At 67.6% G+C, this 55,237-nt stretch carries 50 protein-coding genes (1 of these 50 cut by a window edge); 22 read left to right on the top strand and 28 right to left on the bottom strand.

Annotated elements, in window-relative coordinates; translation table 11 throughout:
* The first annotated feature begins 140 nt into the window (after window positions 1-140).
* Window positions 141-1,430 (top strand): MFS transporter, encoded by a 1,290-nt coding sequence (locus ACFWIX_RS13315; protein ID WP_377216603.1) that lies wholly within the window; start codon window positions 141-143, stop codon window positions 1,428-1,430.
* A 12-nt stretch (window positions 1,431-1,442) separates the two neighbouring features.
* Here the strand turns inward: ACFWIX_RS13315 and ACFWIX_RS13310 are convergent, their stop codons facing one another.
* From ACFWIX_RS13310 to ACFWIX_RS13300, 3 genes are all read right to left on the bottom strand, one after another.
* On the bottom strand, window positions 1,443-3,785 hold the full coding sequence (locus ACFWIX_RS13310) for a glycoside hydrolase family 65 protein (protein WP_377216602.1): 2,343 nt from the start codon (window positions 3,783-3,785) through the stop codon (window positions 1,443-1,445).
* Between the two features lie 120 nt (window positions 3,786-3,905).
* Complete coding sequence (locus ACFWIX_RS13305) at window positions 3,906-4,643, bottom strand: HAD family hydrolase (protein WP_377216601.1); 738 nt, start codon at window positions 4,641-4,643, stop codon at window positions 3,906-3,908.
* 105 nt (window positions 4,644-4,748) lie between these two features.
* Window positions 4,749-5,366 carry an alpha/beta hydrolase gene (locus tag ACFWIX_RS13300; RefSeq protein ID WP_377216600.1) on the bottom strand — a complete coding sequence of 206 codons (618 nt, stop codon included), beginning with the start codon at window positions 5,364-5,366 and terminating at the stop codon, window positions 4,749-4,751.
* Between the two features lie 163 nt (window positions 5,367-5,529).
* Between ACFWIX_RS13300 and ACFWIX_RS13295 the strand changes: the two genes are divergently transcribed.
* From ACFWIX_RS13295 to ACFWIX_RS13275, 5 genes are all read left to right on the top strand, one after another.
* Window positions 5,530-5,787 carry a DUF6458 family protein gene (locus tag ACFWIX_RS13295; protein WP_377216599.1) on the top strand — a complete coding sequence of 86 codons (258 nt, stop codon included), beginning with the start codon at window positions 5,530-5,532 and terminating at the stop codon, window positions 5,785-5,787.
* A 328-nt stretch (window positions 5,788-6,115) separates the two neighbouring features.
* On the top strand, window positions 6,116-6,940 hold the full coding sequence (locus ACFWIX_RS13290) for a DeoR/GlpR family DNA-binding transcription regulator (protein ID WP_377216598.1): 825 nt from the start codon (window positions 6,116-6,118) through the stop codon (window positions 6,938-6,940).
* On the top strand, window positions 6,937-7,917 hold the full coding sequence (locus ACFWIX_RS13285; RefSeq protein ID WP_377216597.1) for a 1-phosphofructokinase family hexose kinase: 981 nt from the start codon (window positions 6,937-6,939) through the stop codon (window positions 7,915-7,917). The genes ACFWIX_RS13290 and ACFWIX_RS13285 overlap by 4 nt, the downstream gene beginning before the upstream one ends.
* 2 nt (window positions 7,918-7,919) lie before the next feature.
* A complete protein-coding gene (locus ACFWIX_RS13280) occupies window positions 7,920-9,947 on the top strand; it encodes a fructose-specific PTS transporter subunit EIIC (protein ID WP_377216596.1) in 2,028 nt (675 codons plus the stop codon).
* A 64-nt stretch (window positions 9,948-10,011) separates the two neighbouring features.
* Complete coding sequence (locus ACFWIX_RS13275; protein WP_377216595.1) at window positions 10,012-10,290, top strand: HPr family phosphocarrier protein; 279 nt, start codon at window positions 10,012-10,014, stop codon at window positions 10,288-10,290.
* Between the two features lie 127 nt (window positions 10,291-10,417).
* Here ACFWIX_RS13275 and ACFWIX_RS13270 read toward each other — a convergent pair whose 3' ends face one another.
* Entirely contained in the window at window positions 10,418-11,272 is an 855-nt protein-coding gene (locus ACFWIX_RS13270) for a class I SAM-dependent methyltransferase (RefSeq protein ID WP_377216594.1), read from the bottom strand.
* A gap of 175 nt (window positions 11,273-11,447) precedes the next feature.
* On the opposite strand from ACFWIX_RS13270, the gene ACFWIX_RS13265 reads away from it, so the two are divergent.
* Window positions 11,448-11,714 carry a Rho termination factor N-terminal domain-containing protein gene (locus tag ACFWIX_RS13265; protein WP_377216593.1) on the top strand — a complete coding sequence of 89 codons (267 nt, stop codon included), beginning with the start codon at window positions 11,448-11,450 and terminating at the stop codon, window positions 11,712-11,714.
* Window positions 11,715-11,736: 22 nt separating this feature from the next.
* On the opposite strand, the gene ACFWIX_RS13260 is transcribed toward ACFWIX_RS13265, so the two are convergent.
* Window positions 11,737-12,834, bottom strand: coding sequence for a Ku protein (locus ACFWIX_RS13260; protein ID WP_377216592.1), 1,098 nt, complete (start codon window positions 12,832-12,834; stop codon window positions 11,737-11,739).
* A 40-nt stretch (window positions 12,835-12,874) separates the two neighbouring features.
* Here ACFWIX_RS13260 and ACFWIX_RS13255 point away from each other — a divergent pair, with 40 nt between their 5' ends.
* Window positions 12,875-15,379: an ATP-dependent DNA ligase gene (locus ACFWIX_RS13255; protein ID WP_377216591.1), complete on the top strand. Its 2,505-nt coding sequence runs from the start codon at window positions 12,875-12,877 to the stop codon at window positions 15,377-15,379.
* A gap of 115 nt (window positions 15,380-15,494) precedes the next feature.
* On the opposite strand, the gene ACFWIX_RS13250 is transcribed toward ACFWIX_RS13255, so the two are convergent.
* From ACFWIX_RS13250 to ACFWIX_RS13240, 3 genes are all read right to left on the bottom strand, one after another.
* Complete coding sequence (locus ACFWIX_RS13250; RefSeq protein WP_377216590.1) at window positions 15,495-15,746, bottom strand: hypothetical protein; 252 nt, start codon at window positions 15,744-15,746, stop codon at window positions 15,495-15,497.
* 172 nt (window positions 15,747-15,918) lie between these two features.
* The gene (locus tag ACFWIX_RS13245) at window positions 15,919-17,127 is read right to left on the bottom strand and encodes an MFS transporter (protein ID WP_377216589.1); all 1,209 of its coding nucleotides are present in this window, start codon (window positions 17,125-17,127) and stop codon (window positions 15,919-15,921) included.
* Window positions 17,128-17,135: 8 nt separating this feature from the next.
* Window positions 17,136-18,050, bottom strand: a complete 915-nt coding sequence (locus tag ACFWIX_RS13240) for a LysR substrate-binding domain-containing protein (protein ID WP_377216588.1) — start codon at window positions 18,048-18,050, stop codon at window positions 17,136-17,138.
* A gap of 279 nt (window positions 18,051-18,329) precedes the next feature.
* Between ACFWIX_RS13240 and ACFWIX_RS13235 the strand changes: the two genes are divergently transcribed.
* The 6 genes from ACFWIX_RS13235 (at window position 18,330) to ACFWIX_RS13210 (ending at window position 26,342) form a co-directional block, all read left to right on the top strand.
* Entirely contained in the window at window positions 18,330-19,409 is a 1,080-nt protein-coding gene (locus ACFWIX_RS13235; protein ID WP_377216587.1) for a PrpF domain-containing protein, read from the top strand.
* A gap of 73 nt (window positions 19,410-19,482) precedes the next feature.
* Window positions 19,483-20,676, top strand: coding sequence for a Bug family tripartite tricarboxylate transporter substrate binding protein (locus ACFWIX_RS13230; RefSeq protein WP_377216586.1), 1,194 nt, complete (start codon window positions 19,483-19,485; stop codon window positions 20,674-20,676).
* Window positions 20,677-20,684: 8 nt separating this feature from the next.
* A complete protein-coding gene (locus ACFWIX_RS13225; RefSeq protein WP_377216585.1) occupies window positions 20,685-22,655 on the top strand; it encodes a tripartite tricarboxylate transporter permease in 1,971 nt (656 codons plus the stop codon).
* Between the two features lie 39 nt (window positions 22,656-22,694).
* A complete protein-coding gene (locus tag ACFWIX_RS13220; RefSeq protein WP_377216584.1) occupies window positions 22,695-23,075 on the top strand; it encodes a universal stress protein in 381 nt (126 codons plus the stop codon).
* A gap of 347 nt (window positions 23,076-23,422) precedes the next feature.
* A complete protein-coding gene (locus ACFWIX_RS13215) occupies window positions 23,423-25,054 on the top strand; it encodes an MFS transporter (protein WP_377216583.1) in 1,632 nt (543 codons plus the stop codon).
* Between the two features lie 169 nt (window positions 25,055-25,223).
* Window positions 25,224-26,342: an FUSC family protein gene (locus ACFWIX_RS13210; protein ID WP_377216582.1), complete on the top strand. Its 1,119-nt coding sequence runs from the start codon at window positions 25,224-25,226 to the stop codon at window positions 26,340-26,342.
* Here ACFWIX_RS13210 and ACFWIX_RS13205 read toward each other — a convergent pair.
* The 12 genes from ACFWIX_RS13205 to ACFWIX_RS13150 all read right to left on the bottom strand — a co-directional run bounded on the left by ACFWIX_RS13205 (window position 26,310) and on the right by ACFWIX_RS13150 (window position 39,134).
* Window positions 26,310-27,080, bottom strand: coding sequence for an SDR family NAD(P)-dependent oxidoreductase (locus tag ACFWIX_RS13205; RefSeq protein WP_377216581.1), 771 nt, complete (start codon window positions 27,078-27,080; stop codon window positions 26,310-26,312). The two genes, ACFWIX_RS13210 and ACFWIX_RS13205, sit on opposite strands and share 33 nt — an antisense overlap.
* A gap of 49 nt (window positions 27,081-27,129) precedes the next feature.
* On the bottom strand, window positions 27,130-28,956 hold the full coding sequence (locus ACFWIX_RS13200; protein ID WP_377216580.1) for an IucA/IucC family protein: 1,827 nt from the start codon (window positions 28,954-28,956) through the stop codon (window positions 27,130-27,132).
* Entirely contained in the window at window positions 28,953-29,525 is a 573-nt protein-coding gene (locus ACFWIX_RS13195; RefSeq protein WP_377216579.1) for a GNAT family N-acetyltransferase, read from the bottom strand. Before ACFWIX_RS13195 ends, ACFWIX_RS13200 begins: the two co-directional genes overlap by 4 nt.
* The gene (locus ACFWIX_RS13190) at window positions 29,522-30,886 is read right to left on the bottom strand and encodes a lysine N(6)-hydroxylase/L-ornithine N(5)-oxygenase family protein (RefSeq protein ID WP_377216578.1); all 1,365 of its coding nucleotides are present in this window, start codon (window positions 30,884-30,886) and stop codon (window positions 29,522-29,524) included. Before ACFWIX_RS13190 ends, ACFWIX_RS13195 begins: the two co-directional genes overlap by 4 nt.
* Window positions 30,883-32,508, bottom strand: coding sequence for a pyridoxal phosphate-dependent decarboxylase family protein (locus ACFWIX_RS13185; RefSeq protein ID WP_377216611.1), 1,626 nt, complete (start codon window positions 32,506-32,508; stop codon window positions 30,883-30,885). Before ACFWIX_RS13185 ends, ACFWIX_RS13190 begins: the two co-directional genes overlap by 4 nt.
* 258 nt (window positions 32,509-32,766) lie before the next feature.
* Entirely contained in the window at window positions 32,767-33,174 is a 408-nt protein-coding gene (locus ACFWIX_RS13180; protein WP_377216577.1) for a hypothetical protein, read from the bottom strand.
* Between the two features lie 215 nt (window positions 33,175-33,389).
* On the bottom strand, window positions 33,390-34,058 hold the full coding sequence (locus ACFWIX_RS13175; RefSeq protein ID WP_377216576.1) for a haloacid dehalogenase type II: 669 nt from the start codon (window positions 34,056-34,058) through the stop codon (window positions 33,390-33,392).
* On the bottom strand, window positions 34,055-34,384 hold the full coding sequence (locus tag ACFWIX_RS13170) for a GNAT family N-acetyltransferase (protein ID WP_377216575.1): 330 nt from the start codon (window positions 34,382-34,384) through the stop codon (window positions 34,055-34,057). Before ACFWIX_RS13170 ends, ACFWIX_RS13175 begins: the two co-directional genes overlap by 4 nt.
* A gap of 15 nt (window positions 34,385-34,399) precedes the next feature.
* Window positions 34,400-35,740, bottom strand: a complete 1,341-nt coding sequence (locus ACFWIX_RS13165; RefSeq protein WP_377216610.1) for an acyltransferase — start codon at window positions 35,738-35,740, stop codon at window positions 34,400-34,402.
* 68 nt (window positions 35,741-35,808) lie between these two features.
* Window positions 35,809-36,660, bottom strand: a complete 852-nt coding sequence (locus ACFWIX_RS13160) for a class II fructose-bisphosphate aldolase (RefSeq protein ID WP_377216574.1) — start codon at window positions 36,658-36,660, stop codon at window positions 35,809-35,811.
* Window positions 36,661-36,686: 26 nt separating this feature from the next.
* On the bottom strand, window positions 36,687-37,586 hold the full coding sequence (locus ACFWIX_RS13155) for an NAD(P)-dependent oxidoreductase (RefSeq protein ID WP_377216573.1): 900 nt from the start codon (window positions 37,584-37,586) through the stop codon (window positions 36,687-36,689).
* An 18-nt stretch (window positions 37,587-37,604) separates the two neighbouring features.
* A complete protein-coding gene (locus ACFWIX_RS13150; RefSeq protein WP_377216572.1) occupies window positions 37,605-39,134 on the bottom strand; it encodes a four-carbon acid sugar kinase family protein in 1,530 nt (509 codons plus the stop codon).
* A 146-nt stretch (window positions 39,135-39,280) separates the two neighbouring features.
* Between ACFWIX_RS13150 and ACFWIX_RS13145 the strand changes: the two genes are divergently transcribed.
* From ACFWIX_RS13145 to ACFWIX_RS13130, 4 genes are all read left to right on the top strand, one after another.
* The gene (locus tag ACFWIX_RS13145) at window positions 39,281-39,985 is read left to right on the top strand and encodes a FadR/GntR family transcriptional regulator (RefSeq protein ID WP_377216571.1); all 705 of its coding nucleotides are present in this window, start codon (window positions 39,281-39,283) and stop codon (window positions 39,983-39,985) included.
* Between the two features lie 88 nt (window positions 39,986-40,073).
* Complete coding sequence (locus tag ACFWIX_RS13140; RefSeq protein ID WP_377216570.1) at window positions 40,074-40,286, top strand: dodecin; 213 nt, start codon at window positions 40,074-40,076, stop codon at window positions 40,284-40,286.
* Window positions 40,287-40,454: 168 nt separating this feature from the next.
* Window positions 40,455-40,721 (top strand): GlsB/YeaQ/YmgE family stress response membrane protein, encoded by a 267-nt coding sequence (locus tag ACFWIX_RS13135; RefSeq protein WP_377216569.1) that lies wholly within the window; start codon window positions 40,455-40,457, stop codon window positions 40,719-40,721.
* Between the two features lie 123 nt (window positions 40,722-40,844).
* Window positions 40,845-41,246: a YtxH domain-containing protein gene (locus tag ACFWIX_RS13130; RefSeq protein WP_377216568.1), complete on the top strand. Its 402-nt coding sequence runs from the start codon at window positions 40,845-40,847 to the stop codon at window positions 41,244-41,246.
* Between the two features lie 142 nt (window positions 41,247-41,388).
* Here the strand turns inward: ACFWIX_RS13130 and ACFWIX_RS13125 are convergent, their stop codons facing one another.
* Window positions 41,389-42,081, bottom strand: a complete 693-nt coding sequence (locus tag ACFWIX_RS13125) for a class F sortase (protein ID WP_377216567.1) — start codon at window positions 42,079-42,081, stop codon at window positions 41,389-41,391.
* Between the two features lie 9 nt (window positions 42,082-42,090).
* On the bottom strand, window positions 42,091-42,906 hold the full coding sequence (locus ACFWIX_RS13120) for a hypothetical protein (RefSeq protein ID WP_377216566.1): 816 nt from the start codon (window positions 42,904-42,906) through the stop codon (window positions 42,091-42,093).
* 339 nt (window positions 42,907-43,245) lie between these two features.
* Between ACFWIX_RS13120 and ACFWIX_RS13115 the strand changes: the two genes are divergently transcribed.
* Window positions 43,246-46,014 (top strand): alpha-amylase family glycosyl hydrolase, encoded by a 2,769-nt coding sequence (locus ACFWIX_RS13115; RefSeq protein WP_377216565.1) that lies wholly within the window; start codon window positions 43,246-43,248, stop codon window positions 46,012-46,014.
* Window positions 46,015-46,026: 12 nt separating this feature from the next.
* Here ACFWIX_RS13115 and malQ read toward each other — a convergent pair whose 3' ends face one another.
* From malQ to ACFWIX_RS13095, 4 genes are all read right to left on the bottom strand, one after another.
* Window positions 46,027-48,180 (bottom strand): 4-alpha-glucanotransferase, encoded by a 2,154-nt coding sequence (malQ, locus tag ACFWIX_RS13110; RefSeq protein WP_377216564.1) that lies wholly within the window; start codon window positions 48,178-48,180, stop codon window positions 46,027-46,029.
* 146 nt (window positions 48,181-48,326) lie between these two features.
* On the bottom strand, window positions 48,327-49,061 hold the full coding sequence (locus ACFWIX_RS13105; RefSeq protein ID WP_377216563.1) for a GAF and ANTAR domain-containing protein: 735 nt from the start codon (window positions 49,059-49,061) through the stop codon (window positions 48,327-48,329).
* 135 nt (window positions 49,062-49,196) lie between these two features.
* On the bottom strand, window positions 49,197-50,225 hold the full coding sequence (locus ACFWIX_RS13100) for a DMT family transporter (RefSeq protein WP_377216562.1): 1,029 nt from the start codon (window positions 50,223-50,225) through the stop codon (window positions 49,197-49,199).
* Window positions 50,222-50,818, bottom strand: coding sequence for a TetR/AcrR family transcriptional regulator (locus ACFWIX_RS13095; protein ID WP_377216561.1), 597 nt, complete (start codon window positions 50,816-50,818; stop codon window positions 50,222-50,224). The genes ACFWIX_RS13100 and ACFWIX_RS13095 overlap by 4 nt, the downstream gene beginning before the upstream one ends.
* A 142-nt stretch (window positions 50,819-50,960) precedes the next feature.
* Here ACFWIX_RS13095 and ACFWIX_RS13090 point away from each other — a divergent pair, with 142 nt between their 5' ends.
* Window positions 50,961-51,260 carry a DUF4193 domain-containing protein gene (locus ACFWIX_RS13090; protein WP_377216560.1) on the top strand — a complete coding sequence of 100 codons (300 nt, stop codon included), beginning with the start codon at window positions 50,961-50,963 and terminating at the stop codon, window positions 51,258-51,260.
* Window positions 51,261-51,300: 40 nt separating this feature from the next.
* Here the strand turns inward: ACFWIX_RS13090 and ACFWIX_RS13085 are convergent, their stop codons facing one another.
* Both ACFWIX_RS13085 and ACFWIX_RS13080 read right to left on the bottom strand, forming a co-directional pair.
* Complete coding sequence (locus ACFWIX_RS13085) at window positions 51,301-53,592, bottom strand: S8 family serine peptidase (protein ID WP_377216559.1); 2,292 nt, start codon at window positions 53,590-53,592, stop codon at window positions 51,301-51,303.
* A 180-nt stretch (window positions 53,593-53,772) separates the two neighbouring features.
* Window positions 53,773-54,339: an OsmC family protein gene (locus ACFWIX_RS13080; protein WP_377216558.1), complete on the bottom strand. Its 567-nt coding sequence runs from the start codon at window positions 54,337-54,339 to the stop codon at window positions 53,773-53,775.
* Between the two features lie 134 nt (window positions 54,340-54,473).
* On the opposite strand from ACFWIX_RS13080, the gene ACFWIX_RS13075 reads away from it, so the two are divergent.
* Window positions 54,474-55,157 (top strand): ArsR/SmtB family transcription factor, encoded by a 684-nt coding sequence (locus tag ACFWIX_RS13075; RefSeq protein ID WP_377216557.1) that lies wholly within the window; start codon window positions 54,474-54,476, stop codon window positions 55,155-55,157.
* A protein-coding gene (locus ACFWIX_RS13070; protein ID WP_377216556.1) for an MFS transporter crosses the window boundary here: on the top strand, window positions 55,144-55,237 show its 5' end (the start). Its footprint extends 1,208 nt past the window's final position; 94 of the gene's 1,302 nt are visible here — the first part of the coding sequence; the start codon lies at window positions 55,144-55,146; its stop codon lies off the right edge, out of view. Before ACFWIX_RS13075 ends, ACFWIX_RS13070 begins: the two co-directional genes overlap by 14 nt.

The raw sequence follows: 55,237 nt of genomic DNA, 5'->3' as shown, positions 1-55,237 counted from the left end.
GACGCGAAATCCCCGAACACCTCGCCCACATCGCCGAAGGCATCCAGGACTCCGGCACCACCCGCCAGGAAGCCGCCAGCCTCCTCGCCCGCTAACCCGACCCCGTGCTGCTTTAAGAGGTGCGGAACTAGGATTGGGGGATGCCCACCCCCAAGGCTCTGCGTCCGTTTGCCCACCGTGAATATCGGGTCCTGACCTCCGCTTTGGCCATTTCGATCTTCGGCTCGGGCATGTGGGCGGTGGCCATGGTCTACCAGGTCATCCACTTGGGCGGGGGCCCGCTGGAGTTGTCCATGGTGGCCGCTGCCGGCAGCGTGGGCCTCGTGGCGTTCGTTCTGGCCGGCGGCATCGCTGCGGACCGGATTCCACAGCGCCGTCTGATCATCGCCGTGGAGGGTGCCAACCTCGCCGTCATCGCCGCCGTGAGTGGACTGGCAATGACCGGGCTGCTGCAGATCTGGCACCTGGCGGCAGGAGCGTTCGTGCTGGGCGTGGGCGCAGCCTTCTTCTTCCCGGCCTACTCCGCCATCCTGCCGCGCATCCTTCCCCCGGGCGACCTCCTGGCCGCCAACGGGATGGAAGGGACCATGCGCCCGGTGCTGCAGCAGGCCGCCGGTCCCGCGGTGGCGGGCGTCGTGGTGGCGGCCCTGTCGCCATCGCACGCGGTGACCGCCGTGGCAGTGTGCCACCTGCTCGCGTTCGTCGTGCTGAATTTCCTGGGCCGGCCAGCACCAGGGACGGAGGCAGGCACCGAGCCGGCCAGGAAGTCCACCTTCGTCCAGGACCTCCGGGAAGGCGTCGCGTACACAGTCCGCACGCCCTGGCTCCTCTGGACGCTGCTTTGGGCGTGCATCTCCGTGCTGTTCCTCATCGGCCCCATCGAGGTGCTGGTCCCCTTTGTGGTGCGCGACCAGCTGGGCGGCGACTCCCGCATGTTCGGCTTCCTGCTGGCAATCCTTGGTGCGGGCTCGGCGCTGGGTTCGCTGCTGACCGCATCGCTGCCGCTCCCCCGCCGCTACCTCACGGTGATGATGGCGGCGTGGGGCACGGGCACCCTGCCGCTGGCCGCCGTCGGAATCATGGACAGCTTCTGGGCCGTTGCCGCGGCGCTGTTCGTCTTCGGCGCCACCGGCAGCATCGGTATGGTCATCTGGGGCACACTGCTGCAGCGGCGCGTGCCTGCGCACCTGCTGGGCCGGGTGTCCAGCCTGGACTTTTTCGTGTCGCTCGCGCTGATGCCGGTGTCCATGGCGTTGGCTGGCCCGGCCGCCGAGGTGCTGCCCATCTGGCTGATCTTCCTGGTGGCCGGGGCCGTCTGCCCGGTTATGGCGGTGGTCGCGCTGGCCGCCGCCCGGATGCCGGACGACGAACTGGCCCACCCCCTGGACCACTCACCGGGGCTGGAACGCACGACGGCGGCCGGAGACTGACGCACGAGGCGCTTAGCTGCGGCCGCGCACCACGGGAATGCTCGACGTCGGGAGCTGGCTCGGGAAGACCGTCGCCTCGGGTGCGTCGACCGGCTCCAGCGCCACCTTTACCGGCGCGGCACCCACGGTGAGAAGCTGCCCCCGCACGTCAACCTCGAGCGGTTCGCCGTCCTGCACCACCAGGGTGAGGGAACCGGCGTCGAGCGTTACCTGCAGGAGCCGTCCGCGGATCATCAGGTGGAACGACAGCCCGTCCCAGGAGGCCGGCAGGCGCGGGTCAAAGAACGGCACGGGGCCCTGGTCGCGCAGGCCAGCGAAGCCGCACACCAGCGAGCTCCACACGCCGCCGGTGGACGCGATGTGCACACCGTCGATCGTGTTGCCGTGGGTGTCGTCGAGGTCGATGAACGCCGCGTTCGTGAAGTGTGCCAGCGCCTCGCGGGAGTAGCCCACCTCGGCGGCCATGATGCCCTGGACGCAGGCAGACAGCGTGGAGTCGCCGGTGGTGATGGGGTCGTAAAAGTCGAACGCGCGCTGCTTCTCTTCCGCGGTGAAGTCCTGCCACTGCAGGAACATGGCCAACACCGTGTCCGCCTGCTTCAGCACCTGGTGGCGGTAGATGACCAGCGGGTGGAAGTGCAGGAGCAGCGGGTACTTGGAGCGCGGGGTGTCCCAGTCCCAGGCTTCAAGCGTCATGAAGTCGTTGTCCTGCGAGTAGACCTGCATGCGCTCGTCGTAGGGCAGGTGCATGCGGTCCGCGGCGGCATCCCACAGCTGCCGCTCCTCATGGGTGACGCCTGCGTGCTCCAGTGCAGCGGCGGCACGGAGGTTAAAGCGGGCCATGACGTTCGTGTAGAGGTTGTCGTTGACCACGGCCGTGTACTCATCCGGGCCGGTGACGCCGTGGATGTGGAAGAGCCCGTCCTTGCCGAAGAAGCCGAGCGAGATCCACATGCGCGCGGTTTCGATCAGGAGTTCGGCGCCCATCCCGTCCCGGAACGCTGTGTCTTCGGTGGCCCACAGGTAGCGGTTGGTGGCGAAGGCGATGGCCGCGGCGATGTGGAACTGGGCGGTGCCGGCGGCGTAATAGGCGCTGGCCTCCAGCCCGTTGATGGTGCGCCACGGGAACAGTGCACCGTCCACGCTCAATTCCTTGGCGCGGTACCGGGCCTCGGGAAGCATGGCGTGACGGAACTCGAGGACCTGGCGTGCGCCGTCGGGATTCGTGTACGTCAGGTAGGGCAGGAGATAGACCTCCTGGTCCCAAAAGTAGTGGCCCTCGTAGCCTGACCCGGTGACGCCCTTGGCGGGGATGCCGGCCACGTCCGCGCGGGCGGTGGCCTGCGCCAGCTGGAACAGGTTCCAGCGGATGGCCTGCTGCAGCCCCGGCTGGCCGTCCACCACAATGTCCGAGGTGGCCCAGTAGGCGCCGTAGTGCGCCGCGCTCTCGGCAAAGACGTCCTGCACGGACAGCAGGCCGGCTTCAGCAGCTTCGGCTGCATCCGCGGCGTCATCGTGGGCGTCGAAGACGGCTGCGTAGCTGACACTCTTCTCCAGCCGGAAGGGCTCCTCCGCCGTGACGGCCAGGACGTAGCGGACGTTGCTGTCGTCCTGGTCCACCTTCGTCTCAAACGGCTGGTGGCCCGGTGAAGTCCAGTGGTCTACGGCCACGCCGACGCGCTGCCGGGACGCTGCGGTCTGCCAGGCGAGCCGGAGGGAGCCGTCGCCGCCGTCGAGCCGCAGCGGCTGGAGGACCCGGCCTGCGTGCCGGCCGGAACGCCGCGGATCATGCTCCGAGTGGTCCTCCACAGGCTGATCCTGACGGTTGATGACCGAGGATGTGACGTCCAGCGAGACCAGCCGGTCCGTCTCCACGTCGAGGGAAAGACCCAGGCTGCCGCGTGAAACGTAGCCAACAGCGCGGCGTTCCGTGGTGGTCACGGCGGCGCCGGAGCGGCACAGCCAGGTGGTGCGGCACTCGTAGACACCTGTGGAGAAGTCCACCGAACGGCGGTAATCCAGCACCTCGGACTCGGCGAGGCTGAGCACTTCGCCATCCACCACGATGGTGAAGTTGTTGGCGTCCGGCACGTAGATGATGCGCTGGCCGGTCCGGGCGAAACCAAACGCGTTCTCCGCGTGCTTGATGTCCCAGGTCTCGTGCAGCCCGTTGATGAACGTGCCGGGCAGCTCGGCGTCCGACGTGGCCGAGTGGGCACCGCGGATGCCCAGGTGGCCGTTGCCCAGGGCAAAGATGGTTTCCAAGGTGCCGGCATTGCCCGGTTCGTGCCGTGTTTCAACGAGCTGCCAGGGGGTGTCGGGGAACCTTTCGCGGTCCGCTGTTATGAGAGCCATGGTGTTGGGGTCCTTTTGGCGGTTGGCTGCACTGCCGGCTCGTGGCCGGGCCAGATCTTCGGCGGTGGTGCGGCGTTTCGGGTCTCGCAGGGCTTTCTTGGGGGGAGGAGCCGCCGCGGTTTAGGGAACGAGTTCCTGCAGGTCGTTGACCACCAGGGTGGCACCGGCGTCGAGCAGGACCTGCCGGCCGGCGCCGCGGTCCACGCCGATGACGGAGTGGAACTGCCCTGCCCGGCCGGCCTGGACGCCGGATACGGCGTCTTCCACCACGACGCATTCCTTGCTGGGCAGTCCCAGGAGCCGGGCGGCGTACTCGTAGGTGGCGGGGCTCGGCTTGCCTGGCAGGCCTTCGCGGGCTGCGACCACACCATCCACCACCACGGGGAAATGGTGGCTGAGGCCGGCGGCGTCTAGGACCGCCGGGGCATTCCGTGAAGAAGATACGACGGCGACCTTCAGTCCGCGGGCCAGCGCAGCTTCCAGGAAACGCACCGACCCTTCGAACGGCTCGACACCGGCGCTGACGATCTCGTTGAAGACCGCGTTCTTCCGGTTGCCCAGGCCCTGCACCGTGTCGTTGGCCGGATTGTCATCCAACGGACCTTCCGGGAGGGTGATTCCGCGCGATGCAAGGAAGTCCCGTACGCCGTCGAACCGCGGCTTACCGTCGATGTGGTCGAAGTAGTCGCTTTCGCTGTAGGCCCGGGCCTCCGGATGTGCGGCAAGGTAGCCCTCGAAGAGTTCCTGCCAGGCCTTTTCGTGCACAGTGGCGGTGGGGGTGAGCACGCCATCGAGGTCGAAAAGGATGCCGGACGCGCCGGTCCAGGCGGGGGCGTCGGTTGCAGTGTGTTCAGTCATCAGCAGTGCAGTGTCCTTAGTCCCCCAGTCTAGTGGCCGCGGTCGCGGCCGAAGTAGAGTGTAAGCGCTTACAAATTTGGCTGGCAACTGTTTTTTCCCGCACCCCTAGCCAGATACGTAGTGACGCAGGAATGCGGACACGTCTGCCATCTCCCGCTTGGACATCGCATGGCCCATGCCGGGGTAGGTCCGGGCGGTCAGCATGGTGTGTTTTTCCAGCCACTCGGCGGTGTAGCTGATGGCGTCCGGGTTGATCACCAGGTCTGCTTTGTCCCGGCCCCAGAAAAACGGCGGCTTAGCCTCGAACGAGTCCGTCAGGGCAAGGAGCTCGTTGTTCAGCACGAAGCCGGACAGCCCCACCACAGCCCGGTAGTCCGCTGGATGCAGGCGAAGAAGCGTGCTTGCCATCGCCATGCCCTGCGAATATCCCAGCAAGCTGACGCTGGTGTGCCGGCCCCGGACGGAATCCACCCAGGCGTGCACCTGGTTGCTGACGCGGACCACGTCCGCGAAGTCATTGGCCAGGAAATAGTCCAACAGGAACCAGCCATAGTGGTCGCCCACCGGCATTGGCGCACGGAGTGCCGCACAGGTGAACTCCGGAGGAAGGTAGTCGAAGAGCCGGACCATGCGCGATTCATCCGTGCCATAGCCGTGCATCATGACCAGCAGCGGAGTTCCCGGCCGCTGGTCCCCGTGGCGCGACCACACGACAGTGTCCATGGGCCCCATGCTAGCGAGAGCGAACCTTGCGGTCCTCCCGCTGCGGGCGCGGCTCGTTGAATCAGCCGGGGGCGCGGGGTACGGTGACGCTTACAGGCAGGACTCGACACACCGGCAGTAGCACCTACTGGATCCGCAACCCGCGGACACGAAGGAGTACGTCATGAGAATCGGTTCTTCAATTTTCCTCATCGCCCTGGGCGCCATTCTCGCCTGGGCAGTAGCCCCGGGCCTGATCCCCTTTGTTGACCAAGTCCTCATCGGCTACATCCTGATGGTTGTGGGCGTGATCGGGCTGATCGTCTCGCTGGTCCTGGCCTCCCCCGGACGCAGGCGGCGGGTCAGCGAATCCCGGTCCGTGGTGGACCCAAACACCGGTGAGCGCATCACCCGCAACGAAAGCCGCGACGGCGAACTTTAGACTCCCGGCGAACTCCAGACTCCCAATACAACCCGGAAAGCCGGGCCGGACCAGCAGTGGTCCGGCCCGGCTTTCCGCTTTAAGCCACCACCCCCGCCCGGATTTCCCCGTCGGACGGACTTTTCCCCCGGTGCATTACCGGGGGAAAAGTCCGTCCCGCGGGGAACAAGCAGCCGGCGCGCAGGATCGGGCTGGGGCCGACCCGAGGGTGGCCAGGATTTGGTTTCGTGTTGGTTTCCATTGACAAACCCACAGAATCAAAGATAAAGTCAAGTAACTCAACATCATGTGATGCGAGTCACTACCAGAAATACGCAACGGAGGGTATGTGTTTGCCGAGGAGCGCCAGCAGAAGATTGCCGACCTTGTGGCCGGCAATGGCAGGGTGAGCGTCACCCTGCTGGCCGAGCGCTTCAACATCACCACCGAAACCGTCCGCCGGGACCTCGCCGCGCTGGAGAACGCCGGCACCATCCGCCGCGTCCATGGCGGCGCCGTGGCCCCGGACCGCTTCAGCACCACCGAGGAAAGCGTCACCGCCCGCGCTATCCAGCGCCCCGACCAGAAGGTCCGGATCGCCGAGGCCGCACTGGCCCTGATCCCCCGCAATTCCCACGCCAGCATCCTGATCGACGGCGGAACCACCACGGAAGTGCTCGCCGGCCTGCTGGCCCGTCGCGCCGCCGTCGTACCTTCCGACGCGCACCTCCCCGAAGGCCGGGATACCGACGGCGCCGAACTGGTGGCCATCACCCACGCCGTCCCCATCGCCGCCAAGCTCTCCGCCGTCCCCGGGATCGCGCTGCAGATCCTGGGCGGACGGGTCCGCGGCCTGACGCAGGTTGCGGTAGGACACGGAACGGTGGAAGCCGCGGCCCGTATCCGCCCGGACATCGCGTTCGTGGGCACCAACGGCGTGCACGCCACCTTCGGGCTGAGCACCCCGGACGCCGAAGAGGCTGCCGTCAAGGCCGCTTTCGTCCACTCCGCCCGCCGCATCGTGGTGCTGGCCGATTCCTCCAAGCTGGACACGGAAACCCTGGTCCAGTTCGCCTCCCTGAAAGACCTGGACACCTTGATTACAGACAGCGAACCCGGCCCCGAACTCGCGGCCGCCCTGGACGAGGCCGGCGTAGACGTGGTGGTCGCATGATCGTCACCTTTACGGCCAACCCCAGCCTGGACCGCACGGTGGCCCTCCCCGGACCCCTGGAACGCGGCGAAGTGCAGCGGGCCGTCTCCGTCAGCCAGGAATCCGGCGGTAAGGGCGTCAACGTCTCACGCGCGCTGGTGGCATCCGGCCTGGATTCCGTGGCCGTCCTCCCCGGCGGTGACGGCGACCCGGTCCTGGCCGGCCTGCGCGACCACGCGGTCCCCTTCGTCTCACTGCCCATCGCCGAGCCACTGCGGACCAACGTGGCGCTCACCGAGCCGGGCGGCGTGACCACCAAGATCAACGAACCCGGGCCCACGCTGGATGAAGGCCAGCAGGAAGCCCTCATCACACTGCTGCTGGAACGCTCCCGCGGCGCCCGCTGGGTGGTCCTGGCAGGCTCGTTGCCGCCCGGCTTCCCCGCGGATTTCTATTCCACCGTGACGCAGCGCCTGCGTTCCACGGACGACGGCGCCGCCCCCCTGGTCGCCGTCGACTCGTCCGGGCAGCCACTCGCCGCAGCCGTTTCCAGCGGCGCGGCAGGCATGCCGGACCTCCTGAAGCCCAATGCCGAAGAACTGGCGGAACTGGCTGCTGCAGCAGGCTTCGCCCCGGCCACCGCTGAACAGCTCGAAGCGGATCCGGAGGCAGCCGCCCGGGCCGCCGCCGCCGTCGTGCGTTCCGGTGTGGGTGCTGTGCTGGCAACTCTCGGATCCAAGGGAGCTGTCCTTGTAACGGCCGACGGCGCGTGGCTGGCCACGCATCCGCCGGTCGCCGCGGTGAGCACGGTAGGTGCGGGCGATTCCGCTCTGGCCGGCTACCTGCTCGCCCACGGCCGGGGCGCCGCCCCGGCCGATTGCCTACGACAGGCAGTGGCCCACGGTGCCGCCGCCGCTTCCCTGCCCGGATCCACTGTTCCGGCAGTCAACCAAACCACCCCGGATGCCGTAACCATCACGGCCCTTCGAAAGGATTGACAGTGACCCAGCTCATCACCACGGAACTGGTCGAGCTCGACCAGAACCTGGGCAACTCACCCGAAGCGGTGATCCGGCACCTGGCAAGCAAGGTTGCTGCCGCCGGACGCGCGTCCGAGGTTGAAGGCCTCTTCACCGACGCATACGCCCGCGAACAGAAGACCGCCACCGGTATCCCCGGTGGCATCGCGATCCCGCACTGCCGCTCAGCCGCCGTCACCGAGCCTGCCCTGGCCATGGCCCGGCTTAACCCGAAGGTGGATTTCGGCGCCAAGGACGGCCCCGCTGACCTGGTGTTCTTCATCGCCGCCCCGGACGGCGCAGACCAGGAGCATCTGAAGCTGCTCTCCAAGCTGGCCCGCTCGCTCATCAAGAAGGACTTTACGGCCGCCCTGCGCGCCGCTTCTTCCGGGGAAGAGATCGTGGCGCTGGTGGAGGGCGCCCTGGCAGACAAGCCGGCCGCACACGCAGCCGCTGCGCCGGTTGACGCTGCGCCTGCTGCCCCTGTTGCCGAGCCCGCCCCCACCGCCGCGGCACCCAAGCGACTCGTAGCCGTCACCGCCTGCCCCACCGGCATCGCGCACACTTACATGGCCGCCGACTCACTCGTAGCTGCAGCCCAGGAAGCCGGCGTGGACCTGCAGGTGGAGACGCAGGGTTCCTCAGGCGCCAAGCCGCTGGACCCGGCCGTCATCGCCGCCGCGGACGCCGTGATCTTCGCAGTAGACGTGGACGTGCGCGGCAAGGAGCGCTTCGCCGGCAAGCCCGTCATCAACGCACCCGTGAAGCGCGGCATCGACGAACCCGCCAAGATGGTCCAGGAAGCCCTCGCGGCCGCCACGGACCCCAATGCCCGCCGCGTCCCGCACTTCGGTGCGGAGGAACAGGCCGAGCAGGCGGCAGCCGAAAAGGGCGAGCACATCGGCCAGAAGCTGAAGCGCGCCCTGCTGACCGGCGTCAGCTACATGATCCCGTTCGTGGCCGGTGGCGGCCTGCTCATCGCCCTGGGCTTCCTGCTGGGCGGCTACGACATCACCGATGTCGCGGACAAGGTGGTCCTGGAGAACAGCTTCGGCAACCTTCCCGAGGGCGGCCTCGCCGCTTACCTGGGTGCCGTGTTCTTCAAGATCGGCGCCCTGTCCATGGGCTTCCTGGTCCCGGCACTGGCAGGTTACATCGCCTACGCCATCGCCGACCGTCCCGGCATCGCACCGGGCTTCGTTGCCGGCGCAGTTGCCGGGTTCATGGGTGCCGGATTCCTGGGCGGCATCGTGGGCGGCCTTCTGGCCGGCTACATCGCCCATGTGATCGGCAGCTGGTCGGTTCCGCGCTGGCTGCGCGGCCTGATGCCCGTAGTGATCATCCCGCTGCTCGCTTCCATCGTGGCGTCCGGCCTGATGTTCCTGGTGCTCGGCGGACCCATCGCCGGCATCACCGCCGGACTGAACTCCTGGCTGTCGGGCATGACCGGCGCATCCGCCGTCGTGCTGGGAATCATCCTGGGCCTCATGATGTGCTTCGACCTGGGCGGACCCGTGAACAAGGTGGCCTACGCCTTCGCCGTCGCCGGCCTGAGCGCGGGCAGTGCAGACAACCAGGCGCCATGGCAGATAATGGCCACCGTCATGGCCGCGGGCATGGTTCCGCCGCTTGCCATGGCCCTGGCCACCGTCCTGGACAGGAAGCTCTTTAGCCTGGCCGAGCGCGAAAACGGCAAGGCCGCCTGGCTGTTGGGCGCGTCCTTCATCTCCGAAGGCGCCATCCCGTTCGCTGCTGCCGACCCGCTGCGCGTCCTTCCGGCCAGCATGCTGGGCGGCGCCCTCACCGGTGCGCTGACCATGGCGTTCGGCGTTACCTCGCAGGCACCTCACGGTGGTATTTTCGTATTCTTCGCCATCGGCAACCTGCTGATGTTCGTGGTTTCGATCATCGCCGGTGCCGTGGTCAGCGCACTGACCGTGATCGCGCTCAAGCGCTGGGCCGCTCCGAAGAGCACTGCTACGGTGGAGACCGTTCCCGCGACGGTCTGACCCCGCAGCACCCCCGATTCCAACGGTCCCACGCAACACGGGGCCGCAAGCCAAAGGAGCAACAATGCCAGAACGCACCGCAACAGTCGCCAGCCGGGTTGGCCTGCACGCCCGCCCCGCCGCGATTTTCGCAGAGGCAGCCGGAGAGTTCGACCTCGACATCACCATCGCCCGCGAAGGCGAGCCCGCTGACGAGGCCATGGACGCGGCCAGCATCCTGTCCCTCATGAGCCTGGGTGCCGCCCACGGCGACGTGGTGGTCCTCCGTGCCGAAGGCGACGGCGCTGACAGCGCCCTGGACCGCCTGGTCCAGATCCTGGAAACGGATCACGACGCCGAGTAGCAGCACCGGTGCCCTGCGCACCTGACCCGACGGCCGCCGTCGGACGTCTTTTCCCCGGAACCTTTCCCCGAAGTTGCCCGGAAGAAGCGCCCGACGGCGGCTGCCGCGGTTTAAGCGCGGGGTTGGGTTAGCGGGGCTTCCTGGCCGTTAAGAGCAGGTACTCCCATTCCATCTGGAAAGGGGCGTCGCCGTGCGAGTCACCGAAGGCCTCAGCCAGCTCCAGGAGGGCCTGGTCCAATGCCTTGACCTTGTCCATGTCGCCGGCCAGGTACTTGTAGACGGCGATGGTGGGTCCGTAATGCGATTTGAAGTAGCGGACGAAGTCCTCCGGGCCGGGGAAGCTCCGGACGGCGAGCTGCCGGCGCCGGCCCTGCACGTCTGTGACCCGGTCCCCCAGCAGCGCACGGACATGTTCCTCGTCCCCCCATAGCGGCGGGGGTTGGGCACCCGGCGGCGGCGGCGGGGCGAAGGGCTGCATGGCCGTAAACATCTGCCCCACGAAGCTTTCCGGCGTCCAGCTCAGCAGGCCGATGGTGCCCCCCGGCGCGCAGACGCGGACCAGTTCATCCGCCGCGGCCTGGTGGTGCGGGGCGAACATGACGCCCACGCAGGAGATCACGGCGTCGAACGCACCGTCATCGAACGGCAGGGCCTCGGCGTCCGCTTCCACCCACTCGACGCCGACTCCCCGTTCGGCGGCCTGGCGGCGGCCGGCCTCGAAGAGTTCGGGGGTGAGGTCCGACGCCACCACCCGCGCGCCCATCAACGCTGCCGGAATGGCGGCGTTTCCCGCTCCGGCAGCGACGTCCAGGACTCGCTGGCGGGCCCTGATGCCGCAGGCTTCCACCAGGACGGCACCGAGTTCGGGAATCAGCTCTCCGGCGAGCGCCGGGTAGTCCCCCGAGGCCCACATTGCCCGGTGCTTCTGTTTGAGCACACGGTCTGCTTCCGCCGCCCGCTCCGTGTCCTTCGTGTGGCTCATCCCGGGTCCTCTCCCGCGAAGGTATCCCCGCGGACTCGATGCGACTCATTGTGGACGCACGCGCACCGGCTGTAAAGGTTCGGTGCCGCAGGTGCCGTGCCGGAAAGGTCCTTGAACCACGCGAGGGGCGCGCCTAGCGTGGAACCATCAGCAGCCGCGAACCGAGGAGGGCGCCATGCCGGCCAAGAAGAACCCCAGCCTGAAGGACCCAGAGCTCTACGAGGAACTGCGCGAGGACGGCGCGTCCAAGCAGAAAGCCGCCAGGATCTCCAACGCGGCGGCGAAGAAGGGCCGCTCCGCCGTTGGGCACAAGGGCGGAAAGTCGGGAAGCTACGAGGACTGGACCGTCCCCGAGCTGAAGGCAAAGGCCAAGGACATCGGCCTCACGGGCTACTCGAAAAAGAAGAAGAGCGAGCTCATTTCCGCACTGCGCAACTCCTGAGTCTCGCCTGCTCCTGATCGGGTCAGGCTCCTTTCCGGGCCCGCGCGGCGCTGGACTTGGTCCCGGTGGATTTGGCCGCCGTCGACTTCGCTCCCGTGGACTTGGCCGTGGTGGACTTGGCCGGGGCTTTCGCGGTCCCGCTCTTTGCCGCCGTGCTCTTCGCAGCGGCGGTCTTCGCCGTGCTCTTGGCTGCGGGCTTCCTGGCCGCGGTGGTTTCCTTGCCCTCCGAAGCCTTGGCCCGGGAGGTGCCCCGGGCGGGAGCCTTGCCGTCCCCGCCCTCGTGCGCGCCGTCGTCGTCCGCGTCCGCTTCCTTGGTATCTGCCCCGGACTCCGCGCCGCGCTTCCGGTCGAGGCTCCGCTTGAGGGCCTCCATCAGGTCGATGACCTCGCCCTTGCCGCCCTCGCCTGCCTCAGCGCCGAAGGTCTCCTCAGTGTCCAGCGACTCACCCTGCTCAAGCTTTGCCTCAATGAGCTGGCGCAGCTGCACCTGGTACTCGTCCGTGAAGGACGCGGGCTCGAAGTCGGCCGCCATGGACTCCACCAGCGCCGCGGACATCTCCCGTTCCTGGGCGGAGATCCGTATGGACGTGTCCAGCGCGGGGAAGTTGACCTCGCGCACCTCGTCCGGCCAGAGGAGCGACTGCAGGACCAGGACGTCGTCCTTGATGCGCAGCGCGCCCAGCCGGGTCTTCTCCCGCAGCGCGAACTGCACGATGGCCACCCGGTCCGTGTCCTCCAGCGCCTTGCGCAGCAGCACGTAGGCCTTGGGCGACTTGGAATCGGGCTCCAGGTAGTAGCTCTTCTCGAACATCATCGGCTCGAGCTGCTCCGACGGGACGAACTGGACCACTTCAATTTCGTGGCTGTTCTCCGCCGGGATGGACTTGAGCTCGTCCTTGGAGAGGACCACCGTCCGGCCGTCTTCCTCGTACGCCTTCTCGATGTCCGAGTAGTCGATGACCTGGCTGCACACCTCGCAACGCCGCTGGTAACGGATGCGTCCGCCGTCAGCGTTGTGGACCTGGTGCAGACTGATGTCATGATCCTCAGTGGCGCTGTAGACCTTGACGGGCACGTTGACCAGCCCAAACGCGATGGCACCTTTCCAGATGGCTCTCATCCCTCAAGTGAACATCACACCGGGCCGGAGGTGAAGCCCCGTGGCCGGCAGTAAGGAACGCGTCCGGGTCGCGGGACGGGAACTGACGCTCACCAACCTGGACAAAATCATCTATCCGGACACCGGAACCACCAAGGCGGACGTCCTGGCCTACTACGCCGCCGTGGCCCACGTCCTGGTCCCCGCAGCCGCCAACCGGCCGGCCACCCGGAAGCGCTGGGTCAACGGCGTGGGCACGGCGGACAAGCCCGGCGAGGTGTTCTTCCAGAAGAACCTGGACGACTCCGCCCCGGGCTGGGTGCCCCGCGCCGAAATCACGCACAAGGAGCGGACCATCACCTACCCGCTGGTCAACGATCCGGCCACCCTGGCCTGGTTCGGGCAGATCAATTCCCTGGAAATCCATGTCCCGCAGTGGCAGGTGGATTCGCACGGCAACGCACTGAATCCGGACCGGCTGGTGTTGGACCTGGACCCAGGCGACGGGGCAGGCCTGGCCGAGTGCCGCGAGGTGGCTCTGCTGGCACGGGCCATCCTGCAGGACGTGGGCCTGGACCCGGTTCCCGTGACCAGCGGCAGCAAGGGCATCCACCTGTACGCGGCGCTGGATGGCACCCAGAGTTCGGAGCAGGTTTCCGCGTTCGCCAAGGAGCTGGCCCGCGCCCTTGAGGCGGACCACCCGGACCTGGCCGTCAGCGACATGAAGAAGACGCTGCGCACCGGCAAGGTCCTGGTGGACTGGAGCCAGAACAGCGCCGCCAAAACCACCGTGGTCCCCTACTCGCTGCGCGGCCGTCCCACTCCCTTGGTCGCAGCACCACGGACCTGGCGGGAGATCAGTTCAACCAGCCTGAAGCACCTCGACTACCGCGAGGTGATGCGGCGGGTGCGGGACGGGAAGGACCCGTTCGCCGCCGTCGTCAAGGCTGCCGGAGGTGCTGCCGAGGGGGCGGCGCAGGACGCCAACCCCCGTCTGGCCAAGTACCGCAGGATGCGGGACCCCGCGGCGACGCCCGAACCGTTCACCGGCGAGGGCGGAAGCGGCAATTCCTTCGTGATCCAGGAGCACCACGCCAGCCGCCTGCACTACGACTTCCGGCTGGAGCACGACGGCGTGCTGGTCTCCTGGGCGCTTCCCAAGGGCGTCCCCGAAACCGGCGGCAAGAACCACCTGGCGGTGCAGACCGAGGACCACCCGCTCGACTACGCCACCTTCGAAGGGACCATCCCCAAAGGCGAGTACGGTGCCGGCGAGGTAACCATCTGGGACCACGGCACCTACGAGCTGCACAAGTGGATCAACGGGAAGGAAGTCATTGCCACTCTCACCGGGTCCGAGGGCGGCGGCCTGGGCGGGACGCGCAAGTTCGCGCTGATCAACACGGGGCGCGGCAAGGGACCGGACGCCGAGGGGCAGTGGCTCATCCACCTGATGGAGCAGGAGCAGAAGGGCGGACGACGGCGGCCCGCGGCTCCCGCGGCGGCGTCACCGCAGGAGGCGGCGGCTAAGTCCGAAGCATCTAAAGAGGGAGCGCCCAAGGCGACGGCCTCCGCGGGTGGGGAACCCGCCGTCGACCCCCTCGAGTTCCGGCCGATGATGGCGACGTCCGGCGGAACCGCGGATCTGCAGGGCAGCGACTGGCAGTTCGAGCTGAAATGGGACGGCGTGCGGGCCGTCCTGGTGGCGGACCGGGAACGGATCCGGATCTTCAGCCGCAACGGCAATGATGTCACGCGCACCTATCCGGAATTCGCGGACCGCGGGAGCTGGCCGGAAGAGCCGTTCGTGGCGGACGGCGAAATCATCGCGCCGGGCCCCGGAGGCCGGCCCGACTTCGGCCTGCTGCAGGGGCGGATGAAGCTGACCCGGCCCGCCGACGTCGCGAAGGCCCAGGCGGCCATCCCGGTGCGGCTCCTGCTTTTCGACCTGCTGTACGACGGCGGAACGGACCTTCGCAGGCTCGGCTTCACCCAACGCAGGGCCCGGCTGGAGGAATTCTTCGGCTCGGCTGCTGTCGGGCAGGACATGGCGGTGGAACTTTCCCCGGTGCTGCCGGACAAGGTGGAGCACATCCTGGAAAGCGCACGGGAACTGGGACTCGAGGGTGTGATGGCCAAGCGGACGGACAGCCGCTACGTCAGCGGGCAACGGACGCGCACCTGGATCAAGCTCAAGGTGGAGCAGACGCAGGAAGTGGTGGTGGGCGGCTGGCGGCCCGGGAAGGGCGGCCGTCAGGACACCGTGGGGTCACTGCTGGTGGGGATACCGGACGGTGACAAGCTGCAGTACGTGGGGCGGGTGGGCAGCGGATTCAGCGGCCGCGAACTGGCTGAACTGCGGCAGACCGTGGACCCGCTGGCCCGGAAAACGTCGCCCTTCCACGACGTCCCCCGGCCGGATTCCGCGGACGCGCACTGGATCACCCCGCAGCTGGTGGGCGAAGTCTCCTACAGCGAATGGACCGGACCCGGCCGGCTGCGGCACCCCGTGTGGCGGGGCTGGCGGCTGGACAAGGACCCGGACGAGGTGGTCCGGGAGGGCTGAGCCGCGGTGTTCGACCCCCATATTCCCTGGCGACGCGCAGATTCCCTGGCGCACCGGATATTCGGTGGGCGCCAGGGAATCTGCGCGTCGATTTCAAATTTGGGTGTCGGCAGTCCTACGAGGAGTGCGGCATCTGCGGCCGGCTGGTGCGGTGGACAGCGGTGACCGCGGCCTCGTGGCCCATGCGGCCGTGCCCCGCGCCACGGTCCTTGGGGTGGCGGCGCTTGCCGTTGCCATCGGGCCAGGAGTTCTGCTGCGGAGCACCGCCAAACCGGACCGGCGCCGGTCCGGCCGTGTCCGGGGCGTTCATTGAAGCTGCCAGGTGGTCAGCCACCTCGGGTGCAAGTGCAGGTTTTTGGTGAGCCATTGTTCTTCCTTTCCGCCGTTGTGAATGGAGTTCTTCCCCTGGGGACGGGGCAGGCTTGGAGGAACATCCGATGGCAGGCGTGCGCCTAGCCGAAGGGGTGAGTTTCCATGGATCAACGATAGGCACGCCGGGCGCGTCTGGGAACCCCGCGGAGGCTTCCAACACCGGAGTTTTATCCCTTTTTTCCGGGCCAGCGAAGGCAGGCTGCACCGAGGACCACGCACGACATCCAGAGTGCCCCGCTGGGACCCACCGGAGCGGCCAGCAGACCGGCTGCGGCCGGCAAGGTGACCTGCCCTATCCGGTTGCCCAGCAGGCGAAGGGCGAGCGCCGCGCCGCGCGAGGCCGCTGGAACCGCCTGCGTGACAAGGGTCATCGTGATGGGCTGGCCCAGGCCAAGGAAGAACCCGCCGAGCGCCAGCAGGATCCCTGCCGCCAAGGGACGTTCAAAAAGCCACGGCACAAGGGCCAGGGCAGTCCCCGCTCCGGCAAGACTTGCCAGCACAAGCCGCGGACGGCTCCAACGGGCCACGAGCAGCGGCAGCAGCAGTCTCGATGCGATCGAGGCGGCGGCCCTCGCGGCGAGGAGGACGCCGACCACTGCCGGCGGGACGCCCTTGGCTTCGCCCAGGAGCGGGAGGAAGGCGACCAGGATGTCCGTGGTGGCAAGAAGCGCCAGGCTCGCCACCATGTTGGTCTTCACGCCTGGATAGCGCAGCAGCGCGGCAATGGAGACCGGCCGGGCATCCGGCACCGGCTGCCCGGCCTTTGGCCCGCCGGGGGCACCCCGGGCTGCGGTCCCGAAGGCGAGCGGAACAGCGAAGAACGCAATGGCACCGGCCATGACCAGGCCGGCGTTGGAGTCCGCCAGACGAACGCCGGCCGGCGCTCCTCCCGTGTCGCCCATGGCGAGGCCGGCAAGGAGCGGGCCGATCATTTGACCCACGGCAAAGGATGCCGTGAACCAGCCAAAGGCAGCATCCATGCGGTCCAGGGGAACGAAACGGGCGATCGCCGACTGGCCGGCGATCGTGAAGAAAAGATGCCCGAGGCCGAGCACGGCGCTGGCCGCCGCAACGAGGAGAAGCGACGAGGACGCGAAGAGCACGAACGGGCCGGCGGCCAGCAGCAGGGTGCCGGCAGCCACCATCCCGCGCAGCGAACTGCGCCGGTCGGACACCCTGCCGAGCCACAGAGCCGCCGCAACGGGAACCAGCGCGTACGACGCCGACGTGAGGCCCACGGTGAGCGAGTCACCCCCGAGGGCCAGGACCTTGTAGGAGATCAGCGGGCGGGCAAGGTTCAGGGCAACCTGGCAGAGGACGGCGGACGCTATCAGCATCCACAGCCATCGCGTCGACCGCGATCGGTTCTTACTCAAGGGGCCCCCTATTTGAAGTCGGCGCTGCTTTCTTTCGCAACTTCCAGCAGCGTCGCCTGGAACGCGATTTCGGCCGCGGCCCTGACCCGGTCGTGCCGGTGGGCCAGAAGCACCCGCCGGGACGGGGCACTGCTGCCCAGCGACACAATGCTGACGCCCGGGTGCTTATTCACAACTGCCGTCCGCGGGGCCAGCGCTATGCCCAGGCCCACGCTGACCATGGCCTGGGCCTCCTGGTAGTCGTTGGCGTGGAACGAAATCTTCGGCTCGAACCCGGCAGCCTGGGCGCTTCTGTGCAGCACTTCGACAACCGGGTGGTCCTGCTCGCGGACGATCCACTCTTCGTGCGCCAGGTCGGCCATGTCCACCTGCTTGCGGCGCGCGAGCCGGTGTTCCTTGCCGACGATAAGCGCAGTGGAATCTTCGAACACCGTGGTCAGCGCAAAGTTCTCCGGGCTGAGCCGGTTCCACTCGTAATCCCACAGCAGCGACATGCCCACCTGGCCGTTTTCAAGCATCTCGATCAGGTCATCGAACCGGCTGCTCCGGACGTGCAGTTCGATAGCCGGGTACTGGGCTTTGAACCTGCTGATGACCAGGGGCAGGAACGAACCGCCGAGGGTGGGGAAGGTCCCCAGGGTAAGGCTGCCGCGGTTGAGGCCCGCGATTTCGGCCAGGTCCGCCTCGGCGGCTGCCATCTGGCGCAGGATCCTGCGGGCATGGGCCGTCAGGACGTGTCCGGCGTCCGTTGGCACCATCCCCCGGGCCTGGCGTTGCAGGAGTGGCTGGCCAACCTCCGCTTCCAGGCGGCGCAACTGCTGGGATACGCCGGACGGTGAATAGACATGTTTTTCCGCTGCGGCAGTGATCGAGCCGAGCTCGACGACGTCGAGCAGGAGCTCGAGCCTCCTGATGTTCAGCATTCGCAGAACCGCCTTTGAAGTGTTGATTAACCCCGTCCGACAATTCTATACATATCCTTCATCTTCAGCGGAAAATCATGGTTAACCACCCAGCTCTTGCGGCTCCGGCGACCACTAAGGGTCACCTCTGCGCTCCGAGTCGCCGCAGTGAATGAAGTAAAACTGCAAGTATATGCATTTTTTCGTGATTGTAATTCATCCATGACGAGCCCCACACTGGGTTAGGCCATGAGGCCGCCGGCCCGGTAAGCGGGCCAGAGAAAGGTGTTGAAAGCAATCATGTTCAAGATTCCGGCCACGTGGATGCGCGGAGGAACCAGCAAGTGCTGGGTGTTCGAATGGGACCACCTCCAGGTTCCCGGGAAGACCGTGGACGAAGTACTCCTCCGGCTTTTCGGCAGCCCTGACCACCGTCAGATCGACGGCGTCGGCGGAGGCACGTCCACCACCAGCAAGGCCGTCATCCTGTCCCGGTCCGTCAGCGCCGAGGCAGACGTGGACTACACGTTCGCGCAGGTGGGTGTGGAAGAGCAGAAGGTGGACTGGGCCAGCAACTGCGGCAACTGTTCCGCAGTGGTGGCGCCTTACGCGATTGAGCGGGGGTGGGTCGCCGCCGGTGCGGACAGCACGTCGGTCCGGACGCTGAACACCAACACCAACCAGCTCATCCTGCAAAAGGTGGACACCCCCCAGGGGGAACTGCTGTACCCGGGAAACCAGCTGATCCCCGGAGTCCCCTTCCCCGGCATGGCGGTGGGAATGGGGTTCTTCGATCCTGCAGGAAGGACCACCGGCAAGCTCTTTCCCACCGGGGACCCGGTGGACAAACTGGACTTCGACGGCAGGCAGGTGGCGGTCACGCTCATCGATGCAGGAGCCCCGCTGGTCATCGTGGAAGCCGAGTCGGTAGGCCTGACCGGCCACGAGACCGCCGCAGACATCGATACCCGGGCAGACCTGCTGGCGCACCTCGACAACCTCCGCCGGGATGCCGCAGTCCGGATGGGCCTCGCATCCACCCGCGCCGCGGCAGAACGCGCCATCCCCAAGCTGGCGCTTGCGGCCAGGGCCGGGGAAGCGGACGAGGCCGACGTCGTGGTCCGGATGCTTTCCATGGGCCGCCTGCACCCCGCCCTCGCAATCACCGGCAGCGTGGCACTGACCATGGCGGCGCAGCACGCCGGAACGGTGATGACCAGTCTGGTTTCCACCGACGTCTCAGCCGGAGTCACCATGCGGACCCCCGCCGGCCTGGTGCAGACCTGGTCGGAAACCATCGACGGCGCCACGGTGGTGGGCGCACTGCGAAGCGCCCGCAGGATCGCGGACGCCGAGCTCCTCCTCCCGGACACCTGGTAGCCCCACTAAACAGGCCACCCCAAATCCGCCGCGGCTCCCCGCGCAGGCGGCTTACAATCAAAGGACATCCTCAATGACGAGTCAGAAAACATACGTGGAACCCCCCGGTCCGTCATATGACACCCCCACCGCCGAGCAACCGGAACCTCCGAAGCACTCCCGGCGAACCATACTGGCCGTAGTTGCCTCCTTCGCCGCGCTCGGCGTCGCTACCACAGTGGTGGGCGGCGGCCTGCTGAACCCGCCCTCCAGCACCGAAGACGGCAACTTCAGCGGCGAGACCCTGGAATTCCTCATCCCCCTCGCTTCCGGCGGCGGAACAGACACCTGGGCGCGGTTCATCGGCACCGAACTGACCCACTACATCCCCGGCAGCCCGGGATTTGCCCCCGTCAACGAGCCGGGTGGCGAAGGTATCTCAGGCACCAACAAGTTTGCCCGCTCGGCAAAAGCCGACGGCACGGAAATCCTCGTCGGGACCGCCTCCACAGTAGTGCCCTGGGTCCTGGGGCGCTCGGCCGTCCGGTACTCCTTCGAGGACCTCAAGCCGGTGGTGGTCAACGGCACCGGCGGCGTTATCTACGCCCGGACCGAGGCCGGCGTGAACGGGGTCGAGGACCTGGTGAACAGGGACAAGCCCCTGGAGTTCGGTGGCATCAGCGCCACCGGGCTGGACATCACCACCCTGGTCGCTTTCGACCTGCTCGAGGCGGAGGTCACCTCCACCTTTGGCTTTGAAGGCCGGGGGCCGGTGAACCTGGCGCTGCAGCGCGGCGAAATCGACCTGGACTACCAGACCACGTCCGCCTACGGTTCGGCCGTCAAGGGCATCGTCGAAGAAGGCAAGGCGACGGTGCTGATGTCCTTCGGCCAGCTGGACGGGTCCGGCGAAGTGGTCCGCGACCCCAATTTCCCTGACGTCCCCACCGTCCCCGAGGCCTACGAACGCCTCCACGGCAAGAAGCCCTCGGGCGAGAAGTTCGAGGCCTACAAGACCCTGTTGGGCCTCACCTACACCTACCAGAAGGGCCTGTGGGTCCCGCAGGAGACGCCGGAAAAGGCTGTCACGCTCCTGCGGGAGTCCAGCGAAAAGCTGGGCGCCGACAAAGAATTCCAAGACAAGGCCGCCAAGGTCCTCGGCGGCTACCCGCTCGTGGCCGACGCCGGCATGGCCGACCGCGTCCGGGACGCCTACACCGTCAGCAGCTCTGTCAGGTCCTATGTCCAGGAACTGCTCGAGAGCAACTACGACATCCACGTTGAATAAGGACAATCATGCTTGATTCCGCTATGGCAGCGCTGGCGTCACTCGCTGACCCTTCCCTGCTCCTCATGCTCCTGATCGGCGTTGTGGCCGGTCTGGTCATGGGCCTCATTCCCGGCCTGGGCGGCACCGGTGCGGTCGCCATCCTCCTCCCCATCACCTTCGGCATGGAACCGCCCCAGGCTCTGGCGCTCCTGATCGGCGCGCTGGCAGTGGTCCATACCTCGGACACCGTCTCGGCTGTCCTGCTGGGCGCCCCCGGCTCGGCGTCGGCCAGTGTCACCATGCTGGACGGATATTCGATGGCGAAAAAGGGTGAGGCTGCGCGTGCCCTCACGCTGGCCTTCCTGTCGTCCATGGCCGGCGGCATCATCGGTGCCATCGGCCTGACCCTCGCCATTCCCCTCGCCCGGCCGCTCGTGCTCTCCTTCGCCAGCCCCGAATTGTTCATGCTGACGGTCCTGGGCGTCGCACTCGCCGCGGTCCTCTCCCGCGGCAACATCATCAAGGGCGTTTCGGCCGGCCTCCTCGGCCTTATCCTCGGCATGGTGGGCACCTCGCCCACCACCGCGGAGGAGCGCTTCACCTTCGGCAGCCTCTTCCTCGGTGACGGACTCTCCCTCGTGGCTGTTGCCCTGGGCATCTTCGGCCTGGCTGAAATCGCGTCGCGGGCCAGCCAGCGGCGGGGCCAGAAGCAGGACATCAGCCTCGGCGGCGGTTGGGGCAAGGGCATCGTTGAGTGGCTGTCCCACTGGACCCAGGTGATCCGTGGGGCACTGATCGGAATTTGGGCAGGCGTGCTGCCCGGCGTCGGCGCCACCGCCGGAACGTGGCTTGCGTACGGCCAGGCCGTGGCAACAGCGAAGGACAAGCGCAAGTTTGGCAAGGGAGACCCACGCGGCATCGTGGGCCCGGAAAGCGCCAACAACTCCGTTGAAGCCGGGGACCTCATTCCCACGCTGCTCTTCGGCATCCCGGGCGGCGTTCCCTCGGCCATGCTCCTGGGCATGCTCCTGACCTACGGCATCCAGCCGGGGCCGTCCATCATCACGGAGCACCTGGACCTGATGTACCTCATCGTGTGGTCCTTCGCCATTGCGTCCGTCCTCGGCGCCCTGTTCTGCTTCCTCAGCGTCAAGCAGCTGGCCAGGCTCACCAAGGTTCCCTTCGCCGTCCTGGCAGCCGGGCTGGTTGCGGTCATGCTGCTCGGATCCTTCCAGGAGGGCGGCCAGCTTGGCGACCTCTGGATCATGATCATCCTCGGTGTCTTCGGCTGGCTGCTGAAGTCCACCGGCTTCCCCCGCGCCCCGTTCCTGATCGGTTTCGTCCTGGCCATTCCGCTGGAGCGCTACTACTTCCTCACGGACAGCCTCTACAACGGCCTGGACTGGATGGCCCGCCCGGGCGTGCTGGTTTTCCTGGGGATCCTGGTCCTGCCCATGATGTGGGCGTTCATCAAGTTCATCCGCGCCCGCCGCAGCACCAACCTGGACGACGGCCACCGCGACGAACGTCCCGAAGACGACGAGAGCCCGCTGAAGAACTCCACCTGGTCGCTCGCTGCGGCAGGCATCTTCGCCACGGCATTCGCCGCAGCCCTCATCGCCTCGGCATCCTTCTCGCCGGAAGCGCGGCTGGTGCCCCAACTGGTCAGCATCGGCGGCCTGGCATTCTCGGGAATCCTGCTCGCCACGGAAATCAGGTCCCGGCTCCGCGCGCGGACCGCGGGCGCGGGATGGACGCTGGATGCCGGCTTCGCCCTGAAGACGTTCCTGTGGATGACCGGATTCCTGGCCCTCACCGCAGCCTTCGGCTACCTCGTAGCGGTGACCATTTTCATCCCCGCGTTCCTGCTGGTCGTCGCCAGAGCAAGGCTCAAGGTGGCCATCATCTACACCCTGGCCCTGTACGCCGTGCTGCTGGTGTTGCCCTCCCTGCTGCCGATCGACCTGCCGCAGGGCTGGCTCAATACCCTCGTCTAGCCCAGCCCATCCACACCACCTACCGGAGAGAAGCCCAACATGACGGTTCTCGTTGCTTACATACCCTCCCTCGAAGGCCGGGAGGCCCTGACCACGGGCATAGCGGAAGCCCTGCTCAGGAAAACGGACCTGCTCATCGTCAACGTGGGCCGCGGCCACCACGACCTGGAACCAGCGGAAGTGCAGCAGCTGGAATCACAGCTGATGGCGGCCGGGTTGACCCTGACGCTTGAGTCCTCGGTCCTGTCGGATCCCGGCGATGCGGTGATCCAGATCGCGCAGGACCGGAATGTGGACATGATCGTGGTGGGGCTCAGGCACCGTTCGATGGTGGGGAAACTCATCCTCGGCAGCACCGTCCAGCGGATCCTGCTGGACGCCACCTGCCCTGTACTCGCGGTACGCCCGGACAGGCTCTAGGAACTCCACAAGGTGGGCGTACGACGGCGGCAACAGCCGCCGTCGTACGCGTCTGAAAGTGGTGTTCCCCGTCACATTTTCCGCGGGTTTCCGCGGTGAAAGGCCCCAAAAAGGGTCGACAAAAGAAAAATTTAGGTAACGATCCGCTGTGACCGGCCGCTTCCCAGTAATAGCGCGGGGAAAGCGCCGGAAACACGCGCCGCCCATCGGCCGGAAAACAGCCCAAAAACACCCGATCCTACGGCACTCAAGCCGAAAAAGTCTGGGAATCCCCGTAAAATTGAAGGCCTGCCCGGAGCGGGGCAGCTACAAGTCGCAAGCAAATGACCTCCACAGGAGTTGCACAAATGCCCATAGACCGAAGCAATACCGACTCTTCCGCAGGCATCACCACCGCCTCCGGAACCAACCCAGTTACGCCGCCTGGAACCCAGGCGAACGGTACGCAAGTCAACGCGGGCCCGACCGGCCCACGCAAACCCAAGATCCTCGGCCGGCGGCGGCTCAAGGAGTCCGACGTCAACGTCGTGGACCAGCCCATGCTGAAGAAAGCCCTGGGCGGAACCATCGTGGGCAACACGATGGAATGGTACGACGTAGGTGTTTTCGGCTACCTGATCACCACCATGGGCCCGGTCTTCCTCCCGGAATCTGACCCCACCACCCAAACCCTGTTCCTTTTGGGAACGTTCGCCGCCACCTTCATTGCCCGCCCGCTCGGCGGCGTGGTGTTCGGCTGGATGGGCGACAAGATGGGCCGGCAGAAGATCCTTGCGGCCACGTTGATGCTGATGGCCGCGAGCACGTTCGCCATCGGCCTGCTGCCCGGCTACGCACAGATCGGCCTCTGGGCCGCAGCACTGCTGGTGCTGTTGAAGATCGTCCAGGGCTTCTCCACCGGCGGCGAGTACGCCGGCGCCACCACGTTCGTGAGCGAGTACGCCCCGGACAAGCGCCGCGGCTTCTTCGCCAGCTTCCTCGACCTTGGAAGTTACCTGGGCTTTGCCATCGGCGCCGCACTGGTGTCCGCGCTGCAGCTGACCCTGGGCCAGGACGTCATGGAGGACTGGGGCTGGCGGATTCCGTTCCTGATTGCCGGCCCGCTGGGCATCATCGCCATCTACTTCCGCATGCGCATCGAGGAGTCCCCGCAGTTCCAGGCAACCCTGGACGCGCAGGAGGACCTGGCCAAGAACGCCGCGGCCTCCGAGGACGTCACGGCCAAGGGCCCGGTGGGAATCGTCAAGGCCTACTGGCGCTCCATCATCGTGGCCATGATCCTGGTGGCCGCCGCGAACACCGCCGGCTACGCCCTCACCTCGTACATGCCCACGTACCTCACCGAGTCCAAGGGCTATGACCCCGTACACGGCACACTGCTGACGATCCCCGTGCTGGTAGTCATGAGCCTGTGCATCCCGCTGACCGGCAAACTGTCCGACCGGATCGGCCGACGGCCCGTTCTCTGGATCGGCGCCGTGAGCACCGTCCTGCTGGCCATCCCGGCGTTCCTGCTCATCGGCATCGGTGAGATCTGGTCCACGCTGACGGGCCTCGGCCTGATCGCCTTCCCGGTGACCTTCTACGTGGCGAACCTGGCTTCGGCACTGCCGGCCCAGTTCCCCACCTCCAGCCGGTACGGCGCCATGGGCATCGCGTACAACTTCTCCGTGGCCATTTTCGGCGGTACTACTCCGTTTATTGTGGCAGCCCTGATCAGCGCCACCGGCAACGACATGATGCCCGCGTACTACCTGATGGCCACCTCGGCCATCGGTGCCGTGGCCATCTACTTCCTGAAGGAATCGGCCCGGCGCCCGCTGCCGGGCTCCATGCCCAGCGTGGACAGCCAGGCCGAGGCCCGCGAACTGGTTGCCACCCAGGATGAGAACCCGCTGATCGACCTGGACGAACTGCCGTTCGAGACCCAGGACATCACGGACGCCTCCGGATCCGGAAAGGTCCCTGCCGGGGTGTAGCCCCCGCCTCCCGGCCAGGGCACTTCTTGTAGCCCGCGCTCACGAGGCCCGTCCCGCACTTCCCGCCAAGGGAGCGTGCGGGGCGGGCCTTAGCCGTTCCCTGGCGGAGGGCCGTCTTCCGGCGACACAGAATGCATCAGCGAGGCGTTCCCGGAATAATTCGAAGCATATGAAGCGCGTCATGGAACAGGTCCGGGCGCTCCACCGACTGGAACCGGCCAGCAACGACCATCTTGCCGCCCTCCGGGTCGCTGTGAGCGTGGCGGTTCCATCCTTGCTTCTCATGGCGGCCGGGCGGGCCGAGCTGATCATCTACGCCGTGTTCGGCGCCCTGACCGGCATGTATGGCCGGAACGAGCCGCACCAGCTGCGCCTCCGCCACCAGGCCCGGGCTGCCGTGGTGCTGCTGGGCGGCGTCGCCGTAGGCGTCTTTCTTTCCGTCAACCACCTCCACTCCTGGTGGCTTGTGGGCGTTGAAGCCGTCCTGGCCGGGGCGGCCTCGGTGTTCGCGGACCGCGTCCGGCTCCGCCCCAACGGTCCGTTTTTCGGCATCCTCGCGCTGGGCGCCTGCGCCTCCGTCCCGGCGTCCATCCCCTGGTACGCGGCGTTGCTGATCGCGGCGGCGTCGGCCGGCTTCTCGCTTGCCGTGGGCTTCTCCGGCTGGTTCCGCCACAGGGCCTGGCAACGGAGCGCGGCCCGGTCCAGGCAACCGGCGGAACCAGGCGCAGTGCTCATCCACGCCGTCCGTTACGTGCTGGCCGTCGGCGCGGCCGGTGCCGCCGGGGTGCTCGGCGGCAGCGGCCACCCACACTGGGCGATGGCCGCCGCCGCGGTTCCGCTGGCCGGCGCGGACCTCCCCAGCAGCGTCCGCCGCGGCGTCCACCGCATCGTGGGGACGTTCGTCGGGCTGGTGGTGACCGCCGTCGTTATTTGGCCGGAACCCTGGTCCCTGGCAGCGTTGTGGACGCGCTGGCCAGTGCAGTTGCCGGACCACCCGGCCGTGCTGCTGGCGCTTCTGGTGGTCCTCTTTCAGTTCACCACCGAACTGTTCATGACCCGCCACTACGGCTTGGCGATGGTTTCCTTCACCCCGGTAATGCTGCTCATCTCACAGCTGTCCGCGCCGATCGATCCGGGCGTGCTGATCCTGGAACGCGGCGTGGAGACCCTCGTAGGCGCGCTGATGGGCATCACAGTGGTGGTGGCGGTCCGCCGCAGCGGGTCGCGCACCCGCACCGGGCTGCTGGGAAGCACTCTATTTCGGCCGGCGCGGCGGGCCGGCCATTAGCCGGGCCGGGGCCACGCGGGCCAGGGCGGCCACCACCTTGTAGCGCCGGGTCGGGATGGACACGGCTTTGCCGCGCGCGTTGTCCGCCAAGCCTTCCCGAACCACGCGTTCGGCCTGCAGCCAGGCCCACGACGGCGCCACCGACTTGTCCATCCCCATCCGGTCGTGGAACTCGGTGTGCGTGAAGCCCGGGCACACCGCCGTCACACGCACTCCACGGGAACGGTATTCCAGGTTGGCCCACCGGCTGAAGCTCACCAGCCACGCCTTCGCCGCCGAGTACGTGCCGCGCGGCAGGAACGCGGCGATGCTCGCCACGTTGACGATCCGTCCCGCGCCCCGTCCCAGCATGCCGGGCAACGCGGCGTGCGTCAGCACGAGGGCCGCCTCGGTGTGCAGGCGCAGGTGCTGCACCTCTTCCTCTGCCGAATTGTCCTCGAACCGGTGCAGCAGGCCGGTCCCCGCGTTGTTGACCAGGATCCCCACCGGCCGCAGCGGATCGGTGAGGCGGCCGACGACGGCGGCCAGGCCGCCGTCGTCCGTCAGGTCCGCGGGAAGCACCTCAGCCGTGGTTCCGTACCGCAGCTCCAGCTCCGCCGCCACCTCTTCAAGGCGCGCGCGGTTCCGCGCGACGAGGACCAGGGGGTGGCCCTGGGCGGCGAGCTGGCGGGCGAACTCGGTGCCCAACCCGGCGCTGGCTCCGGTGATGAGGGCGGTGTCGGGTGCGGTGGCAGTCATGCTGCCAGCCTAACCAGCTGACTGAGTTTGCCCAGGCACGTTAGGCGCCTCAGGCGCCTGGGCGGAACCGGGCCAGCGGGTTGGCCAGCCGGCCGGCCTTCTGCAGGCCGCCGGAGGGGTCCGCCAGGTCCAGCATGTTCTGGTTGTTGCGGAGCTGGAGCCGGTTGAGGCAGGAGAGCTCGAAGTCAGCGGCGAACAGGTCGTGCCGCGCGAACTGGTCCGCGAGCTCGGGGTGGTCCGCCTGGTAATCGGCCACGGCCGCGGCCGCCGTCCGCCAGAACTGTTCCTGGGGAAGGGTCCCGGCTTCGTCCAGGAGGGCGGCGAGGAAACGGAAAATGCAGTCGAAGATGTCCGTGAAGATGGCCAGAACTTTTTCGCCGTCCGGGATGTCCGCCTTGATCCGGGACACCTCCGCGGGCAGGTCCAGCCGGTCCCCCATTGCCACGATCTCCTCGGCGATGTCCTTCATGATGGCACTGACCGGAACGCCGTTTTCCAGGACCAGGATGACGTTCTCGCCATGCGGCATGAAAGCAAGCTCGTACTTGGCCATGCAGTGCACCAGCGGCACCAGGTACGCCTCGAAGTAGCGGCGCAGCCACACCTCCGGTGCCAGCCCGGACCGTTCGATCAGCGCGGACACCATCGGCTTGCCGGCGGCGTCGACGTGCAGGAGGGAGGCCATGGTTGCCAGCTGCTGGACCTCCTCCAGCAGGGGCAGCGGGCTCTCGCGCCACAGGGCGGACAGCATCTTGCGGTAGGGCGAACCGGACGCCGACCCTGCCTCGTAGGTGCCGTTGTGGTAGCCGATCGCGGCGACCTCGGCGATCATGGTGAAGCCTCGCGACTGCAGTGCACTGTCCGTCTCGATGAGCGTGCGCAGCCAGTCGTTGATGGCCGGCGTGGCCTTCATGTACTGCGGGGAAAGGCCGCGCATGAAGCCCATATTCAGCACGGACATGGCGGTCTTGACGTAGTGCCGGTCCGGTGCCCCGGTGTTGAAGAACGTCCGGATGGACTGCTGCGCCTGGTAGGTGTCCGTCCCGGTGCCCAGGTGCACGATCAGCTGCCGGGCGATCTCCGCCGCGAAGGTCACCGTGAGCTTGTTCTCCCACTGCCAGGGGTGCACGGGCATGAGGAAGTACTGGTCCGGATCCAGGCCCTCCAGCTGCAGGTGGGCGATGAACCGGCCGGCCAGGGGCCCGAGCTCGGCGTCCAGATGGGCACGGTAGTCCAGCCCGGCGCTGGCGGTGAACACGGCGCGGCTGCGGTGCACGGCGATCCATTCGAGGTGCACGGGAGCGCCGGTTTCCGGGGCGAACGCGAGGTAGTCGCTGATGCCGAACCCCAGGCGGCCGTTGTTGGCCACGAAGCACGGGTGCCCTTCGGTCATGCTGCGTTCGATGGCCTGGAAGTCCGCGGCCGGGTCCTGCCCGCCGGTGACGCCGGCGGCAAGTTCCGCGGCGGCCGGCTGCCCGGCCCACTGCTTGTAGGCGTGGCTGGCCAGGGTGCTGCTGACCTCTTCGAGGTAGACCGGCAGCATCTGGATATTGATCCCGAGGGTTTCGTGGAAGGCCGTGATGAACTCCAGGACGTCCAGGGGCGCCTCGGTGCCGTCCCGGAAATGCTGGATGGAACCTGCGTCGATGGACCAGTGGTCGAGTTCGAGCAGGCGGGCCCGGAACCGGTATTCGTGGCTGCCATTGGCCACGCTGTAGGTGCCGTCCCCGGCGGACTCCGGGGTCAGGATGCGTTCGTGCGAGAACTCGGCGAGCGCCTTGCGGAGCAGGTGCCGGTTGGCGAGGTCCCAGCGGTCGGCGGTGAGGTGGGCTGTCTGAGGCAGCGTTGCGGCGGCGGGTTCGAGGTGGATGGTCACAGTGCGGCTCCCTGGAGGATGGATGCGGAGGTCTGGGGGAAGTGGGCTGCGCGGGCGGCGTGGAAGTCGGCGCGGGTGCAGAAGCTGAGCAGGGCTTCCTTGTCCGGCAGGTTGACGGTTCCGGCGGGCTGGAAGCCGAAGCGGACGTTGAGGGCGTGGATCTTGGTGTTCCGGACATCCGGTTCGACCACCACGCGCTCCACGTCCGGCCGGTCAAACAGCCTGCTGAGGACGGCGTCCATCACCGCGGCGGTGTACCCCGGTATTGGAGCGGACGACGGCGGCGCCACCAGCAGGTGCATCCCCACGTCACCGGGATGCACCGGATAGAGGGAGGCCAGCGGCGAGGACCCCGGAAGGTATTCCTCCGTGAGGAAGGCGGGGACGCCGTCGTCGAGCCCCAGAAGCGCGTGGTGGTGGCCGCTCGCCTGGATGCTTGCGTATTCTGCCGCGACGTCGGCCACTGTTGCGGACTGCATCCCCCAGAACGAGGCATACGGCCGGGTGACCCAGCTGTGGAGGAGGGGTGCGTCGGCTTCGGCGTCCAGGCAGCGGAAGGTGAAACTCATGCCTGCACCTCCGCGGGGGTGGGCACGCTGGCAGGAATGCCTGCCGGGGCGCCGAACTGCTGGAACGCGATGCTGGGCTCCACCGGGTAGACCTCGCGGCCGGTGATTTCGCGCAGGATGCAGGAGTTGCGGTAGGCGCCCATGCCCAGGTCCGGGGTGACGAAGCCGTGGGTGTGGAGCTCGGCGTTCTGGACGAAGATCTCGCCGGCTTCGGCACTGATGCCGTAGTTGCGGTCCACGGCGAAGCGGCCGGCGCTGTCGCGGGCGATCCGGTCCTGGATGCCGGCCAGGAACGCCGGTTCGCGGTAGCCGTAACCGGTGGCCAGGACCACGGCCTCGCTCTCCAGGGTGTAGTCGCTTCCCTGCTCGCCGTGGTGCAGCTGGAGGGTGTGGGTCCCGGCGCCGTCATCCCAGTGGGCGCCGGTGAGGGCCGAGTGCGTGAGGAGCTGCGTGTCCACCAGGCCGGAGAGGCTGCGGGTGTAAAGGAGGTCGTAGATGGCGTTGATCAGGTCCGAGTTGATGCCCTTGTAGAGGTTTTTCTGGTTCCTGACCAGGTCATCCCGCTGGCCGCGCGGGAGGCTGTGGAAGTAATCCACGTACTCCGGCGAGGTCATTTCCAGAGTGAGCTTGGTGTATTCCAGCGGGAAGAACCGGCCGGACCGGGTCACCCAGTTCAGCTGGTAGCCGTGGGCGTCTGCCTCCTGGAGCAGCTCGTAGTAGACCTCGGCTGCGCTCTGGCCGCTGCCCAGGACGGTGATGCTGCGCCGCTGCTGCAGTTCGGCCTTGCGGGCCAGGTAGTCCGAGTTGTGGAGGACCAGCCCCCCGCGGCCCGCGGCGGAGTCGGCCAGGATCCCTTCCGCGGCCTGCGGGACGTACGGGCTGGTGCCGGTGCCCAGCACCAGCCGCCGCGCCCTGAGCACCTCCGGCCCGGCCGGGCCCTGGACGGAAAGGTGGTACACGCCGTCGTCGTACGCCGTTTCCAGCACCTCCGTGCTAAAACGCACCGAGGACAGCTGGCCGGCCACCCACTGGCAGTACTGGTTGTATTCGGCCCGCAGCGGATAAAAATCCTCGCGGATGTAGAAGCGGTAGAGCCGGCCGGTCTGCTTGAGGAAGTTCAGGAAGGAGTAGCGCGAGGTGGGGTCGGCCATGGTCACCAGGTCCGCCATAAACGGGACCTGGAGATGGGCCGGCTCCAGCATCATGCCGGGGTGCCAGTCGAAGGACGGGCTGCGGTCCAGGAAGATGCCGTCCAGGCCGTCCACCGGTTCCGCAAGGGCGGCGAGGCCCAGGTTGAAGGGCCCGACGCCGATGGCGGCGAAGTCGTAAATCTTTCCATTGCTGGGAGTGCTGATGCTCATGCCGCGGCCTCCTCGGCGAGGAGCTCCTCGGCGAGGAGCTCCTCGCCGGTGGTGCGCACGAAGTCGATGATGCCGGCAATGTCCTCGAGGGTGGCTTCTGCGTTGAGGAGCGTGAACTTGAGGTAGTGGCGGCCGTTGACCTTGGTGCCGGCCACAACGGCCTGGCCCGAGGCGAAGACGGCGGCGCGGATGGCGGGGTTGAGCGCGTCGGCGGCATCCTCGGTGATGCGTTCGCCGGAGGCGGTGCGGGGCCGGTAGCGGAACACGAGGGTGCTCAACTGGGGTGCGGCGGCGAGTTCGAAGTCGTCGTCGGCGGCGAGGAGGCAGCCGACGCGGGCGGCGAGGTCGATCGCTTCGTCGAACAGGGCGCCCACGGCGTCCGCGCCCATGATGCGGAGGGTCAGCCAGAGCTTGAGCGCGTCGAAGCGGCGGGTGGTCTGGATGCTCTTGTCCACCTGGTTGGGGATGTCCGCCAGGGCCGCGCTTTCGGGGTTCAGGTAGTCCGCATAGTAGGTGATGTGGCGGAGCATGGCGGATTCGCGGACCAGGAGGGCACTGGAGCTGACGGGTTGGAAGAACGTCTTGTGGAAGTCCACCGTGACCGAATCCGCCAGGCCGGTCCCGTCCAGCAGGTGGCGGTAGCGGGCGGAGACCATGAGGCCGCCACCGTAGGCTGCATCGACGTGGAACCAGGCGCCATAGGCGCGGGCCAGCGCTGCGAGCTCTGCGAGCGGGTCCACCACTCCGAAGTCCGTGGTCCCGGCGGTGGCGACGACCGCCATGGCGGTGAGGCCGGCGTCGTGCGCTTCCGCCATGGCCGCGGCGAGCGCTGCCGGGTCCATCCGGCGGTCCGCCGTGCACGGGACGGTGATGACGGCGTCGAAGCCCAGGCCCAGCATGGAGGCCGATTTCTGGATGCTGAAGTGGCTGTCCTCGGAGGTGAAGATGCGGAGGGTGTCCAGCAGGGCGGGGAGGCGCCGGCTGCTGCGGGCGGGGTCGCGGCGGAGGCCGGCGACGGCGTGGTTGCGTGCGATGAGGAGGGCCTGCAGGTTGGACTGGCTGCCGCCGGAGGTGAACACGCCGTCCGCGAAGGGGCCGAGGTGGAGGCGTTCGGCGGTCCAGTCGATCAAGCGGCGTTCGATCATCGTGGCGCCGGCGCTCTGGTCCCACGTGTCCAGGGAGGAGTTGACCGCAGAGAGCACTGCCTCGCCCACCAGCGCGGGAATCACCACGGGGCAGTTGAGGTGCGCGGCGTACTTGGCGTCGTGGAAGTAGACGGCGTCGCGGAGGTACACCTCCTCCAGTTCCTGCAGTGCGGCCGCGGTGTCCGGGAGGGGGGCGTCCAGGTCAACGGCCGCGACGCGCGCCTTGAGTTCGGAAGGCCCGACGCCGGTGAACGGCTGCGTCGTCCGCTCCAGCTTGGTGGCAACGGCGGTGACCCCCTGCAGCACCTGCGCCACGTAACGGGGCGAGTTGCGGGCGTTGAAGAGATGATTGGTGGCACCGAGCGCCAGTTCCACCCGGGAGCCGAAATCCTGGGCGGGTGCGTGGCGGGGGGTGTGGGGGCTGGACTGGATGCGGCCGTGTGGGTCGTCCACGGGTGGTTCGTCAAGGCGGGGCATCAGCGGCACAGGGTTTCCTTTGCTCAGGCGTGGGGTTGCATAGGCAAGCCTTACTTAGGGAACCCTTTTAAGCAAACTTTTGTACGCTAATTGTCCGCAGGCGCGGATTCTCGCGGGCTTTGCGTCTTCCTAGAGCGTCATTGACTGGATGGCCCTGGGTGGTTTGGGGCAGAATGACCCGTCACCCGGGTTCAAAAACCCTTAAAAAGCTGTGGCACCCGCCCTGAGGGGCGGGTGCCACAGCTTTTACTTGAGGTTCTAGCCGAGCAGTCCGCCCAGCAGTCCCTCGTCGTCCTGACCACCATCAGTGGTGCTGTCGGCCGAGGTATCAGCATCGACATTGCTGTCGACGTCGGGATCGACGTCTACATCAGTGTCGTTACCGCTCAGGTTGCCACTCAGGACATCCGACAGGTCAGCATCGATGCCGTTGAGAACATTGTTGTTGCTCGCAACGTCACCGGTGTCGACCAGACCACCGTTGAGGATGTTATCCAACGACAGGTTGCCGCTATCGGTGATGCTGTTGTCGGTCACCTGGGCGACCTCGTCCACATGGGCTTCAGTGGAGTCCCCCGCGTCGGCACTGGCCAGGCCAGCACCTCCGACGAGCATCAGGCCGCTCACGGCTCCGACTGCCAGGGACTTCGTGAAGATGTTCCGCATGTTTCTGCCTCCAATTTCTGTTGGGGTTGGGGACGTTAAGTGCTTCGGAGGCACCCCCGGAAGCGGATGGGTCCAAATTTCCCAGCCTCGCCGGATCCCCCTTTTCAGGTGCCGGCCACCCTGCCCTGCCCCCGCAAACCCGCGGATTCCGAGGAAGCTAAAAAGCTGGGCCTGCTCTTCTGGCACGCCCTTCAATGGCAGCGCCGGCGCAGGCCCTAAACCAGCACCTCCGCCAACTCCGGCAGCGCACGCACCGTATGGTCGGCGGGCCTGAAGTGGTCCGGATAGGCACCGCCGGACCGGTTGATCCAGGCCGTCTGAGCACCGGCCGAGGAGGCCCCATGGATGTCCCACGGATGGACGGCCACCAACAGAAGCTCGGAGACATCCACCCCCAGCTGCCCGGCCGCGTACCGGTACGCCCGCGCGTCCGGCTTCCACGCCGGGGCGTCGGTAACGCTCAGCAGCTGTTCCACGTCGTCCCGGACGCCGGCGTTGCTGAACAGCTTGTCCGCCAGCGCCGTGGATCCGTTGCTCAGGGTGGCCAGTCGGAACCCGCCGGCTTTCAGCGCTCCAATCCCCGGCACCACGTCCGGATGCAGTTCCAGAGCGGACATGCCGTCCATGATGTGCTGCACCGCCGCGTCCAGGCCCCGGTCCAGCTCTTCTCCGCGGAGCAGTCCCCGCAACACGGACGCGCCGACGTCCGCGAAGGCCGGGTTCTCCCCCGCCGCGGTGAGCGCGAAACCGTCCCGCAGGAGCGCAGCAAACCAGAGCTTCGCGGCCCCGGGGGCTGCCCCGACTTCAGCGAACCGGTCCGCCATGGGCGCCATGTCGGACAAGGTTTCATTGACGTCGAACAGGATGGCAGCCGGCCGCGTCACTGCTCCGGCCAGTCGACGCACTGCTCATAGCCCTCGTGCTTCCGGAGGTAGCCCGAGATAAACGGGCAATGCGGGATGATCCGTTTACCCGATGCCACCACGTCGTCCAAGGCAAAGTGGGCCAGCACCTTCGCCAGCCCGCGGCCCTCGAAGCCCTCGGTGGTTTCGGTGTGGGTAAAGTCGATGTGGCCGGGAAGGTCGCGGAAGAAGGACTTCACCGCCACCTGTCCGTCCACGCTCAGCTCATACCGGTGGCGTGCGTCATTGCGGGCCAGGGAGACACCGGCGGCGAACCGGTCGTCAGTGGACATCATGTTCTCGGTCATGGTTCGACACTGGCACTACTTCACGCCGCTGGCAATGCCTCCCTTGCCCCGGCGGCGCTTCCGGTGCGCGTCGCGGGCGGCCAGCGTGCCGCTCCTCCGCCGCGGCGCGTGCCGGTCGCGCAGGAGCATCAGGGCCAACGCGAAGCAGACGGCCCCCACTCCCAACAGCTCCAGCGTCAGCCCGGTCAGCGCGCCTGCCGCGGCAGGAAAGAAAACCACGACGGCGGCGCCCGCCGCAGCGGCGGGCCGGAAGCCCGTGGCGGGAGACGCCGTCGTACGCTGCTCGAGGTGGCCGAAGGCGGCGAGGACCGGCACCAAAAGGATGGCAAGGGCCAGCAACACGATGGGCCGCGCCCACCACCACTCTGCCGTGCCGGCGGCGGGCTTGGGGAACGGCGTGAGCAGGAGCAGCCCGGACATCGCTCCGAGCAGGGGCAGGTGCCAGAGGTACACCGTCAGGGACCTGCTGCCGGTCACCAGCAACAGCCGCCGGACGCGCGGGGCGCTGCCGGCGGCGGTGAGCGCCGGGCGGGCCAGCTGCATCAGGGACGCCTGCGAGATACCCAGCAATAACAGGGTCAGGTTGGGCGGGTTCAGGTTGACCAGCATGTTGTTCGAGTAGATCCCAAGCGCCGTGACCGCGCCCATGACAAGATTCGCCGCCAATGCAATCCCGGCCAGGGCCGGCCGCGATAGCCGGGCGGCGTGGCCATCCGCCATCAGGAACCCGAGCTGCTGCACCGCCCACCAGAGGAACAGCAGGTTGAGGTAGGCCAGCTCCGGCACCGCGCCCCGACAACTGTCCACCGCCACCACCAAAGTGGCGAGCCCCAGGAAAGTCAGCCAGGGACTGCGGGAGTGCAGTGCGGACAGGAGCGGGATGTTCAGCTGCGCGGCAAGGTAGGCGGCAAGGAACCACAGGGGCATGGCGCCGCCGGAGGCGAGCAGCTGCACCACCTGCGGGTGCACGCCGAGCAGCCCGGCGAGCCAGAAGCCCAGGAACATCGCGGCCAGAACGGCGACGGCGGGGCGGAGGAAACGGCGGAGGCGGCCACGCACAAAGTCGGCCGCCGTGCCGCCGCGGGCCACCAGCCGCCGCCACGACTGCAGCCCGGTGATGCCGCCGGTCACGAAAAACAGCGGCATCACCATGAACACCCAGATGACCGGCTCAAACCAGTCCTGGTCCCCGAGCGTGTTTTGCGTGGTCACGGTGCCGTCCGGATGCAGGACCGGGCTGACCATCATGGCGTGCCCCACCACCACCAGCGCCAGGGAGATGCAGCGGACAAGGTCGATCGCCGGATCGCGGACAGGCTCCGCTCCGGGCTGCACGCGTAGCTCCAAGGGGCCGATGCCGCTCACAGGACCATTCTGCGCCCGCCCCACGAGTGTTTGTCCAGATCAAGGCGGCTTTTGGGCCTCTATCGGGACAAAAACCCCACGGCGGCGGCAGCGAACGATCCCGCCGACCTGTTCCAGTGGCCCAGCAGCGCCTGGAGGTTCTCGCCGTCGGCCCTTTGTGCCGGAAGCTGCTCCTGCAGAGTCGCCAGCACACCGGTGCGCAGCTCGGTGTTGAAGTTGACCTTCCCCACGTTCATTGCGGCAGCCTTCACCAGCTCCTCCGGCGGAATCCCGGACGCGCCGTGCAGCACCAGCGGCAGCCGCGTGCGCACCGCAATGTCCTGCAGCACATCCCAGCGCAGCTGCGGCTCGCCCTTGTACCGGCCGTGCACGTTGCCCACGGCTACGGCCAGCAGCTCCGCCCCGGAACGGGAGACAAAATCCTCCACCTGCGCCGAATCGGTCAGGCCCGCGACGTCCACGCCTGCCTGGCCGGGTTCAAAGGCGCGGTCTTCGTCCCCTGCCAGCCCGCCCAGTTCAGCTTCAAGGACGACGGCGGCACCCAGCCGGGCGCGCGCGGCACGGACCAGCGCAATATTGTCCTCATATGGCAGGGACGACCCGTCCGCGAGGACCGCATCCGCGCCCGCGGCCACGGCAGCGGCCATGACGTCCAGGTCCGTGGCGTGGTCCAGCTGGACGGAGACTGGCACGGAAGCCGCGTCGGCCAGGCCGCGGAGGGCGGCGATGAGGCGCAGCCCGTTGGGCGTGGCCGCGGTCTTCGGGGCGACCAGCAGGATCACGCCCCTGCCGGCGTCCTCGGCGGCGGCCACCACGGCCAGGGCGGTCGTGAAGTCATAGCAGGTGAAGGCCGGGACGGCGGAGCCCTGCTGCAGGGCGGAGGTGACGAGGTGGTCGAGGCGTGTACGCATCAGAAAATGTTCCTCAGTGGGCGGGATCAGGAAGTGCGCTTGACAGGGGCCACGACTTTGATGACCGCGGAGTCATCGGCGGCGGCGAGGCCCTGCGCCTGGCCCAGCAGGTAGAGCTGCTCGGCGGCGGCGGCAACGGGGGCCGCCAGGCCGGCGGCGCGGGCGGCCTTGCCCACGATGCCCATGTCCTTGACGAAGATGTCCAGCCGGGACAGCACCTCGGCACCTTCCTCGTTGTACGCCTCGAGGATGCGCGGGCCACGGTTGGACAGCATGAAGGAGCCGGCCGCGCCTGCTTCAAGGGCGGCGAGGGTCTTGGCCTGGTCCAAGCCGAGGGCGTCGGCGAGGGCCATGGCCTCGGCTGCGGCGGCGATGTGCACGCCGCAAAGAAGCTGGTTGACGGTCTTGAGTGCCTGGCCGTCTCCGGGCTTGTCGCCCACCACGGTCAGGGTGGAGGCCAGCAGTTCCAAGGCGGGCGCGGCCTTTTCCCGGGCTTCCGGGGAAGCGCCGACGACGATCAGCAGGTCGCCTTCGCCGGCGCGCTGCGGCCCGCCGGACAGCGGCGCGTCCACCAGTTCCACGCCGTATTCCGCGAGCTTTTCCACGGTGTCGGGGATCGCTTCGGTGCCCACCGTGCTGCCGAGGATCACGACGGCGCCGCGCGTCAGCACGGGTGCCACGCCGTGCTCGCCGAACAGGACGTCGTTCAGCTGCTCGCCGTTGCGGACCGCGAGGAGGACGGCGTCGGCACCCTTGGCGGCTTCGCGGGCGGAGACGAAGGTTGTGATGCCTGCCTCTTCGGCAAGCTTGAGCCGCGCTTCGGCGATGTCGAAGCCGTGGACGGTCAGCTGGCTTGCCAAACGGGTGGCCATGGGCAGGCCCATAGCGCCGAGCCCCAGGACGCTGACGGTGTAATTGCTGGTCATGGTGTGTTCCTTTTGAAATTAAAAAGTGCTGCTGAGCTTGCGCGTGACCTGGGCGAGGGACTCGTCGTCGCCTACGTTCCCGGCAAAGACGATGTACGGGATGCCCTTGGCCGGCCCGTCCACCGGCTCCCACAGGCTCACGATTCCGGGCAGCATGGGGCCGCGGACGATCGCGTGCCGGATCTCCAGGCCATGCGCGGCAACGTCGGAGGACGTGATGCCGCCCTTCGCGATGACGAACCGCGGCGGGAAGGTCTTCAGGGTGCGGTTCACCACGCCGACGACGGCGGCGGACACCGTGCGCGCGATCCGCAGGCTTTCAGCAGGGTCGTCCGCCTTGATGAGCAGGCGGCTGGTGTGGAGGATAACGTCACCTCCGCGGAGGGCATCGACCACGGAGTCCACGGTCTGGTTCAAGTAGGCATCAGCCTGCTCTTCGCTTCCGGCGAGAAGCCGCTCCACGTCGATTTCGATGATACGGGCCGCGCTGTGCTGGTCCGTGAGGACCCTCAGCTGGCGGGTGGTGACGCCCACGTGGGAGCCCACCACGATCAGACCGCCCGCCCGGGACGGGGTGTGGCCGGCGTAGGCCTCCTCGCCGTTGAGCTCGGGCCGGATCTCCTGGCCAATGCGGGCGCGGCCGAACGGCGGGCCCACACGGTAAAGGAATTTCTTGCCGCGGCGTTCTGCCTCTTCCAGGCCCAGCGCCAGGGCACGGAGGTCGTTTTCGGTGACGATGTCCGCCACGATCGGGGTGGAGTCCTTGGCGTCGCTGACGGCATCCGCAATGGCGTCGGCGGATACGGCGGGGTCTCCGTCCGTGCCGTCGGCTGCGGCTCCGGCGCGGATGATGTTCAGGTCCAGGACGATCACCGAGTCCGCCGGGAACCGGCCCTGCGACTTCTCCTCCACATACTTGGCCATGTCCGAGTTGGCGAAGCCGAAGGTGGCGTCCCGGGCGAACTCGGTTTCGGCCACGGGGGTCAGGGTGCCGGCTGCCTCGCCGGTGCCGCGCATGTAGTGCACGCCGCCGATGGTGACCCGCCCGGCGTCGGGGAAGGCAGGAACCATAACCACACCGTCGGTGGACTCACCGCTGGCCTCGGCGACGGTGGCGGCGATGACGTCCGGCTCGAGGGGAAAGTGACCGCGGAGGGTGGAGTCGCTGCGGCTCACGAAGCCGAGCCGCAGCCCGGCGCCGGAACCGGTACCGGAATTGTTGGCGGCGGCAAGGGCGTGGCGGACCACTTCCTGGTTCCGGGCGGCCGCTTCGGCGGGGTCAAGGCTGCGGGTGTTGGTAAGGACATAGACGGCGGGGCCACAGCCGCTCGCCCCGATGTGGGCGAACGCCCATTCGAAGTCCGGGACGTCCCAACTGGTGAGTACGGGCAGATCCGCAACGGACTGAGTACCGGTGGGGTCGTCGTCGAGCACTACCAGGACCTTGGGCGACTCGGCGCTGGCGGCGGCCACGGCGCTGGCAACCAAGGACGCGGGAATCCGGACCTCTGCCGGAAAGGCGGCGAGGACGTCTGCTTCAAGGGTCACGGTTTCACTCCATTGTGGTGTTTTCTGCGATCTGTCAGATGTCTTACATCTAGCATCTGCTGTTAGTGTGGCATACGGCATAAAGCAGCGCAAGTAGACTTTGACCTCCCTGCGACGTGCGCAGGCGCAGGCACGATGGGGGCGGCATGGCAAGGAAATCCCTGGTGGGCGTGGTAGCCGACGAGCTGCTGGACCGCATCATTCAGGGCGAATTTCCGCCCGGCGCCACTGTCCCCGGCGAGCACGAGCTCAGCGCCCGGCACGAGGTCAGCCGGATGACCGTCAGGGAAGCCATGAAAACGCTCCAGGCGCAGCGCATCCTCAGCGTGGAGCGCGGCCGCGGAACCTTCGTCAATCCGCTCAACAAATGGAGTTCTCTCGAAGCGGTCCTGCGCGCGGCGTCCGAAGGCAAGAACGACGCCGATGCCGCGGTCCAGCTCATTGAGTTGCGCCGCATGCTGGAAACGGGCGCCTGCGAGCTGGCCGCCGGCCGCATCACGGCAGAGGAAACCGGGCAGCTCTTCGCCTACGTGGATGCTATGCGGCAGGCCCACGGCATCAACGATGTCGCCGCATTCGTGGCAGCGGACCTGGCCTTCCATGACCTGATCCTGCAGGCCTCCGGCAACGTCTTCGTCTCCGTCCTGTTCGAGCCGCTGCACCGCGTCCTGGAGCAACGCCGCACCGAAACCTCAGCCGTGCCCGCCATCCAGGAACACGCCATCGGGCACCACCAGACCATCGCGGATGCACTCAAATCCGGCAATGCCGTGCGGGCCCGCGAGGCCATGGACGCCCACATGCAGCAGACCCTCGATGATCTGAAGACGCTGGTCCTGCAGGCCAAGTAGGTCTCCCCGCTCTGGCCAGTGCCCGGATTCGCCACTAGTCTTCAAGGACGCCCGCAACCGGGATCATCGGCAATCACGAGGAGCGAAGTTGTCCAATCACACGTACAGCATTTCTGAAATTGTCGGCACGTCGGACCAGGGCGTGGATGACGCCGTCCGCAACGGCATCGCCCAGGCCGCCAAGACGGTCCGGAACCTTGACTGGTTCGAGGTCAAGGAGATCCGCGGACACCTCGAGGACGGCAAAATCGCCGACTGGCAGGTCACCATCAAGATCGGATTCCGCCTCGACGAACGCTGACCTCCGCCGCACCAATCCGGGCCAAGCGCCTGACCGCCACGCTCCTGACATGGACTTTTTCCGCGCGTCGGGTTGGCAAATCGATAGTAAGCATGATTACTATTGAGCCAGAAGGATGAAGTGCTTCCGGAATCCGGAGGCCTCCTTTACTAGGAAGAGGAACGAAAAATGGGATTTATTGCATTTCTGATTCTCGGACTTATTGCTGGTGCCATCGCCAAGGCGATCCTGCCGGGTAGGCAGGGTGGCGGCTGGCTGATCACGCTCGTCCTGGGCGTCGTAGGAGCACTCCTCGGCGGCTGGATCGGCGGCATGATCTTCGGCAGCGGACTGCAGGAGTTCTTCTCCCTGCAGACGTGGCTGCTGGCCATCGGCGGCGCACTTATCGTGCTGCTGGTGTACGGCATGATCACCAAGCGCAGCGCACGCGGATAACTGACGCGCGCGCCAGGAAACCGGCCTGGGGGACACCATCCCCGGGCCGGTTTTCTTTACCCCCGGCATACCCGGCCTAAATCCGCCGGGACCGCAAAACCCCTCACGGAACAGGAGTTCGACGTGAAAAACAAGCTTCTTTTGGGCGTGGGAATCGCCACAGGTTACATTCTTGGATCACGTTCCGGCCGCGCCGCCTATGACAAGCTCAAGGCCCGCGCCGCCGGCATTTGGGACAGCCAGCCCGTGCAGGAAAAGGTCACCGTGGCCACCGAAGCAATCAAGGAAAAGGCTCCGGTTATGGCCGAACAGCTGACCGAGGCTGCCCGGCGCGCCGGAACCGTGGTTGGTTCCGCCATGCACCGCAACGACTCGGCGGCGAACTCCGGCAGCGAATCCGCCGGCACCGGCTCCGAAACTCCGGCAGCTGCCGAAGGACTGGGCGACGACCACATCCCCGCCCACAGCACGCACCCGGAAACCACCAACCTGGGGACCTCAACCGGGAACGGCACCAAGCCGTAGCAGCCGCACGTGATGCCGGGCAGCCCGTGTGACAACGGGGAACCCGCCGCCGTGTGCTACAACTGAAAATCCTTGCTGGCCGTCGCGATCCTTGGGGGACGCGGCGGCCAGCGACGTGTTCAGGTCTTTTCGCAGGCCGCCGTCAGCGCCGGGGCGAGGCGGTGACCACCACGTTCTTGCCCCAGGGATCCTCCGTATAACAGCTGATCAGGACCACCCGATTGGGCACCACGTTCCAAATGTCGCTGTCACGGAGGGTGTTCTTGTCGTAGGTGGTAACGGAATCCACCGCGTAGTTCAGCACACCCTTCGCCGTGGTCACGGTGACGGGCTGGCCCACCAGGCCGGTGTTGCTCAGCCGGTTGAACGGGGCATCGCCGCCGTCCCAGCTGTGGCCGGCGATGTAGGTCGTATTCACCGACCCATGCCCGGGCACACCGTAGTTGGTCAGCCAGTAGGCCTCCAGCGTCAGCGGCGGAACCAGCGACCCCGCGGCGAGCTCGTCCCCGCTGACCGTCAGCGGCAATACGCGGACGTCGAAATCGGCGGCCTTGATGGACACGTGCAAAGGCGCGGCGGCCGCCGGACCCGCCGGCCTGCGCACCGCTGCCGGAGACGAAAACCCCGCCGACGGAGCCGCTGCCGACGGAACGGAAGAATGTTCGACGCCGGCGCTGCCGCCGTCGTACGCTGAACCTCCGGCGGAACTCCCCCACACTCCGTTGGCCGACGCCAGGAAGAGGGCTGCGGCGAGGCCCGCCGCGCCCAGTCCGGACACGGCAAACCAGCGCCGGCGGGTAGGCCGGCGCTGGTTATCCGTGGTCCGCGGTTCCACTGCGGGTTGTTACTTGCGGGCCGATTCCAGGCGGCGCATCCGCAGGGCAACACCCGCGGGAACTGCGATGCCAGCGGCGAGGAGGCCGGCCAGGAGCGCCAGGCCTGGGTGCGTGGCCGGCTCCGTTTCAACGGCGGTCTGGACATTGAGTCCCTTGTTAACCACTGGCGCCGCAGCCGGAGCGGCAGCGGGCGTGTCTGCCCCGATGGCGTCCGGATTGCAGGCCGCCAGGAATGCCTTGAAGAGCGCCAGGAGGTTGGCCGCCGTCTCTTCGTCCAGCGAGACAGCACCCAGGGCAGTCTCAAATTCGGCGAGCGCGGCCTCGTAGGCATCCTCGGCAGCGAGGATCTCCGGGGTGCTGATGGCTGCCTCATAGGCCGCGTTCAGGTCGTCGACCTTCTGGCCGGCTTCGTTCTCGGCGAGGACAGCAGCGTCCCGGGCAGCCTCGGCTTCAGCGATGGCGTCAGCGTCGCCCGCCTCCTGAGCGGCCGCCAGGGCGGCTTCGGCGTCAGCGACGGCGGTCGTGGCAGCCTCGAGCTCTGCCTCTGCGGCTCCGAGCTGGGCGTCGAGGTCGGCACCGGCAGCCTCTACCAGCTCAAAGTACTTGGCCTCGGCGACGGCAGCGGCCTCGGCAGCAGCCTCAAGCCGGGTAACCGTTTCCTCAGTGATGCCGGCCGCGGAGAGCGCGGCCTCAAACTGGGTGGAAGCCTGCAGGCAGGCCGCGTCACCCGGTGCCGCGCTGGCGGCCGGGGCTCCAAGAAACAGCCCTCCGGCCACAACAGCTGCCGACGCACCGGCAGCGACCCATTTAGAAACAGCAGTCATAACGTCAAAGTCCCCCTAGGACACGAAGCGGCCACCGGGCCAGTCCCCGGCGGTTTCAGCGCGCCGCAGGGCATCCCGAGTGCGCTCTGTACCAAGGAGGTTCGCCGGAGGAAGCATGGGGAAAGGCCCTGCTGCTGATCGTCCGGATTGGATAGGCGGGCCTGAGCCTGTATGCCGCCCGAAAGACCGCTGTGAGGCTAAAAATACAAGGTAAACGTGATCTCGGCAACTTACCCAAACGCTGGAGAAATTCTGTGGAAGCGCTTACAGTTGTGACCTGTTCCACACTGTCGCTTCGTTGACCTGTGCAGCAGCGCCGCCCTCAGGAAGGTCTCACCGATGATTCCCACGATATTCCGCCGTCCCGACGCACGCCCACCCAAGCCCCTCAGCATCGCCGCGGCAGGCCTCCTCGCCGCTGCCCTTGCCGCCTCCGCCGCCGTCCTGCCGGCTGCAGCAACCCCCGCCCAGTCCGGGCAGGACGGCAAGAGCCGGCCGTCATCGTCGGCCCTTCACTCTCTCCGCGCCCCCGTGACGGATGAGAACTTCTATTTCGTCATGGCGGACCGCTTCAGCAACGGCAGCACCGCCAACGACGACGGAGGCCTGGGACCCGACCCCATGGTTTCCGGCTTCGATCCCACCAGCAAGGGCTTCTACAACGGCGGTGACCTGGCTGGCCTGCTCGGCAAGATCGACTACATCCAGGACTTGGGCACCACGTCCATCTGGCTCACGCCGAGCTTCAAGAACAAAGCCGTCCAGCCGGAGGACCGGTCGGCCGGCTACCACGGGTACTGGATCACGGACTTCACCCAGATCGACCCGCACCTGGGCACCAACGATGAGCTGAAGGCCCTGATTGATGAGGCGCACAAGCGCGGCATGAAGGTGTACTTCGACATCATCACCAACCACACCGCCGATGTGATCGGCTACGAGGAAGGCGCCCGCCGGCCGTACATCTCCAAGGACGCGGAGCCTTACCGGACCGCGGCAGGCGAAGCGTTCGACGACCGTGACTTCGCCGGGCTGGAGAGCTTCCCGGACCTGGATCCGGCCACGTCATTCCCCTACACGCCGCTGCTGGAGCCCGGCGAGGAGGACCTCAAGGTGCCGGCCTGGCTCAACAACCCCAGCCTGTACCACAACCGCGGGGACACCACTTTCGCCGGCGAGGACGCCTACTATGGCGACTTCTTCGGCCTGGACGACCTGTTCACCGAACACCCCAAAGTGGTGGACGGGATGAAGGAGATCTACCAAACCTGGGTCGGCGACTTCGGCGTGGACGGTTTCCGGATCGACACTATGAAGCACGTCAATGATGAGTTCTGGCAGGAGTTCGGGCCCGACGTGCTGGCCTACGCCAAGGAACAGGGCAAGGACGAGTTCTTCATGTTCGGCGAAGTCTTCGACACCACCAAGAGCTTCACCTCCCAGTTCACCACCCGCAACCGGATGCAGGCAGTGCTGGACTTCCCGTTCCAGGACGCCGCCCGCAACTTCGCCTCCCGAAGCAAGGACACCAGGGAACTGGAAACCTTCTTCGCCGGCGACGACTGGTACACCGACGCCGATTCCAACGTCTACCAGCTGCCCACCTTCCTGGGTAACCACGACATGGGCCGCATCGGGAGCTTCATCGCCGCGGACAACCCCGAGGCGACAGACGCCGAAAAGGTGGCCCGGGACGGGCTGGCCCATGAGCTGATGTACTTCTCCCGCGGCAATCCGGTGGTCTACTACGGCGACGAACAGGGCTTCACCGGCCCCGGCGGCGATCAGGATGCCCGCCAGACGTTGTTCGCCAGCCAGGTTCCCGACTACCTGGACGACGACCTGCTGGGGACAGCCGCCACGCATGCCACGGACAACTTCGCCACGGACCACCCGCTCTACGCCAAGATCAGCGGGCTCGCGGCGCTGACCAAGGAGCATCCGGCCCTCCGGGACGGCGCGCACCAGCACCGGTACGCCTCCGAAGGTTCCGGAATCTACGCGTTCTCCCGCACCGACGCCCAGGACCAGCGCGAGTACGTGGTGGCCCTGAACAACAGCGAAGAGACCCGGACCGCCGAGGTTCCCACCTATGTGGCAAAGCGCAGCTTCACCCGGATCTATGGCGACGCCGCCGCCGAGACCAAAACCTCCGCGGACAGCACGCTGACCGTGACCGTTCCCCCGCTGGGCGCCGTCGTCTACCAGTCATCGGGCAGGATCCCGCACTCCAAGGCAGCTCCGGCCGTCGGACTCCAGGCCCCGAAGGCCGCCTCCGGTGACAACGGGCGCATCGAGGTGACGGCCGACGTCGGCGGTTCTTCGTTCTACGAGGTCACCTTCGAGGCGCGGACGGCAGGCGGGCAGTGGGAGCCGATCGGCACCGATGACACCGCACCGTACCGCGTGTTCCACGACGTCGCCGCGCTGGACCCGGGCGCGGCGGTTGAGTACCGGGCCACAGTGCTGGACAACGGCGGGCACACCCGCACCAGCCCAGTCGTGGGCGCCACGGTTCCCGCGCCGGTCCTGACCATGCAGTCGCCCGCCGAAGGCAGCAACGTCAAGGGCTCTGTCCAGGTCAGCGCCACGGCCGATCCGGAGAAGGCCAGCCACGTGGTGTCGCTGGAGCGCAGCGTCGACGGCGGGGCGTGGACGTCGCTGGGCACGGACAGCTCCTCGCCCGTGTACTCGGTGACCGACGACGTCTCCGGTCTGCCGGACGGAACCCGCGTGCAGTACCGGGCCACCATGGCCGGTCCCGGCTTCACGGTGGCCAGCCAGCCGCGGGCGGTGACGGTGGGTGACGCGCCGCAGCCCGATTCGGTCTCGGTGGCCGGCTCGCTGAACCAGGCGATGGGCTGCACGAACCAGTGGGATCCGTCCTGCGCTGAGGCGATGATGACCCTGGCCCCGGACGGCATGTGGCGGCTGACCGTCGACCTTCCCGCGGGCAGCTATGAATACAAAGCGGCCCTGAACGGCACCTGGGAAGAGAACTATGGTGCCGAGGGGATCCGCAACGGAAGCAACCTCGTGTTGGAGCACGACGGCGGCCCGGTCACCTTCACCTACGACCACGCCACCCACGTGATCACCTCCAGCTGAACCGCACGCCGGTCAGGGGTGGAGGGAGCGGTCCACGGCGGCCAGCAGCGCATTGAACCGGGGGTTGGCCGGGAGGTCGTCCAGCAGGACCGGCCTCCCGTCCGGCCCGCCCAGGGGCACCTGCCAGTTCGGATACACCTCCCCGGTGGTGCCGGGCTGGTTCTGCACGCGCCGCTCCCCCACCGCGTCCACCAGCGCCACGCCCAGAAGGGCCGACGGCGTCTGGCTGAGCAGGAGGTGCAGCGCCTCGATGGTGCGTTCCTCCGACGCTTCTCCGGCAAGGTAGCCGCGTTCCCGGAGCAGGGCGAACATCTTTTCCAGGGATGCCTCGTGCTCGGCGCGTTCTTCCGCCTCGGAGCGTTCCAACAGGCCCAGCCGGCTGCGCAGGCCCACGTGGTCCCCGGCGAGGTACCCCGCGGTGGGCGGCAGGTCGTGGGTGTTGACGCTGGCGAGCGCCTGCGTCCGGTACTTTTCGGGCGCAAGGGGGGCGTCGCCGTCGTACTCGAACCAGAGGATGGACGTGCCCAGGATGCCGCGTGCGGCCAGGTAGTCCCGCACCCAGGGTTCGAAAGTGCCCAGGTCCTCCCCGATCACTACAGCGCCGGCGCGGTGCGCCTCCAGTGCGAGGATGCCGATCAGCGCCTCGTGGTCATAACGGACGTAGGCTCCGTCCCCGGGTGTGTTCCCGCGGGGGATCCACCAAAGCCGGAACAAGCCCAGGATGTGGTCCACGCGGATGCCGCCGGCGTGCCGCAGCACAGTGGCCAGCATGTTCCGGAACGGCAGGTAGCCTGCTTCGGCCAACCGCGCCGGGTGCCACGGCGGCTGGCCCCAGTCCTGGCCCTGCTGGTTGTACATGTCCGGCGGGCACCCCACGCTGATCCCTGCGGCCAGGACGTTCCGGAGCGTCCAGGCGTCGGCGCTGCTGTGGTCCACGCCCACGGCGAGGTCGTGCACCACACCCAGCCGCATCCCGGCCCGAAGGGCGGCGCGCTGGGCGTCCTCCAACTGTTCATCGCAGATCCACTGAAGCCAGCGATGGAACCCGATGCGGTCCGCCAGCTTCTCGCGGAGCGATTCGGCCTCCGGGCTGCCGAGCGCAAAGCCGGGGTCGGTCCAGCGGGGATCATCGGCGGGAATGTCCTCACGGAGGGCGGACCATAGCGCAAAGTCCTCCAGCCCCTGGCCGGACGCCCGGCAGAAGGCGTCAAAGGCGGCCTGCCGCGCAGGAAGACGGCGGGAGTGGTAGAGCATTTCCAGTGCCTGGAGCTTCGCGGCATACACGGCGTCCCGGTCCAGCCGGCCGCCTTCCCGGTTGAGCGCGGCCACCTCCTCGCGGAGCTTCTCCACCGCTGCCCGGCGGCGCGGTTTCAGGTACGCGAGCTCCGGAATGTCCTCGATACGGATGTAGAGCGGGTTGAAGAATCTGCGCGTGGACGGCGAGTAGGGCGATGGCTGGACTGGAGGGACCGGCTCGGCGGCGTGCAGCGGGTTGACCAGCACATAGTCGGCTCCCCGGGTGCCGCTGAGCGCGGCCAGGTCCGCCAGGTCCGAGAAGTCGCCGATGCCCCAGGAGCGCCGTGACCGGACCGAGTACAGCTGGGTTGCCAGTCCCCAGCCCCGGCGTTCCTCCAGCTGCCGCGCCGTACCGAGCCGGGCGGGGGTGACCACCAGGGTGGCGGTGGCCGTGGCGTCGCCGGCCTCGGCGTGCAGGGTGTGCCACCCCAGCGGCAGGTCCTGCGGCAGTGCGAAGATGGTCCGCGCCGTGGGCACGCCGTCAACGTTCACCGGCGCCAGGCGGGCCTTCTGCCGGACAGGGTCGCGGCTGCCGGAGCCGTCCTCGAGCGTGACGGCCAGGCTCACCGGGGCGCCGTCGGGGGCATGGACCGGCACTTGCGCCGGCTCACCTTCCTGGATGACGACGGCGGGAGGCAGCATCCGCCGCCACGGCGCCAGTTCTGCTTCCACCAGCGCCGCCCGGATCTGTTCATCCGTGCCGGCCTCGACGCCCAGCGCTGCGAGGACCTTGATGAGGGTGCCTTCGGCCACGGAGTGCGGCAGCCCGTCCCAGCCCTGGAACGAAGTTTCCACTCCGTGGGCGTCCGCCAGTTGCTGGAGCAGGTGGGGGTCAGGCTGTTCTGGGTGCTGCTGGTCTGAAGCCGTCATGCGTGTCCGCCTCGCGTGGTGTGGTGGGCCCGAACTTACAGTGCTGCCTGTTGCACCGGGCGCTTGCACCCCCGTGCACAACCGTTGGTCCAGATTATTGCAGGGCGGCGTTCTGCCGAAACCCGCGCCCGGCTGAGGGGCCGCGCTTACGGGTCGAAGTGGGTGCTGACCGTTCCCGCGCCCACCCTGCCCAGGATCTCGGCTGCCAGTTCCCGCAGCTTCTGGTTGCGGTGCGAGGAGGCCTTCGTGAGCAAGGCCATCGCTTCCTCCTGGGAACAGCGGTTTTGCGCCATGATGACGCCGCAGGCCAGGTCGATGGCGGTGCGGTTCTGAAGGGCCGCAGTGAGGTCGTCAGCAAGGTTCTGGGCGTCCGAGATCTTCAAGGCCAGCCGCAGCGCCCGTCCGGCCAGGCCGGCGAAACTTTCGGCGCGCTTGACGATGTCCTCGGTGAAGGTGTCGGGCTCGACGGCGAAAAAGTTCAGCGCGGCGGCGTGGTTCTCGTCCAGGGCCAGCGGCACGCCCAGCACCGCCCGGCAGCCATGTTCCGCCAGGACTCTCTGGTACTCCGGCCAGCGGTTGTCAGTGGCCACGTTGGCGAGCAGCACAGGCTTCATGGCCTCCATGGCTGTGAGGCAAGGTCCTTGGCCCAGCGCCTGCTCCAGCCGGTCCAACTCCCGGGCCCGGTCGCTGCTGCCGGCCACGGTGGTACTGCGTTTACGCCTCCGCAGGGTCACGCCGCAGTCGATGGGGCTGCCGGCCGTCTGGCTCAGGGTACCGGCGGCCACGACGGACAGTTCCCCCAGGAAATCGTTGACATTGTTGCTGCCGATGATGAGGTCATGCAGTTGCAGGAACTGGTCATGCGCGCCGGAGGATTCCATCCCTCAATATAAGCCCATCCCGCGTGCCTCGCGCTTGCCTAAGATGGCTCCATTGATGCCCGGTCCCCGGCAGGCGGCCAAGATCACCGCCCACGTCCCCACCCGCGGAGTCCGCGTGCTGGACGGCGGGCCCCGCTAGGATGTCCCGGACTGAGCCGGTTCCGGGCGCTTGGGGGAACCCGGCAGCCCGCGCGGGGTCGCCGTCGGACCGGCACGTTCCCTCCCGGGCGTGAGGATGAACAGGCTGCCCAGCACGACGGCGGCGCCGAGCCAAGCAGGCGCCGGGAGCCGCTCCCCCACGACCAGCACCGCAAGCACCGCCGCCACCACCGTTTCCAGGAGGGAGATACTGGTGGCGGTGCTGGCGCCGGTCCGCGCCAGTCCCCAGCCGAAGAGGACATAGCCGGCGAACATCGGCACCACGGCCATATAGGCGCCCACCGAGAAGTTTGTCCAGGACGCGAGGAGTGGCGCACCCGTGAGCGCGAGCACGGGCATCAGCATCAGGCCGCCCAGGCCGAAGACCGCTCCCATGGCGGCCCGCGAGGAAATGCCCCCGCCGATCAGGCGGTGCGCCGCCCATGAATAAAGCGCGTACGTACCGCCGGCCAGCAGGCCCAAGGCGATTCCCGCCGTCGTACTCCATGGGCTGGAGGGACCGCCCGGGACCGGCGGAATGCCTGCCGGGGCATGGCCCGAGAAGGAAAGCAGCGCGGCGCCGGAGATGCCCAGCAGCGCCCCTGCGGTCCACCGGCGCGTGAGGGGTTTCCGGTCGGCGAACCGTTCGATCAGTGCCGCCGCAATGGGGGCCGAGCCGATGGACACCACCGTTCCCACCGCCACGCCGGACAGGCGCATGGAGCTGTAGAAGGCCAGCGGGTAGACGGCGACGGCCACGGCGCCGAGCGCCACCAGCCGCCAGCGCGCGCCGATGTGGAGGCGGTGCCCGGCGATGGCCCGCCCGGCATACAGGGCCTGCAGGAGCCCGCCCACTCCCATGGCGGCCGCACCGATCGCCAACGGGCTCACCGCCGGGGCCAAGGTGGCTGCCGTTCCGGTGGTGCCCCACAGGACCGATGCGCCAACCACGGACAGGGCACCCCAGCGGGCCGCCCTGGCGTGCCGGTTCCGGCCCGCTCCGGAGTCCCCGCCACGGCCCGTCACAGGGCAGCCAGGATCTCGACGGCGATGCGCCGCGCGTCGCGCAGCCTGGTGTCGTCCCCTTCGAGGCCGGCGCGCGCCATGGACCCCTCGAGGAGGAAGGCCAGGTGCCGGGCGACCTCCGCGGCACGCTCCTGCGTTTCGGGCAGCAGCTCGCGCACCGCCGCTGCCAGCAGTTCCTCCACGTCTTCCTTGTGACGCCGCACCGCGTCCCGGCCTCCATCTCCCGCCGGGAATTCCGCGGCTGCGTTGAGGAGCCCGCAGCCACGGAAGCCGTGCCGGTACGCGGAATTGGCGTGGTCGGCGTAGGCATCAAAGACGGCCAGGACCCGCTCGCTGGGGTTGGCCGCGGTAGCAGCGCGGGCGCTGTAAAGGTCCAGCCATTCCGCGTGCCGGGCTTCGAGGTAGGCCGCCACCAGGTCCGCTTTGGACGCGAAATTGTTGTAGAGGCTCTTCTTGGCCACCCCGGCTTCAGCGGTAATGGCATCGATGCCGGTGCCGGCCACCCCGTTGGCGTAGAAAAGCTCCGCCGCAGCTTCGAGCAGAAGCTCCCGGGCGGGCCGCCGGGACGGCGCTTGGGTCTTTTGGGCGGGCACGGCAGATCCTCGATTCGCTGGTAGGTAGACCAGTCTACCTACCAGCGAATGCGGGCGCCACCGCCCGGGAATATCTGAGGGCCCGCCCCGGTTTCAGCACTGTCCAGGTAATCTGGCCACCAGCCGAACAGGAGGAGTAGCCATGTCAGTTGACTACGACGCCCCGCGGGCAACGCCCGGGGAGGAACCGGCCAACGACCTCGAGGGCCTGAAGACGGACAAGGCCGGCCGCCGCGAGGCCGTTCCTGACGTTGACGAGACGGACCTTGCGGACAGCTTCGAGCTGCCCGGCGCGGACCTGTCCCAGGAGGAACTCCAGATCCAGGTGGTTCCGGTACAGTCCGACGAATTCACCTGCATGTCCTGCTTCCTGGTCCATCACCGCAGCCAGCTGGCGCGGGAAAAGGACGGGAAGAAGTACTGCAAGGAATGCGAGTCCTGACAGCCCGCCCTCGCGCCCGCTTCGTGTCCGGGTTTCCAGGCTATGAGCGGGACGTGTACGCCGAGAACCGGTACATGAAGGCGGCCATGACGTCACGCGACACAGCCAGCGTGGGCCGGTAGGACTTCGTTCCGTCCGGCTCCGACCAGCCACCGCTGATCCGGGCAGCCGCCAGCCAGGAAATCTCCTTGTAGAAGACCCGGTTCACTGAGACGTCCGAGAACGGCGAAACCGCGGGCGGGGTGAAGGCCGGACTCCCCGCCAGTCGGTACATGAACGCAGCCATCACGTCCCGGGACACCGCCAGCGTGGGACGGTACTCCCGGGTCCCGTTGGGCCCTGCCCAGCCCCTGCTCACGCCCGTGCTCGCCAGCCAGGAAATCTCCTTGTAGAAGTCATGCGTCACCGGCACGTCGGTGAAGGGCGACACCCGTGGCGGGGTGAAGGCAGGGCTTCCCACGAGCCGGTACATGAATGCCGCCATCACGTCCCGCGATACCGCCAGGGCGGGGCGGTACGTCCGGGTTCCGTTGGCCCCGGCCCATCCGTTGCTGATGCCCCTGGCCGACATCCAATGGATTTCCGAAGCGAAGACCCTGGTGAATCCGATGTCGATGAAGGGACGGACCCGGACCGCCGGCGATGTGCTGGAGGCCGGCGCGTAGCCGGGTTTGGAGCCGGTGACCACCACGCGCAGATCCTGCAGGGCATCCAGGCGGTTGGTGGTATAGGTCCGGCCGGTCGCCAGCGGAATGGGCGTGCCGCCGCGCGTCCACTGGTACGTGAACGACGCCGGCGAGGGCACCCAGGTGCCCTCGTTGGCCGCCAGGGTCAGGCCTACGGCCGCATCGCCCTGCACCACAGCCGATCCCGGCATCAGCTCAGGGGCCGGGGGTTCCGACGGAGGTGCGGGCAGGGCCGCCAGGGCGGCTGCGGCGTCCAGCAGGCCGGCCCCGCAACCGCTCACATCGCATTTCTGCGGCAGGGGACGCGCGGTGTCCTTGAGCGTCTTCTCCACCTGGTCCGGCGTCAGGGTGCCGTCGGCCGCCAGGAGAAGTGCCGCGACGCCGGCCGTGTGCGGCGCCGCCATCGAGGTGCCCTGGCGGTACACGTAGGTTTCCTGGGCCGGCGCAGTCGTTCCGGTGTTCAAGGTTGAGGCAATACCGTTTTTGGCGCTGGTGGCCATGTAGCCTCCAGGCGCACTGATGTCCACGACCGGGCCGTAGTTTGAATAGGGCGCCCGGGCTCCTTCACGGCCGGTGGCACCGACAGTGATGACGTGCTCGCAGTTCGCTGGCGTGAAGTCTGCTGCGGGCTGCCCTTGGTTACCGGCCGCAACCACAACAACAGCCCCCTGGTTTGCCGCGAAGTTCAGCGTGTCCTGGAACGTAGTGCCGCATGCGGCGGCGGCCCCGAGGCTGAGATTCACCACCCGCGCCGGCGTCGGGTTGGGCGGGATCCCGGGCAGGGCGGCTCCCACGGCCCAGAGGACCGCGTCGGAAATGTCGCTCATGTAGCCGCCGCAGGTACCCATGGCCCGCAGTGGCTGGACCTTGGCCCCGTAGGCAACGCCGGCTACACCTTTGCCGTTGTTCGTGGCCGCGGCGATGATGCCCGCCACGTGCGTCCCGTGCCATGACGAAGCGTCCGAGCCGCACCAGTCGCCCTCGTCCCGGGAGTTGGGGTCCCGGCCGTCGCCATCGTTGGACACCAGCGGATCGCTGATGAAGTCAAAGCCGGGGACGATATTTTCCTGAAGGTCCGAGTGTGTCGTGATCCCGCTGTCCACGACGGCCACGATCTGCCCGGCGCCGGTGGACCGCTGCCAGGCCCCCGGCGCCCTGATTCCACCGGTTTCCTCGAAGAGGTTCCACTGGAGGTCGTAGTACGTATCGTTGGGGGCCGACGCGGCGGGCCGGAGGAAGGTGTCGATTTCTGCGTATTCGACGCCGGGGGACGCGGCCAGACCCTCCGCAACCTCCTGGGCAGCCTGGGGCGTGAGCCGCTCGCCTGCCTTGGCCACGGCGAGGTTCCGGCCGTCGGCACGGACCTCCTGCAACGACACGCCCAGCCGGCGACCCGCATCGCTGTACGCCTGGGTCCGGAGCAACTGTCCTTTGGACGAAGCAGCTGCAGGGTCCTTGAACTTGACCACGAACCGGGTTTCCAGGCCGTCCGCGGCGGCTCCGTGGCCCGCGTGGATGGTGGGGTCGTCTGCGATCGGCGACGGCTGGTCCTGGGCCCGGGCCGGAAGACCGGCCAGAGTGGATAAAACCAGCAATACCGGCAGTACCAGGATGGCGTAAACGGTGCGGCGGGCGGGCTGGAGCATAAACGGGACCCTTCACGTTGGCGGCCATGACAGATGGTCACAAACGTATCGCAGCCGCAGGAGACCTATTACGTTCATTGTGCTGGCGTTCACGGTTCTTGTAAACAACGCTCCGGGACCCAGCGTTCAGGTCCGGGACGGAATCGGCTCCCCCTCCGCTTCCGCCCCGCGATGCCGGCCCTAGTGGATTTCCAGCGTAGTTTCCACGGGGACCTGGTTGGCCAGGCAGTCGCGCACGGGAGAGGTCTTCTGCACGTAACGGCACAGGGCCTGAAGCTGCTCGGCAGTGGCGTTCGGGCTTGCCACGCGGGCCTTTGCGCGGATTGCGGTGAAGCCGGGCCGCGGTCCGTCGAGTCCGAGGAACGGCCCCACGTCGAGGTCTCCCTCCAACTCAAACGCGAGGTCGGTCAGTTCGATCCCCTGGGCCGCGGCATTGGCGGCGTAGCCCACTGCGTAGCAGAAGCCCAGCGCCTGGAGCAGGAGTTCCACGGCATTGGGCCCCCGGTTGTTGCCCAGGAGCACCGGGGGTTCGTCCCCTTCGAGCTCAAAGGCCTCCGCGCGGGTCGTGTCGGGCTGACCCGCCTGGGTGAACCCTTGGATACGCCCGGTGTTGTACGTGCCTCCGCGCCAGGTGCTGGTGGCTTTGAACGTAAACGTCCCGAGGCCCGGGTCCGATTTGATGGCGTCGATGGTTGCCAAGAGCCCGTCCACGTCGATGCCATTGCGGGCGGTTGTTGCATTAGTCATGGCATTGCTCTCTCCTTCTGGGCCGGCCGATGCGGTCGGCGGGCGATATTCAAGTAATAGCTTGAATATTTGAATTCGACACCTGGACGGGGTATCTTGTCAAGCATCTACTTGAATAAAAGGGAAGGTGTTCCGTGGGAGACAGGGAAGCGAAGGACGCGCTGTATGACGCGTTCGCATCCGTGGCCAAAGTGCTGGGCAGCGGCCGCCGGGCTGAAATCGTGGACGTACTGGTGCAGGGGGAACGCGCCGTGGACGAAATCGCCGCGGAGATCGGCCAGAGCGTGGCCAACACCTCCCAGCATCTCCAGCAACTCCTCCGCTCCGGACTGGTCCTGACGCGCCGCGAGGGGACCAGGATCTTCTACCGGCTGGGCAGCCCCGCGGTGGCGGACCTTTGGGCATCCGTCCGGCGGGTGGCGGAGGAGCATGTCGCGGAACTGGCAAAGCTTGCCGACTCCTACCTGGGCGACCGCTCCGCGCTTGACACCCTGACCCAGCTGGAACTGAACGAGCGCATGGAGGCGGGGGACGTCGTCGTCGTCGATGTCCGGCCGGAACCCGAATTCCGCGCCGGCCATATCAGCGGTGCCGTCTCCATCCCCCTGGAAGAGCTTGAATCGCGCCTTCAAGACCTGCCCGCTGGGCAGACGGTGGTGGCGTACTGCCGCGGTCCGTACTGCGTCTTTGCCGATGACGCGGTGCGGCTGCTGCGCGCCCGGGACATTCCAGCGGCACGCCTGGAGGCCGGATACCCCGAGTGGGCCGCTGCCAGCCTGCCCGTTGACCGCGGAGTGCCCGGCGATGACCAGGCGTAGCCCGGAAGTTGCGGCTGCACTTGGGCTGCGCCAGAACCTTGCCCAATTCATGCTGCTGGTGGCCGTCAATGCGATGGTGG

This window comes from Pseudarthrobacter sp. NPDC058362, from assembly GCF_042723515.1.
In the GTDB taxonomy this organism is placed as follows: Bacteria; Actinomycetota; Actinomycetes; order Actinomycetales; family Micrococcaceae; genus Arthrobacter.
Note: the sequence above shows the minus strand (reverse complement) of the source record. Positions and strands in the feature narration are given on the sequence as shown.

What these genes read in the sequence shown, in the direction of transcription:
- ACFWIX_RS13295 (WP_377216599.1), top strand. Translation starts at nt 5,530, where the DNA reads ATGAGAATCGGTTCTTCAATTTTCCTCATCGCCCTGGGCGCCATTCTC.
- ACFWIX_RS13155 (WP_377216573.1), bottom strand. Translation starts at nt 37,586, where the DNA reads ATGACCAGCAATTACACCGTCAGCGTCCTGGGGCTCGGCGCTATGGGC.
- ACFWIX_RS13180 (WP_377216577.1), bottom strand. Translation starts at nt 33,174, where the DNA reads ATGCGGAACATCTTCACGAAGTCCCTGGCAGTCGGAGCCGTGAGCGGC.
- ACFWIX_RS13300 (WP_377216600.1), bottom strand. Translation starts at nt 5,366, where the DNA reads ATGGACACTGTCGTGTGGTCGCGCCACGGGGACCAGCGGCCGGGAACT.
- malQ (WP_377216564.1), bottom strand. Translation starts at nt 48,180, where the DNA reads ATGACGGCTTCAGACCAGCAGCACCCAGAACAGCCTGACCCCCACCTG.
- ACFWIX_RS13220 (WP_377216584.1), top strand. Translation starts at nt 22,695, where the DNA reads ATGACGGTTCTCGTTGCTTACATACCCTCCCTCGAAGGCCGGGAGGCC.
- ACFWIX_RS13115 (WP_377216565.1), top strand. Translation starts at nt 43,246, where the DNA reads ATGATTCCCACGATATTCCGCCGTCCCGACGCACGCCCACCCAAGCCC.
- ACFWIX_RS13215 (WP_377216583.1), top strand. Translation starts at nt 23,423, where the DNA reads ATGCCCATAGACCGAAGCAATACCGACTCTTCCGCAGGCATCACCACC.
- ACFWIX_RS13085 (WP_377216559.1), bottom strand. Translation starts at nt 53,592, where the DNA reads ATGCTCCAGCCCGCCCGCCGCACCGTTTACGCCATCCTGGTACTGCCG.
- ACFWIX_RS13135 (WP_377216569.1), top strand. Translation starts at nt 40,455, where the DNA reads ATGGGATTTATTGCATTTCTGATTCTCGGACTTATTGCTGGTGCCATC.
- ACFWIX_RS13105 (WP_377216563.1), bottom strand. Translation starts at nt 49,061, where the DNA reads ATGGAATCCTCCGGCGCGCATGACCAGTTCCTGCAACTGCATGACCTC.
- ACFWIX_RS13310 (WP_377216602.1), bottom strand. Translation starts at nt 3,785, where the DNA reads ATGGCTCTCATAACAGCGGACCGCGAAAGGTTCCCCGACACCCCCTGG.
- ACFWIX_RS13225 (WP_377216585.1), top strand. Translation starts at nt 20,685, where the DNA reads ATGCTTGATTCCGCTATGGCAGCGCTGGCGTCACTCGCTGACCCTTCC.
- ACFWIX_RS13090 (WP_377216560.1), top strand. Translation starts at nt 50,961, where the DNA reads ATGTCAGTTGACTACGACGCCCCGCGGGCAACGCCCGGGGAGGAACCG.
- ACFWIX_RS13240 (WP_377216588.1), bottom strand. Translation starts at nt 18,050, where the DNA reads ATGCTGAACATCAGGAGGCTCGAGCTCCTGCTCGACGTCGTCGAGCTC.
- ACFWIX_RS13275 (WP_377216595.1), top strand. Translation starts at nt 10,012, where the DNA reads ATGCCAGAACGCACCGCAACAGTCGCCAGCCGGGTTGGCCTGCACGCC.
- ACFWIX_RS13305 (WP_377216601.1), bottom strand. Translation starts at nt 4,643, where the DNA reads ATGACTGAACACACTGCAACCGACGCCCCCGCCTGGACCGGCGCGTCC.
- ACFWIX_RS13260 (WP_377216592.1), bottom strand. Translation starts at nt 12,834, where the DNA reads ATGAGAGCCATCTGGAAAGGTGCCATCGCGTTTGGGCTGGTCAACGTG.
- ACFWIX_RS13195 (WP_377216579.1), bottom strand. Translation starts at nt 29,525, where the DNA reads ATGAGTTTCACCTTCCGCTGCCTGGACGCCGAAGCCGACGCACCCCTC.
- ACFWIX_RS13190 (WP_377216578.1), bottom strand. Translation starts at nt 30,886, where the DNA reads ATGAGCATCAGCACTCCCAGCAATGGAAAGATTTACGACTTCGCCGCC.
- ACFWIX_RS13270 (WP_377216594.1), bottom strand. Translation starts at nt 11,272, where the DNA reads ATGAGCCACACGAAGGACACGGAGCGGGCGGCGGAAGCAGACCGTGTG.
- ACFWIX_RS13210 (WP_377216582.1), top strand. Translation starts at nt 25,224, where the DNA reads ATGAAGCGCGTCATGGAACAGGTCCGGGCGCTCCACCGACTGGAACCG.
- ACFWIX_RS13120 (WP_377216566.1), bottom strand. Translation starts at nt 42,906, where the DNA reads ATGACTGCTGTTTCTAAATGGGTCGCTGCCGGTGCGTCGGCAGCTGTT.
- ACFWIX_RS13315 (WP_377216603.1), top strand. Translation starts at nt 141, where the DNA reads ATGCCCACCCCCAAGGCTCTGCGTCCGTTTGCCCACCGTGAATATCGG.
- ACFWIX_RS13230 (WP_377216586.1), top strand. Translation starts at nt 19,483, where the DNA reads ATGACGAGTCAGAAAACATACGTGGAACCCCCCGGTCCGTCATATGAC.
- ACFWIX_RS13205 (WP_377216581.1), bottom strand. Translation starts at nt 27,080, where the DNA reads ATGACTGCCACCGCACCCGACACCGCCCTCATCACCGGAGCCAGCGCC.
- ACFWIX_RS13080 (WP_377216558.1), bottom strand. Translation starts at nt 54,339, where the DNA reads ATGACTAATGCAACAACCGCCCGCAATGGCATCGACGTGGACGGGCTC.
- ACFWIX_RS13285 (WP_377216597.1), top strand. Translation starts at nt 6,937, where the DNA reads ATGATCGTCACCTTTACGGCCAACCCCAGCCTGGACCGCACGGTGGCC.
- ACFWIX_RS13145 (WP_377216571.1), top strand. Translation starts at nt 39,281, where the DNA reads ATGGCAAGGAAATCCCTGGTGGGCGTGGTAGCCGACGAGCTGCTGGAC.
- ACFWIX_RS13235 (WP_377216587.1), top strand. Translation starts at nt 18,330, where the DNA reads ATGTTCAAGATTCCGGCCACGTGGATGCGCGGAGGAACCAGCAAGTGC.
- ACFWIX_RS13185 (WP_377216611.1), bottom strand. Translation starts at nt 32,508, where the DNA reads ATGCCCCGCCTTGACGAACCACCCGTGGACGACCCACACGGCCGCATC.
- ACFWIX_RS13250 (WP_377216590.1), bottom strand. Translation starts at nt 15,746, where the DNA reads ATGGCTCACCAAAAACCTGCACTTGCACCCGAGGTGGCTGACCACCTG.
- ACFWIX_RS13170 (WP_377216575.1), bottom strand. Translation starts at nt 34,384, where the DNA reads ATGACCGAGAACATGATGTCCACTGACGACCGGTTCGCCGCCGGTGTC.
- ACFWIX_RS13160 (WP_377216574.1), bottom strand. Translation starts at nt 36,660, where the DNA reads ATGCGTACACGCCTCGACCACCTCGTCACCTCCGCCCTGCAGCAGGGC.
- ACFWIX_RS13265 (WP_377216593.1), top strand. Translation starts at nt 11,448, where the DNA reads ATGCCGGCCAAGAAGAACCCCAGCCTGAAGGACCCAGAGCTCTACGAG.